This is a genomic window from Streptomyces sp. GQ60 (genome assembly GCF_059758875.1).
Genome location: NZ_JCAXEG010000010.1, coordinates 1 through 55,467, shown reverse-complemented (window position 1 = coordinate 55,467; position 55,467 = coordinate 1). Strand labels below are relative to the sequence as shown.

Sequence of the window (55,467 nt, the reverse complement as noted above, 5' to 3'; positions counted from 1 at the left end):
CCTGACGGATAGTCAGATCCAGCGCAGAGCGTAGAGCGCGGACGCTTGTCGGTCCAGGGGTGGGGGGCTAGCTTGGTTCCAGATTTCTGACGCACCATCAGATTCTCATCAGATTCAGCGAGGGGACACCATGGAACTGCCTCGGATCATCAGCGTCGACGACCACGTCATCGAACCGGCCCACCTCTTCGACGTCTGGCTGCCCGCCAAATACCGCGACCGCGGCCCCAAGGCCCTCACCGCGGGCATCGGCGAGCTCGCCTACACCGGCGGCAAGTACGTGATCACCATGGACCCCGACGGCCCGCCCACCGACTGGTGGATCTACGAGGACCTGAAGTTCCCGTACAAGCGCAACATCGCCGCCGTCGGCTTCGACCGGGACGAGATGACCCTGGAGGGCATCACCCGCGAGGAGATGCGGCGCGGCTGCTGGGACCCCAAGGCGCGGCTGCTCGACATGGACCTCAACCACGTCGAGGCCTCCCTGTGCTTCCCGACCTTCCCGCGCTTCTGCGGGCAGACCTTCGCCGAGGCGCACGACAAGGAGGTCGCCCTGGCCTGCGTGCGCGCCTACAACGACTGGATGGTCGAGGAGTGGTGCGGGGACAGCGGCGGCCGGCTCATCCCGCTCTGCATCATCCCGCTGTGGGACATCGACCTGGCCGTCGCCGAGATCCGCCGCAACGCCGCGCGCGGGGTGCGGGCCGTGACCTTCTCCGAGATCCCCACCCACCTCGGCCTGCCGTCCATCCACTCCGGCTACTGGGACCCCTTCTTCGCCGTCTGCCAGGAGACCGGCACCGTCGTCAACATGCACATCGGGTCCAGTTCCCAGATGCCCGCCGCCTCCCCCGACGCCCCGCCCGCCGTGCAGGCCGCGCTCAGCTTCAACAACGCCATGGCCTCGATGATGGACTTCCTGTTCAGCGGGGTGCTCGTCAAGTTCCCGACGCTGAAGCTGGCGTACAGCGAAGGCCAGATGGGCTGGATCCCGTACGCCCTGGAGCGCGCCGACGACGTGTGGCAGGAGCACCGCGCCTGGGGCGGGGTCAAGGACCTGATCCCCGAGCCGCCGTCCACGTACTACTACCGGCAGATGTTCTGCTGCTTCTTCCGCGACAAGCACGGCATCGCCTCGCTGGACGTCGTCGGCCGCGACAACGCCACCTTCGAAACCGACTACCCGCACGTGGACTCGACCTTCCCGCACACCAAGGAGGTCGCCCTCGACCACGTCAAGGGCCTCGACGAGGAAACCGTCTACAAGCTGATGCGCGGAAACGCCATCCGCATGCTCGGCCTCGACTTCGACAAGGACCGGCGGACGGGACGGTAGGCGCGGTGGACCTCACCTACACCGAGGAGGAGCAGGAGTTCCGGGGCCGGCTGCGGGCCTGGCTCGCGCAGGTGCTCCCCGGGCTGCCGCCCAAGCCCTCGCCCGACGACTGGCCGGGCCGCCGCGCCCACGACGCGGGCTGGCAGCGCAGGCTGTACGACGCCGGGTACGCCGGACTGCACTGGCCGGTGGACGCGGGCGGCCGCGGCGCCACCCCCACCCAGCACCTGATCTTCCTGGAGGAGACCGAGCGCGCGGGGGCCCCGTACGTCGGCGCGAACTTCGTCGGGCTGCTGCACGCCGGCCCGACCATCGCCGCCGAGGGCACCGCGGAGCAGCGGGCGCGCTGGCTGCCGCCCGTCCTGCGCGGCGACGAGATGTGGTGCCAGGGCTTCAGCGAGCCGGACGCGGGCTCCGACCTGGCCTCGCTGCGCACCCGCGCGGTCCGCGACGGCGACGAGTACGTGATCACCGGCTCGAAGATATGGACCTCGCACGCGGAGGTGTCCGACTGGTGCGAGCTCTTGGTGCGCACGGATCCCATCAGCGCGGAAGCCCCCAAGCACCGGGGGATCTCCTGGCTGGCCATGCCGATGGACGCGCCCGGGGTGACGATCCGGCCGCTGCGCACCCTGGCCGGGTCCACGGAGTTCGCGGAGATGTTCCTCGACGAGGTGCGGGTCCCGGTCGCCAACCGGGTCGGCGCGGAGAACGACGGCTGGCGGGTCACGATGGTGACCCTGTCCTTCGAGCGCGGCACCGCCTTCGTCGGCGAGGTCGTCGCCTGCCGGCGCACCCTGGGCGAGCTGGCCCGCACCGCGAAGGCCAACGGCCGCTGGGACGACCCGGTGCTGCGGCGCCGGCTGGGCCGGCTGTACGGGGAGTTCGGCGCCCTGTGGCGGCTCACCCAGTGGAACGTCAGCGAGTCCGAGCGCTCCGGCGGGGTCCCCGGCATCGGCGGCAGCGTCTTCAAACTGGCGTACTCCCACGCGCGCCAGGAGCTGTACGACACGGCCGCCGAGGTGCTGGGGGCCGAGGCCCTCTCGCTGGACCAGGAGTGGACCCTGGACCGGCTCTCCTCGCTGTCCTACACGATCGCGGCGGGCACCTCGCAGATCCAGCAGAACATCGTGGCCGAGCGGATCCTCGGCCTTCCGAAGGGCAGGTGAGCGTTCCGTGGACTTCCAGCCGACGCAGGACCAGCGGGACCTGCGGGCAGGCGTACGGGACCTCCTGGCGGGCCGGTACGGGCGCGAGGAGCTGCGGGCCTCGGTCGACCGGGCGGCCGCCACCGGCCGGTCCGTGGACCGTGAACTGTGGCGGGAGCTCGGCGCGGCCGGGTTCTTCTCGCTGCGGCTCCCGGAGGAGGAGGGCGGGGTCGGGCTCGGGCTGCCGGAGGCCGTCCTCGTCTTCGAGGAGGCCGGGCGGGCGCTGCTGCCGGGGCCGCTCGTCGCCACCCACCTGGCCGCCGGGCTGGTCGCGGGGGCCGCGGAGGGGGAGGCGGTGGTGACGGCCTTCGACCTGGAGGGCCCGCTGGTGGCCCATCTCGGCGAGGCGGACGCGGTGCTCGGCGCGGACGGCGAGCCGGTCGAGGTCCGTGCGGGCGACCCGGTGCGCTCGGCGGACCCGCTGACCCCGCTGGCGCGGGTGCTGCTGCCGGGGCAGCCGGTGGCGGCCGGCGCGTACCGGGACGCGGGGGCGCTGCTGACGGCGGCCCTGCAGCTCGGCAGCGCGCTGCGCACGGTGGAGCTGGCGGTGCGGTACGCCAAGGAGCGCGAACAGTTCGGGCAGCCGATCGGGGCGTTCCAGGCGGTCAAGCACCTGTGCGCGCAGATGCTGGTGCGGGCCGAGGTGGCCCGTACGGCGGTCTACGCGGCGGCCGTGACGGCCGACCCGGCGGAGGTGGCCGGGGCCAAGCTGCTGGCCGACGAGGCCGCCGTACGCAATGCCCGGGACTGTCTGCAGGTGCACGGCGGGATGGGCTTCACCTGGGAGGCGGACGTGCACCTGCACCTGAAGCGGGCGTGGGTGCGGGCGGAGCAGTGGCGGACGGCGGCGCAGGCGGAGGAGGCGCTGGCCGCGGAGCTGCTGGCGGCGGCGGAATAGCGGGGCGGGCTCGCGCCTGCTCGCTCGCTGTGACGGAGGGGTGCGGGAGGGACGGCGCGGGACGCATGTCCGATTACAGAGAGTTGATATCGGTTTGTGTCCTTCGCCCGACTCATTGCGGCCCTGAGCCGGGGGGCCGCTCCGGTACGCTCCCGGGAATGCGAGCGGTTGAGCGGCGCGAGCGCCGCACAGTATGCACCACGCCTACTCCTTCGCGCTGGAATATGCCCGAAGCGCTTGTTGCGGTGACTGTATGTCAACCATGCTGCTCCGCAAGGGGGTCACACTCGGTGACCCCGTCCTGTCGCGAGGCGAAGTGTCCGCCGGTTCGGATGGTGTGAGCGGTGCAGGTGCTTCAGGTTCAGCTGGAGGTAGGACCGGACCCCGCCGAGGTCGGCCGGGCCCGACGATGGGCCCGCTCCCGGCTCGCGGGCTGCGGCATAGGGGATGACGAGCCGCTCGCCGAGACGCTGATCCTGCTGATCTCCGAACTGGTCACCAACGCCGTCGTGCACACCGGCTGTCCGGCCGTGCTGCGCATGCTCTTCGGGGAGCCGGGGGTGCGGGTGGAGGTCGCGGACGCGAGCGACCGGGCGCCCTCCCCGCGGCAGGCCGCCGGGGACGATACGGGCGGCCGCGGGCTGGAGCTGGTGGACGGACTGGCGGACCGCTGGGGCTGGCAGCGCGAGGGTGCCGGGAAGCGGATCTGGTGCGAGATCGACCGCGCGGAGAAGAGCGCGGGGGACCTCGCCGGGGAGTGCGCGGCGGACGCTCCGGGCGGGCCGGAAATTCAGGGCTCGATCCGGGAACCGCGCGTGTACCTCTAACGAGGTGTTGACGGTTCGTCAACTGGTGATCACTCTTGTGTTGAACGATTCGTCGCGAGGGGACGCCAAGGGTCAGTCCTGCCTTGACGAGTGCGGGTCGTGGGGTGGCGGCCGCCGTGCCGCGCTCGGGGCGTGCATGCGCGCCGCCGCCACCCGCAGAACCTTCCCTTCCTGACGCGCCGGACGCCGTCCGTCGATGGCGTCCGTGCCCGGCCGTGAAGTTCGTGCCCCCGTCGTGCAATGCGACGGCACCCCCGGGTCGTCTTGGAGGGTGAGGGGGTGTGGCCGGGTGGAGCCATCCGAAGAAACGTTTGCGGAGTTCGTCGCGGCAGCGGGACTCCCGTTGCTCCGCACCGCGCGGCTGCTGACGGGCGACTGGCATCTGGGGCAGGACCTGGTGCAGGTCACGCTGGCCAAGGTGTACGACCGCTGGGCCAGCGCGGGGCGGTACGACGCGCCGATCGGCTACGCGCACAAGGTCATGGTCACCACGTACTGCACCTGGCGCCGCAGGCGTTGGCACCACGAGCTTCCCCACGCGGCGCTGCCCGATGCCGTCGGCGGACCGGGCGGACCCGGCGGATCCGGCGGACCGGGCGGACCCGGTGGCGACGCGGCCGAGGCGGTCGCCGCCTCGGACCTGCTCGAACGCGCCCTGCTCGGCCTGCCGCGGCGCCAGCGGGCCGTCCTGGTGCTGCGCTACTACCAAGACCTGACGGTCGAGCAGACGGCGCAGATCCTGGGCTGCCCGAACGGCACGGTGACCAGTCTGGCCGCGCGGGCGCTGACCCGCTTGCGGTCCCACCCCGACCTCTGTCCGGGCGGCGGAACGAGTACGAGTGCGAGTGCGAGTACGCGTACGCGTCCGAGCACCAGGGAGACGGAGGCGGAGGCGCGATGAACGGGTTCCCCGAAGAAGAGCTGCGCCGCGCCCTGCACGCGCTGGCGGACCGGCCGACGGTGCCCGTCGCGGTGCCCGCGCCGCACGGCGTCGTCCGGGAGGCCGTCGGTATCCGCCGGCGCCGCAGGGCGGCGGGCGCCGGGGTGGTGGCGGCCGTCGCGGTGCTGGCCGTCCTCGCCCCGCCGTGGTCGCAGGGCGGCGGGTCCCGGACGCCGGCTCCGCCCGCCGCCTCCGCGGGACCCCCGAGCGCGCCGGCCGACCCCGCCGGCCCGGCGCTCGGGGTCCCGTACCCGCACGAGCTGTACGTGCACTGCGGGATCCGGTACACGAAGTTCGCCGGCCGCTGGTGGCGCGCCGAGCCGGAAGTGTCCGAGGAGGCCCTGGACGCGGCCGTCAGGGAGAACCCGTACACCTCGGGCACGATGGTGCTCGTCTCGGCGGTCGAGGCGCGCTTCGTCCGCCGCGGCCCGGACCTCGCGGTCACCTTCCGCCCCTTGGGGGCCGAACCGGAGCCCTGCCGCTGAGCGTCTCCCCGTGCGTCCGGCCCGGGGCCGGGTGCTCGTGGTCCGCGTGGAACCATGAGGTGTCCATGACGTATCTGTGTTCGTGGTGCGTCGTTCCACCCCGAAGGCCGACTCCGAAGGCCCAACCTCACCGCAGGAGGAGCGCATGGCAAACCCGTACGAGGTGACGCCTCCGCCCGCCCCGAGGCGCCGTGGGGGCAAACTCCCCGGCTTCCTCGTGCTCGTTCTGGTCGCCGCAGGCATCTACGGAGCCTCCCGGTTGCTCGGCGAGGACGGCGGTACGAGCGACGCCAAGGCCTCGGCCTCCGCGTCGGCCTCGGCCAACCCGTCCAAGGACCCCGGGAACCCGGAGTCGTCCTCCGACACGTCGAGCACGTGGGCGGTGGGCGATTGCGGCGGCCCCGACCCGGACAACAAGCCGGACGGCTACCGGCCGCAGAAGTGCTCGGCGTCCGGTGCCACCTTCAAGGCGATAGACATCAAGGACGCCAGCATCCTGCCGGGCGCGATCCAGTGCCCGCCCGGCACCGACCTGATGATCCAGGTGAGCATTTCCTACGGCTCCGCGAAGTCGGGCGGCATCCCCACCAACACCGTCTGCGGCCGCAACCTGACCGGCGAGCACCCCGGTGACGCGGGTGCCGGCGGCGGCCAGCTGGTGCAGGGCGACTGCGTGACCGACCAGGCCCGGGAAGTGCCGTGCGCCTCGGGCACGCTCAAGGTGCTCGGCCTGGTCAAGACGAAGGCGGAGTGCCCGTCCGGGACCACCGAGCCCATGCAGCTGACCATGGCGGTGGGCCGCCCGTACGACGTGATCTGCGCCAAGGGCTGACCGTAGGACGTGAAGGGCGGTGGTCCCGGACGCGAACGCGGGTCCGGGACCGCCGCCCTTCGCGGACCCGGCCGTCACCCGCGGGCCACCGGTGGACGGGAACGCTCAGAGGACGGCGACCGGGGCCACCGGGGTGCCCACCGCGCCGACGAAGGGTTCCGGCATGGCCGAGAGCAGGAACGCGTAGCGGGAATCTTCCGCACAGGCTGTGGACAACTTTTCGAGGTTCCAGTTCTGCCCCTGGTGCATGCCCATCTCGACCAGGTCCAGCGCGTGCACCGGCAGCCACAGGTTCTCTATCTCCGGCGGGAAGATCTCGAAGGTCAGGGTGTCGTTCGCGACGGCCGCCACGTCCCGCGCGTGGAACCACTCGGGCGTACGGACGGACAGGCCGGGCGACGGGTAGCCGTAGCCGTGCTTGTCGCCCGCCAGGTAGACCTGCACCTGGCCGGTGCGGACCAGGACGATGTCGCCCGCGCGGACGGTGACCCCGCCGAACTCCTCCGCCTGCTCCAGGTCCTCCGGGGTGACCGCGTGGCCTCCGGGGAGCCGGTCCAGGCCCTTGGCGCGGGCCACGTCCAGCAGGACCCCGCGCGAGACGATGTGCCCGGCCTTGTCGATGCCGCTGAACTCGGCGCGGCCGTGCGCCGTGATGGTGCCGGCCGGGCGGCCGTTGTAGATCTTCCCCGAGTGCGAGACGTGCGTGAGCGCGTCCCAGTGCGTGCCGGCCTGGAGCCCGAAGGTCACCGCGTCGTCGCTGCACGCCACCGTGCCCGGGCCGAAGAGCTCCTGGTTGATCTGCACCATCGTGTGCAGCGGGTTGATCCGGCCGGGGATCATGCCGGACTGCACGCCGTCCTCCTTGAGGGGGAGGGCCAGGGGGACGCGGCGGCCGGTGCGTATCTCGGCGGCGGCCGCTCGGACCACCTCGTCGGTGATGAGGTTGAGGGTGCCGATCTCGTCCTCGGCGCCCCACCGGCCCCAGTTGTTGACGCGCTTGGCGATGTCGTGGAACTCGGCGGGCATGGCCATGGATCTCATCAGCTCCTCGTAGCGGAAACGAACTGGGGCTTGTGCTGGCGCATCCGACTGCCCATAGAATCTAACGGACCGTCAGAAAACGCGGGAAGGGGCCGGACGTGGGGAACTTCTTGGCAGGCAAAGTCGTCGCCGTCACAGGCGCCGGCCGGGGCATCGGGCGGGCCGTGGCACTCGCCGCGGCTGCCGAGGGCGCCAAGGTCGTCGTCAACGACTACGGCGTGGGAATGGAGGGCAACGAGCCCACCAGCGAGATCGCCGAAGCGGTGGTGAAGGAGATCCTCGCCGCGGGCGGCGAGGCCGTCGCCGTGGCCGACGACATCTCGACCATGGCGGGCGGCCAGCGCATAGTCGACACCGCGCTCGCCCAGTACGGACGCATCGACGGAGTCGTGTGCGTCGCCGGCATCCTGCGCGAGCGGATGCTGTTCAACATGTCCGAGGAGGAGTGGGACCCGGTGGTCGCCACCCACCTCAAGGGCACGTTCACCGTCTTCCGTGCCGCCTCCGCCGTCATGCGCCGCCAGGGCACCGGCACGCTGATCGGCTTCACCAGCGGAAACCACCAGGGCTCGGTGGCCCAGGCCAACTACAGCGCGGCCAAGGGCGGGATCATCTCGCTCGTCCGCTCCGCCGCGCTGGGGCTGGCCAAGTACGGGGTCACCTCCAACGCCGTCGCACCCGTCGCACGCACCCGGATGTCGGCCAACGTACCGATGGAGCTCAAGGAGATCGGCGAGCCCGAGGACGTGGCGGCGCTCGTCACCTACCTGCTCTCCGACAAGGCCGTGGCCGTCGGCGGCGAGAAGATCACCGGGCAGGTCTACACGATCGCCGGCCCGAAGATCGCCGTCTGGGCCCAGCCCCGCGAACTGCGCGCCGGCTACGCCGAGGGCTCCTGGACCCCCGAGAAGATCGCCGACTTCCTGCCCGGGACCGTCGGCACCGATCCGATGCCGATGCTCGCCCAGCTCGAAGCCATGGCCAAGGCGGCGGCCGCCAAGGACCGCCCCAACGCGTAGTCCCCGGCCGGCACGACCCGTATGAGACGGCCCAGCGGCCGGACAGGAACCGAGGGGGCACAGACCATGGACTTCGGCTTCGACGACGAGGACGAGGTGTTGCGCGTCCAGGCCCGGGCGTGGCTGGCGGAGCACCTCACGGGGCCGTACGAGACGGCCGTCGGCCTCGGCGGCCCCGGCAGCGAGCACGAAGGGGTCGAGGTCCGCCGCGCCTGGGAGCGCGAGTTGGGGCGCGCCGGCTGGATCGGCCAGGGCTGGGAGACGGGAGGCGCGGACACGGGCGCGTACGGCAACCGGCGCCTCTCCCTCACCGGGCAGGTGGTCTGGGCTGAGGAGTACGCGGCCGCGCGCGCCCCGGCCCGGGTCGGCCACATCGGCGAGAACCTCCTCGCGCCGACGCTGATCGCCTACGGCTCCCCGGAGCAGCGGGCCCGCTTCCTCCCCGGCATCGCCCGCGGCGAGGAGCTGTGGTGCCAGGGCTACTCCGAGCCGGGGGCCGGCTCCGACCTCGCGGGAATCCGTACGACGGCGGTACGGGACGCGGGCGGAGGCGGAACCGGGCGGTACCGGGTCACCGGGCAGAAGATCTGGACCTCGCTCGCCCGGGACGCCGACTGGTGCTTCGTCCTGGCGCGGACCGGGGCCGGTTCCGAGCGGCACCGGGGGTTGTCCTTCCTCCTCGTCCGCATGGACCAGCCGGGCAAGGTCGAGGTCCGGCCCATCCGGCAGATGTCGGGGACCTCCGAGTTCAACGAGGTGTTCTTCGACGGGGCGGTCGCCGCCGAGACCGTGGGCGGCGAGGGCAACGGCTGGTCCGTGGCCATGGGGCTGCTCGCGCTGGAGCGCGGGGTCTCCACGCTCGTCCAGCAGATCGGCTTCGCGGCCGAACTGGAGCAGGTGGTCCGGGCGTACGTGGCCGCGGGCTCCGGCGACCCGGTCCTGCGCGAACGCCTCGTACGGCAGTGGGCCGAGCTGCGCACGATGCGCTGGAACGCGCTGCGGACGCTGGGCGCGGCGCAGGCCCAGGGGCAGGCGCAGGCGCAGGGGCGTGCCGGCGCGGCCGCGGGCGGCGATCCCGGCGCGCCCAGCGTGGCCAAGCTGCTGTGGGGCGGCTGGCACCGGCGGCTCGGGGAGCTGGCGGTGGAGGTCCGGGGCGCCGTGGCCACGGCCGGGCCGGGGCTCTGGTCGCAGGGGACCCCGTACGAACTCGGACTCGACGAGGAGCAGCGGCTGTTCCTGTTCACCCGCGCCGACACCATCTACGGCGGCTCGGACGAGATCCAGCGCAACATCATCGCCGAGCGCGTGCTCGGCCTGCCTAAGGAGTCCAGGTGAGAGGCGTCGTATTCGACGGCAAGCAGGCCCAGGTGGTCGACGATCTGGAGATCCGGGACCCGGGGCCGGGGGAGGTGCTGGTCGCGATAGCGGCGGCCGGTCTGTGCCACAGCGATCTGTCGGTGATCGACGGGACGATCCCGTTCCCGCCGCCGGTGGTGCTCGGGCACGAGGGCGCGGGCGTGGTGGAGGCGGTCGGGTCCGGGGTCGTGCACGTGGTGCCCGGCGACCACGTCTCGCTGTCCACGCTCGCCAACTGCGGGGCGTGCGCGGACTGCGACCGCGGCCGTCCGACGATGTGCCGCAAGGCGATCGGGATGCCGGGGCAGCCGTTCTCGCGGGGCGGCAAGCCGCTCTTCCAGTTCGCGTCGAACTCGGCCTTCGCCGAGCGCACGATCGTCAAGGCCGTGCAGGCGGTGAAGATCCCCAAGGACATCCCGCTGACCTCGGCCGCGCTGATCGGCTGCGGGGTCCTGACGGGCGTGGGCGCCGTGCTGAACCGGGCGAAGGTGGACCGGGGGGAGACGGTGGTCGTCATCGGCACCGGCGGCATCGGGCTGAACGTGCTCCAGGGCGCGCGCATCGCGGGGGCCACCACCATCGTGGCGGTCGACGCGAACCCGGCGAAGGAGGCGGTGGCCCGGCAGTTCGGCGCCACGCACTTCATCGACGCCTCGTCGGTGCCGGACTCCTCGGCGGCGGTGAAGGAGATCCTGCCCACGGGCGCGGACCACGCCTTCGAGTGCGTGGGCAACGTCAAGCTGATCCGGCAGGCGATCGACCTGCTGGACCGGCACGGGCAGGCGGTTCTGCTGGGCGTGCCCGGCTTCACGGAGGAGGCGGCCTTCAAGGTCTCGTCCATGTACCTGGACAAGACGATCATGGGCTGCCGGTACGGGTCCTCGCGCCCGCAGCGGGACATCGCGCTCTACGCGGAGCTCTACCGCCAGGGCAAGCTGCTGCTGGACGAACTGGTCACGGAGGTCTACCCGGTCGAGGACTTCGCCAAGGCCGTGGACGACGCCCACCACGGACGGGTGGCCCGCGGGGTCCTCACGTTCTGAGCCGGCCGGTTCCGCCGGACCCGTGGCCGGTCCTGCTCTCCGGAGCGGGGCCGGCCGCGGCGCGGTTCAGTGCCGCCGCTTGACCAGCCGGGTCAGGGCCGGCAGCGGGGTCGGGCTCGCGAAGGCGGCGGACACCCGGTGGTAGCCGGGCCCGGTACGAGGCCGGCCGACCGCACGGGCCGTCATCGGCCGGCCCGTGATGCCGGTCCACCGGCTGCGGCCCGGCTCGGGGGTGCGCGCTCCGGTGTGCGGGCCGTCAGCCGGTGAAGCGGCCGAAGCGGCCCTTGTGGAAGAGGAGGGGCTCGCCCTCGCCGGCCGCGCCCATGGCCTCGACCTTGCCCACCACGATGAGGTGGTCCCCGCCGGTGTGCACGGCGTGGATCCGGCAGTCGATCCAGGCGGGCACCGCGTCGAGCTGCGGCGAGCCGGTGGCGGGGGCCGGGGTGTGGGCGACGCCGGCGAACTTGTCGGCGCCGCTGACGGCGAAGGCGCGGCACAGCTCGCCCTGTTCGGCGCCGAGGATGTTCACGCAGAACACCCCGGTGCGCGCGATGCGGGGCCAGGTGGTCGACGTACGGGCCACCATGAAGGTGACCAGCGGCGGGTCCAGGGAGAGCGAGGCGAAGGACTGGCAGGCGAAGCCGGCCGGGCCGTCCTCGTCCTCGCCGGGCGGGGAGGTGATGATCGTGACGCCGCTGGCGAAGTTCCCCAGTACGGCGCGGAATTCGGCGGGGCTGACGGGCGCGCGCTCGTCTTCGCCGACGGCCCGCAGATCGGGGCGGGGCAGTGCTTCGACGGGCTCGGTCCCGGGCTCCGCCGCGGCGGAGGTGGGGGAGCCGACTGATCTGAGGTATCGGACGACGGTGGCCGCCATCCCTGCGTGTCCCATCACATTCCGATTGAAGCTGACGGTTCGTCAGATTGGAAGGGGAGTGTAGGGTCCACATCGGTTGAACGTGTTCAATAGTGTGGGGAGGGGGGCTCGCCATGTCGAACCACGTGGTCGCGGTCCAGGAGCGGAGCAGGCGCTCCTGGACCCGCATCGCGCCCGGTGCGGAAGCCGTCGCCGGGGCGCAGTTCCTCGTCGGAGCGCTGTTCTGGTGGGTCTCCCCGGGGCAGAGCGACGCCTACGGCGTGGGCTACGGAACGTTCGCCCTCGGTCTGATCCTCGAGGTGGCCTTCGGGTGCGTCTTCCTTCCGCCGCTCGCGGTCGCGGCGGGCTGGGTGCACGGCGCGCTCTTCACCACCCCGGTCGTGGCGCTCTCCAACGCCGTGGGCGCGCGCACCCGGATCCCTGCGCCCCGGTGGGCCCCGCCGGTGCTGGTCCTGCTCGCCGGCCTGTACGCCGCACCGGTGGCCCTGCTGATCAGCACCCCGTACGCCGCCGCGTGGGGCTGGATCGCGGCCGCCGGGGTGCTCCCGGTGGGGGTCGCGGTGTACGCGCGGATGCGGCAGCGGACGAAGCTCCGGGTGCGGCTGTGGACGCTGGCGGCGACCGGGATCGCGGTACCCGCCGCCCTCGTCGCGGGCTTCCTCGTGCCCCCGTACCAGCCGCCGGTCCTGGAGCGCGCCGACTACGTCGGCGTGTGGACCGGCTCCGGCGTCAGCCTGGAACTCGACGAGCACGGTGCGGCGACGGCGACGGGCCTGCCGGTGGACGACGGATTCGGCGAGGCGGACCGCTGTTCGGGGCGCGGGACCTGGAGGCACGTCGAGGGGACGGCCGGCGGCGCCGCCCCGGGCGTGGACCTGTCCGTCGAGGCCTGCGAGGAGGCTTCGCGGTACTGGAAGACGGCGGGCACGGCGGAGGCGCCGCAGCTGTTCGTGCTGATCGGCGACCCGGACGGCGGAGACGTGCGCGTCCTGCGGAAGCGGGCGCGGTAGGCCGCCGTACGGGTGATTCCACCGCCGTGCGGGGCATCCCTGGCGCGCGGGTCCCGTACGGGCTCGGCATCGTGGCGGAGGACCGGACCCGACCCCGCAGCAGCGGCGCACGCACAGGAGGACCCTCATGCTCGGCACCGATTTCCGCAAGGGATCGCCCAACTGGCTCGACCTCGGCAGCCCCGACACCGACGGGGCCGTCTCCTTCTACACCGGCGTCTTCGGCTGGGAGTACGTCTCCCTCGGCCCGGAGGCGGGCGGCTACGGCTTCTTCCAGGTCGACGGCAAGACCGTCGCCGCCCTGGGGCCGCTCACCGAGGCGGGCGCCACCCCGGCCTGGATGCTGCACTTCAACACCCCCGACATCCAGGAGACGGCGGCGGCCGTCAGGGCGGGCGGCGGAGTGGTGCGCATGGAGCCCGGGGACGTCATGGGGGAGGGCCGGCTGGCCCAGTTCACCGACCCGCAGGGCGCTGAGTTCGCGTGCTGGCAGCCGGGGAAGACCGCCGGGCTGGGGCTGACCTCCGAGGTGAAGTCCCTGGTCTGGGCGGAGCTGCACGTGCCCGATCCGGTCGCCGCCATCGAGTTCTACGCCGGCCTCTTCGGCTGGCGCTCCGTCGAGATGGAGGCGCCCGGGATGACGTACCGGGTGCTGAGCGTCGCCGACGGGGACCAGGAGGACGGGTCCTTCGGCGGGGTCGCGCCGCAGGGCGGGGGCGCTGGCGCTGGCGAGGGTGGGGGCGCGGGCGCGGGCGCGGGAGAGGGTGCTGGGGCGAATGAAGTCCCGCGCTGGGTGCCGTACTTCAACGTCGCCGACGTGGACGCGACCGTAGCCGCGATCCGGGGTGGCGGGGGCTCGGTCCTGATGCCCGCCGCCGACGTCCCGGAGGTCGGCCGGATGGCGTGGGCCGCGGACCCGACGGGAGCGGTGTTCGCGCTGCTCGCGCCGGACCCGCAGATGTAGATGTAGGTGCGGTTACCGGCCGAGGTACTTCGGGGTGCGGCGCTCGACGAAGCTCGCGACCCCCTCGTTCGCGTCGGCCGTGGTCATGTTGAGCTCCTGGGCGTTGGCCTCGGCGGCGAGCGCGGTCGCCCGGTCACCGTCCAGGGAGGCGTTGACGAGCTGCTTCGTCAGGGCCAGGGCGCGGGTGGGGCCCTGCGCGAGGCGCTCCGCCCACTCCCGGGCGGTGTCCTCCAGGGCCTCGGCGGGCACCACCTTGTTGACCAGGCCGAGCCGTTCGGCCTCGGCCGCCGGGACGGCGTCCCCGAAGAACATCAGCTCCTTCGCCTTCTGCGGGCCGACGAGGCGGGGGAGGAGGTACGCGCCCCCGCCGTCGGGGACCAGGCCGCGGCGGACGAAGACCTCGATGAAACGGGCCGGCTCGGCGGCGATGACCAGGTCGCAGGCGAGCGCGAGGTGGGCGCCGATCCCGGCCGCGGTGCCGTTCACGGCGGCGATGACCGGCTTCTCGCAGTCGAGCACTGCGGTGATCAGGCGCTGCGCGCCGAGCCGGATCATGCGGGCCACGTCCCCGGCGACCCGTTCCGCCGGGGCGGGCGGGGCCCCGCGCAGGTCGGCGCCCGCGCAGAATCCCTTGCCGGTGGCGGTGATGACGACGGCCCGCACGGCGGGGTCGGCGGAGGCTTCGGCGAGCAGGCCGATGACGCGCTCGCGCTGGTCCCAGGTGACGGCGTTCATGGCCTCCGGCCGGTTGAGGGTGATCCAGGAGACGCCGCTCTCGAAGCGGTGGAGGACTTCGTCCTCGGGGGTGCCGGGCATGGTGGAACTCCTGTCGTGGTGGGGTCCGGACCCTGCGGGCGGGGTCGTCGTCTGGCTGCGGGTGGGGCCGGTGCCGGGGGCGGGGTGGGGTGTCGGCCTGGACTGCATGATTTAGGCGCCCTGTGCCTTGCGTTCGACAGGGCTCGGGCTTCTTTTGCGCCACAAATCACGCTTTACGTCCCGGCCGACACCCCACCCCGCCCCCGTCCCCGGCCCGGGGGCCAGGGTCCCGACCCGCGCCATTTCAGCCGTCCGGCGTTTGAGGACCGGGGTCCGGGGCGGAGCCCCAGGGGGGCCGGGCGCAGCCCGGGGGCCTGCTTTCAGCCCGTCCGGCGTTTGAGGGCCGGGTCAGGGCTGGCCCTGGGAACGGTAGGGGACTCGACCCGCGCTGCGGGGGCTTGGGGGCGCGGCCCTGGGCCGGCCCCGCGCCGGAGGCTAGTGGCAGATGGCGAGGGCGTCCAAGGCCACCGCCCCCTGGCCCCGGGGTAGGACCATCAGGGGGTTGATGTCCAGCTCGGACAGGTCGTCGCCCAGTTCCATCGCCATCCGCTGGACCCGCAGGATGACCTCCACCAGCGCGTCGACGTCCGCCGGGGGCGCACCCCGTACGCCCTCCAGCAGCGCGTGCCCGCGGAGTTCCCCGAGCATCGCCCGCGCCTGGTCCTCGCCGAACGGCGGGACCCGTACGGCGGCATCGTGCAGCACCTCCACCAGGACCCCGCCCAGTCCCACGGTCACCGTGGGACCGAAGAGCTCGTCCTGGGTGACGCCGACGACCATCTCCACGCCGCGCTCCACCATCTGGCAGACGAGGATCCCGTCCAGCGGGACGTTCTCGTAGCGGGCGATGTCCGTCAACTCGCGGTAGGCGTCCCGGATCTGGCTCGCGGAGGTCAGGCCGATCTTGACCAGGCCCAGCTCGGTCTTGTGCGCGAGCTGGGGGCCCGAGGCCTTCATGACGACGGGGTAGCCGACCAGCCCGGCCGCCCGTACGGCCGCTGCGGCGCTGGTCACCAGCTGCTCCCGGGGCACCCGGATCCCGTAGGCGCGCAGGAGCTGCTTCGCGGCGTGCTCGCTGAGCTGCTGGCCCGGGCGCATGAGGGCCTGGGCCTTGCGGAAGGAGGGCGAGGTGGTGCGGGGGGCGTCCTCGAAGGGGGAGCGGTAGGCGGCGGTGAAGCGGTGGTGGCCGAGGTACGCGCGGACGGCGGTGATGCAGTTGCCGAAGGTGCGGAAGGTCGCCACCCGGGAGGAGCCGAGGAGGGTGGAGCGGTAGGCCTCCTCCGTGCCGACCGGGGAGCCCCAGATCACGCAGACCAGCTTGTCGGTCTGCTCGGCCGCGTCCACCAGGTCCTGGGCGAGTTTGTCGCTCATCGGGGGGAAGGGGCCCGTGATCGGACAGATCAGGACGCCTACCGAGGGGTCCGCGAGGATGGCGTCGATGATTTTCCGGCCTCGCCAGTCGCCCACCGGGTGGCCCCCGTTGTCGACGGGGTTGGAGACTCCCAGGTAGGAGGGGATCCACTGGTGCAGCTCGTCCTGCTTGGCCTGGGAGAGGGTGGGGATGCTGAGTCCCGCCTCGGTGGCCAGGTCGGAGAAGTGGGCCCCGGTGCCGCCGGAGATCGAGTAGACGACCACTCCGTCGGCGAGGGGCTTTCGGGCGCGGGCCAGGAGGGCCGCGGTGTCCTGGAGCTCGTCGAGGCCGTCGACGCGGATGACGCCGAACTGCCGCATGGCGGCGTCCACGACGGTGTCCGCGCCGGTCAGCTTCCCGGTGTGCGAGGCGGCCATGCGGGCGCCGGTCTCGGTGCGGCCGACCTTGACGGCGACGACGGGCACGCCGTTGCGGGCGGCCCGGTCGGCGGCGAGGAGGAACTGCCGGCCGTCCTTGAGGCCCTCCACGTAGCAGGCGATGGCCCCGACCTCGGGCTGCTCGGCGAAGTAGGAGATGAAGTCGGAGGTTTCGAGGTCGGCCTCGTTGCCGGTGGGCGCCCAGTGGGAGAGGCGGATGCCCAGCTCCTGGAGGGTGTAGACGGGGCGGCCCTGGTGGCCGGACTGGGTGATGAGCGCGATGGCCGGGCCGTCGAGGTCGTCGCGGAACTTCTCGAAGGCGTTGAGGTTCGTGTTGGGTCCGAGGAGGCGCAGGCCCGAGCGCCGTACGGCGGCGCCCAGGCGGGCCTGCGCGGCGGCGCCCTCGTCGCCGGTCTCGGCGAAGCCGGAGGCGAAGGCGACGGCGAATTTCACCTTGGCTTCCGCCAGTTGCTCCACGATCGGGAGCGGGTCGGCCACGAGGAGGACGGCGAGGTCCACCTGCTCGGGCAGCTCGGCCACGGAGGCGTGGCAGGGCAGCCCGAAGACCGTGGCGCGGGTGGGGTGCACGGGGTGCAGCCGGGCACCGACGCGTTCCGCCCAGGCGATGAGCTGGCGGGTGATGCCGGTGTTCGGTCTGCCGTCGGCGTCCGAGGCGCCGATGACCGCCACGGACTCGGGCCGGAAGAACCGGTCCAGGTCGGGGGCGTCGGCGTGCAGGGGCCGACCGCTGACGTCCAGCGCGACCGTGTCCTCGGCGGACGGAGCCGCTGTGGAATGAACGGCCGTCCTGGGGGTCTCCCCGCAGGCCTCGACACGTGCGCGGAAGTCGGTGGTGAGGGTGCCGTGAGTAGATCCAAGCATCGTTCCGCCCGCTCCTGCTCGATGAACCTCGACGAATCTCAATAACTGACGCGTAGTCAGATTACTGAACTGACGTGCCGTCAGGAACAGGGATGCACAGGAAAGGTGGTGGAGGTGATGTGTGGAGCCGTCCGGGGAACGCCTCGGACGGCTCCCGGGCCGGCGTCCGGGGTCGTCCAGGGAACGGTCTCAGATCACCGGGAGCCGGTCCAGACCATTATTCGGCCGAGGTCAGAGGGCCGGAACGGCCCGGCGGGGGAGGCCGCCTCACCACTCCCTGGGGGCGATGAGCTCCTCGATGTCCGCGTCCGCGAATCCGTACGCCGAGGCCACGAACGCGAAGTCCTCGGCTATCTCCTCGCGCGCCACGGTCTCGATTTCGCTCCCCGCGGCCTCGAACTCCGCCTCCAGCAGGTTGAACTCCTCCGTCGCCGCGCCCGTCAGCACGTACAGCGCGGCCAGGTCCGAGGGCCGCTCCGCCTCGATGCGCGCGCACAGCCGGAGCAGGATCGCCCGGCCCGACGTGGCCGGGGTAGTAGGAGTCCCCGTAGAGCGGCTCCAGGAAGGAGCGGGCTGCCACGTGCTGGTTCGTGATCGACACGGTGATCCCCCAAGGTTCCGTCGAAGGGCCCGGCGGCGCCCGACGTACCGATGCTGCACCAGGCCACTGACAACGGGCCCGGCGCGGGGGCACGGGGTCGGGGCTCAGGGGCCGACCGTACGGGCGATCGCCTTGGCTATCTTCTCGGCGTCCAGGGCCAGTTCGCGGATGTTGCCGCTGATGGGGTTGGTGAAGCCGGTGAAGTAGAGGCCCGGGGCGGCGGGCGGGGTCTGGGCGCCGTGCGTACGGGGGCGGCCGCGGGCGTCCAGTACGTCGAGGCCGTCTAGCAGGCCCTCCAGGGCGCGGCGGTAGCCGGTGGCGGCGATCACGGCGTCCGGGGTGATCCGGGAGCCGTCCGCGAGGACCACCTCGGCTCCGTCGAAGGAGTCGACGGCGGCCACGGGTTCCACCCGTCCGCTGCGGACCGCGTCGATCAGGCCGACGTCCTGGAGCGGGATCGCGCCCTCCTTGACCCTGCTGTACAGGCCGGTGGTGGGCCGCGGGAGTCCGTACGCGGACAGGTCCGGGACCGACGCCTTGCCGACGATCGCGCCGAGCCGGTCGACGAGCCGGACGGGGAGGTGCCGGACCAGGATCCCGGTCCGCTGGGAGGGCCAGCCCGCGGTGGAGCGGCGCAGGATGTGCGGGGCCGTGCGCACCGCGAGGCGGACCCGGGCGGCACCGCCCTCGGCGAGGTCGACGGCTATCTCGGCGCCGGTGTTGCCGACGCCGACGACGAGGACGTCCAGGCCGGCGTAGGGCGCCGGGTTGCGGTACTCGGCGGCGTGGGCGAGGGGGCCCGGGTAGGTGTCCCGGCCCGGCCAGTCGGGGACGAGGGGGGTGTGGTTGAAGCCGGTCGCGACCACGACCGCCCGGGCCGCCATGACGCGGCCGCCGGTGGCGTGCAGGGTCCAGCCGGGGGCGTCGGGGCGGGAGTCGGCGGAGGGCTCGACGCGGGTCACCTCGATGCCGGTGGCGATCTCCAGCTCGTGGAACTCGGCGTACTTCTCCAGGTAGCGCACCACGTTCTCGCGCGCCACCCAGCGTCCGAAGCGGCGCGGCATGGCCAGGCCCGGGAGGGCGGAGAGCCGGCGCGTGGTGTGCAGGTGGAGTCGGTCGTAGTGCCGCCGCCAGGAGGCGCCGACCGACTCCGACTTCTCCACGACCACCGCACGGACCCCGCGGGCGCGCAGTGCGGCGGCGACGGCGAGGCCGCCTGGGCCGGCGCCGATCACGTAGACCGGGCGGGGCTGGGTGGACAAGTCGGGTGCTGCGGGGACTTCGGGCATGAGGTGTGAGCGTATCGCCGTACGGGGGCGGTGGGTCTCGGACGAGGACGGAATCGGTTGCGGATCGATCACGGGGAGTGGCGGGGGCCCGTGGGCGGGGCTTCGGACGCTCGGGCGGGGGCTTGTGGGATGGGCCGGGATCCGGTGAACTGACGATACGTCAGGTCAGTGGTGTGCCCGGAGGAGTGGTGTCGTGAGTACTGGAGCCGGTACGGCTGCGCGGTTCGACCTGCCGGAGATCGACGAGTTCACGCGGCCCTACTGGGACGCGGCCGCGGAGGGGCGGCTGTTGCTGCGGCGGTGCGGGGAGTGCGGGAAGGCGCACCACTACCCGCGGGAGTTCTGCCCGGCCTGCTGGGCGGGGGAGGACCGGGTGGCGTGGGAGACGGCGAGCGGCCGGGCCACCTTGTACACCTGGTCGGTGGTCCACCGGAACGACCTGCCGCCCTTCGGGGAGCGGGTGCCGTACGTGGCGGCGGTGGTCGACCTCGCGGAGGGGCCGCGGATGATGACCGAGGTCGTGGGCGCGGAGGGGCTGGAGCTGCGGGTGGGGATGGACCTGGCGGTGACCTTCCGCGAGGCGGCGGAGGGGGTCTGGGTGGCGGTCTTCACCCCGGCGGGCTGAAGCGCCCCGGGGCCCCGGCGTGAAGTACCCCGGGCTGAAGCGCCCCGTGCCGGAGTACCCCCGGCTGAGGGCCCCGGACCCTGGTCTGGTCACGGCCACAGGAGGTGGCGGGTCCAGGGGGTGGTGGGGGTGCGGGTGTAGTGGAGACGGGTGTGGAGGCGGGCCGCGTCTCCCTGGAAGAACTCGATCTCCGTGGGCGAGAGGACGTACCGGGTCCACGTCGGCGCCGGGGCGTCCGGCTCCGCACCGGCCCGCTCCCAGGACTCCGCCGCGGCGCGGGCCAGCTCCTCCCGGGAGCCCAGCACCTCGCTCTGCCGCCCGGTCAGCGCCGCCGCCAGCGCCCCGCGGGTGCGGACCGCCAGGTCGGCCCGGCTCTCCGCCGCGGCGCACGCGGTGACCCGCCCCCGGATGCGGATCTGACGGGCCACCGCGGGCCAGTAGAAGCCCAGGGCGGCGTCCGGCCGCCCGGCGAGCTGCCGGCCCTTCGCGCTGGTGGAGTGCGAGGCGAAGTGCAGGCCGCGCTCGTCGGCGTCGTGCAGCATGAGCGTCCGTACGTCGGGCCGCCCGTCCGCGTCCACCGTCGCCAGGCTCATCGTGTGCGGCTCGGGCTGGCCCGCCCCGGCGGCGTGGACGAACCACGCCCGGAACAGCTCCAGCGGGTCGGCCGGCGCGGCGGCCGGGTCGAAGGAGGGCAGCGGGCCGTCCCAGACGCGCAGGGAGTGGAGGGTGGTGTGGAAGTCGCTCAGCTCGTTCGAGTCGCTCGTCATGCCTCAATCGAACACCACGCGGGCGCGCCGGTCGGACATGCGCAACGGGGGCGCCCCGGCCCGGCCTGTTCGGCCGGGCGGGGCGCCCCCGTGGACGTCTGCATGCCTCAGCAGGACGTCAGGGCGTCACGACATCAGTCGAGGACGTCCGGGATCGGCGGGGTGGTGCTGCGGAGCGTCGCCGCGCCGGTGGCCGGGCCGACGGCCCAGTCGATGAGCTTGACGGCGTCCGTGTAGCGGAGTTCGTCGTTCAGCAGGACCCCGATGACCGTCTTGCCGTTGCGGGTCACCGAGAAGACGAGGCACTTGCCGGCGGCCGTACCGCTGCCCGTCTTGACGCCGGTCGCTCCCGGGGTCGTGTAGCCGGAACCGGCCTGGAGCAGCAGGTTGGTGGTCTTCCACGCGGCATCGAGGGAGGTTCCGCCGGTGCTGTACGAGGTGGTCTCCACGATCGCCTGGAAGTGCGTGTTGCGCATCGCGGAGCGGGTGAGCTTCGCGAGGTCGCGGGCGGTGGTGAGGTTGTTGCCGTGCTGGGAGATTCCGTCGAAGGAGTCGTAGTAGGTGTTCGCCATGCCGAGGGCCTTCGCCTTGGCGTTCATCTTCGCGAGGAAGTCCAGGATGCGGGCCTGCCTGGTCGAGCCCGCGCCGAAGGTGTCGGCGAGCGCGTAGGCCGCGTCGCAGCCCGAGGGCACCATCATCCCGTACAGCAGCTGGCGGACGGTGGGGGTGGCGCCGGCCTTCAGGCGGGCCGAGCTCGCGCCCTCGCGGACGACGTAGTTCAGGTGCTCCTGCTGGACCGTGACCTTCCTGTTGAGGTCGAGGCCCGGCGTGGTCAGGACGACCACGGCCGTCATGATCTTCGTGGTGCTGGCCCCCTGACGCTTGGTGTCAGGCGCCTTGGAGTTGAGCGTGGTGCCCGTGGCGCCGTCCATGAGGAACGACGCGGTGGCGGTCGTCGTGGGCGCGGCCGCGGCCTGGGCCGGTGCGCCGACCGCGAGAAGGGCCCCCGTGGCGACGGTGATGGCGATGGTGGCGCGAGAGCGCCGCAGCAGGTTCGATATCAAGTCAGTTCCCGTGATGGCTGGAGATTCCCCGAAGGGGCCGTGGGCGCCTAGGCGCGCCGCCGGCCCTTCCGGGAGCTTACGCAGCCGGACCGACAAGAGATCAGTCCCGTCCGAGAATGATCGTGCCCGAAGAGCAGAACCAGCCGCCCGTGCCCGAGGCGAGCGCCACCTGTGGGAGGGTTCCGCCGCGTTTGCGCACTTGGCCCTCGCCCGCCTCGCCGCGGAGTTGGCGTACCGCCTCCACCAACAGGAACAGGCCGCGCATGCCGGGATGGCAGGCGGAGAGTCCGCCGCCGTCCGTATTGACCGGAAACTCGCCGTCCCGCAGGAGGCGGCCCTTCTCCACGAAGGCGCCGCCCTCGCCCTTCGCGCAGAAGCCGAGGTCCTCCAGGGTGACCAGGGTCATGTAGGTGAAGGCGTCGTAGATCTCGGCCAGGTCCACGTCCGCCGGGGTGAGACCCGCGCGGGCGAAGGCCCGGCGGCCCGAGACCGCCGCCGGGGAGACGGTGAAGTCCTCCCACTCCGACATCGTGGTGTGCGAGACGGCGGTGCCGGAGCCGAGGATCCAGACGGGCTCCTTGGCCGTGTCCGGTACGTAGTCCTCGGCGGCCAGCAGGATCGCGCAGCCGCCGTCCGAGCGGATGCAGCAGTTCAGCTTCGTGAAGGGGTCCGCGATCATCCCGGAGGACAGGACGTCGTCGACCGTGATGGGGTCGCGGAACATCGCGTCCGGATTGGTGGCGGCGTTCGCCCGCGCCTGCACCGCCACCTCGGCGAGCTGCTCCAGCGTGGTGCCGTACTCGTGCATGTGGCGGCGCGCGGCCATCGCGTACTTGGACACCAGCGTGTGCCCGTACGGGACCTCGAACTGCAGCGGTCCCCGCGCTCCGAAGGAGAGGTTCGAGGTCCGGCGGCGGGCCTTGATGTCGGCGCGCGCGGTGGATCCGTAGACGAGGAGGACCGCGTTGGCGTGGCCGGCCGCGATGGCGTCGGCGGCGTGGGCGGCCATGACCTCCCAGGTGGAGCCGCCGACGGAGGTGGAGTCGACCCAGGTGGGGCGCAGGCCCAGGTACTCGGCGACCTCCACGGGCGCCAGGATGCCGAGGCCCGCCGAGGCGAAGCCGTCGATCACCGACCGGTCCAGGCCGGAGTCGGCCAGGGCCCGGCGGGCGGCCTGCGCGTGCAGGGCGTACGGGGTGGGGCCGTCCACCCGGCCGCAGTCGGAGAGGGCGGCGCCGACGACGGCGACCCGGCGGGGCCGGGCCCGGGGGCCGGCGACGGAGGCGGCGGCGGCGGTCGAGGCGGCGGTCGAGGCGGAGGCGGCAGCGGCGGCGGCGAGGGGTCCAGGCATGGAGCGACGGTACAACTGACGGAGCGTCAGATGCTAGAGGTGCCCCCGGGCGCCCTCGGACGTGCCCGCTTTCGGATGCCCCCGCCCCCTGTGCTTCTCGCGCCGCCCCGCCTAACATGACGGCCCGTCAGATACGGGGAGGAGCCCGACGATGGATGCCGCCTTCACCGCGGAGCAGGACGAGATGCGACGTACCCTGCGCGAGATCCTGGGCAAACGCTGCGGCCCGGACGAGGTCAAGGCCGCCGTCCGCACCGCCGCCGGACACGACGGCGAGCTGTGGCAGCAGCTCGCCCGCCAGCTCGGACTGCCGGGCATCGCCGTGGCCGAGGAGTACGGAGGCGTCGGCTGCGCCCCCGCCGACCTGGCCCTGGCCTGCGAGGAGACCGGGCGGGTGCTGCTGCCCTCGCCGCTGCTGGCCACCGCCGTGCTCGCCGTGCCGCTGGTCACCGCCCTGGGGACCGGCGCCCAGCGCTCCACCCTGCTCCCGCCGCTCGCGGCGGGCGGGCTCACCGCCGCGCTCGCCGTACCCGGCCCCGCCCTGGCCACCGCCCTCGCGCTGACCGGGGACAACGCCCCGGGCGAATGGGCCGGCGGCGGCCGGGCCGGCGGGGTGCAGGCCCGCGCCGTGGACGGCGGCTGGCGGCTCTACGGGGAGGTCGCCCAGGTGCTCGACGGGCACAGCGCCTCGCTGCTGCTGGTCGCCGCGCACGCGGGAGGGTTCGCCCGCAGCCGCACCCTGCTGTTCCTCGTACGGGAGGACGCGCCCGGCCTCGTACGGGCACGGCAGACCACCCTGGACGAGACCCGCCCGCAGGGGCGCATCCAACTCCGCGACGTCGAAGCCGAGTTGCTGGGTGATCAGGGCGCCGACGTGGCCGGAGCCCTCGCCGCCACCGGACGCGCCGCCGCCGCCGTCCTGGCCGCCGAGGCGGTCGGCGCGGCCGGGCAGGCGCTCGCCCGCACCGTGGAGTACGTGCGGCAGCGCGAGCAGTTCGGCCGGGCCATCGGCTCGTTCCAGGCGGTCAAACACCGCCTCGCCGACCTCTACGTACAGGTCCAGGCGGCCCGCTCCGCCGCCTACTACGCCGCCTGGGACCCGGAACAGGGCGGCCTCGCCCTGGCCCAGGCCCTGGAAGCGCTGCGGACCACCGCCGGCGAGGCCATCCAACTGCACGGCGGCATCGGCTTCACCTGGGAGCACGACGCGCACCTCTACTTCAAGCGGGCGGCCGCCGACGAACTCCTCTTCGGCCCCGTCCACCGGCTGCGCGCCCACGCCGCGGACGCCGCCGGACTGTTCGCCCCCCTCGCACCCGAGGCCGCACGCGTACCCGCCCCCGCCCCCGCCCCCGCCCCCGCCCCACGCAACGAGAAGGTGGCCGTCTGATGGCGCCCGGAGTCAAGCTGATGCAGAAGGTCTCCTCGACCGTGCTGTTCGCCAAGATCGCACCGCACTTCATCCCCGCCATGGACAAGGCGGTGCACAAGCTGACCCGCGGCAAGGTCATCCTCAGCGCCCAGATGCTCCCCGGCGTGATCCTCACCGCCAAGGGAGCCAAGACCGGCGAGCCGCGCACCACCCCGCTCGCGTGCATGCCGGAGCAGGACGGGGTGAGCTGGGTGCTGATCGGCTCGAACTTCGGCCGCCCCGGACACCCGGCATGGACCGGGAACCTGCTCAAGAACCCTGACGCTGACGTGAGTTGGAAGGGTCAGGACATCGCCGTACGCGCCCGCCTGCTGGCGGGTGAGGAACGCGCGGCGGCGTGGCAGGCGGTGCTGAAGTTCTGGCCGCCGTACGCGACGTACCAGGCGCGCATCGAGCGCGAGATCCGGTTGTTCCGCCTGGAGCGTCGCTGATCGCGGCGGAAGTCCCTCAGGGGCGGGGGAGATCGCGGGGGTGAGTGCGGGGGCGGCGGCGCGAGCGGCCGCCGAAGGCGCGGCGGACCCGGTGGGGTCCGCCGCTCACTTCGTGGGCTTCTTGCCCGTGATGCCCAGGTGGACCAGGAGCGCCAGGTTCGGCTTGAGCTCCGCCTGCTTGACGCCCCAGGTCTGGAAGCCCTTCTGGTGCGAGGCGACCGCCGCGAGCATGGCGACCAGCGAACCGGCCATCGCCGCCGGGCTCACGTCCTTGTCGACCTTGCCCTTGGCCTGCAGCTCCTTCATCGACTCCGTGAGGGAGTTGGTGACGGAGTTGAGGATCTTCATGCGGATCTTGTAGAACCGCTTGTCGCCCTCGGCCGCGCCGAGGTCGACGACCCGCAGGATCGCGTCGTTGCGACGCCAGAACTCCAGGAAGCCGTCCACGAGTTCCTCGGCCGCAGCCCAGCCCGCCTTGCCGACCCACGCGCGCCCCTCGACAAGCGAGGTCAGTTGCGCACCCTCGTTGGCCATGCGTTCCGCGATCTCCAGGACGGCGCCTTCGACGTCCGGGAAGTACTGGTAGAAGGTCGCGGGGGAGGTACCGGCCTTGCGGGCGACGTCGATCACTTTGACGTCGCGGTACGGCGAGGAGCTGAGCATCTCGCTGAGGCAGTCGAGCAGCTTCTGCCTCGTCGCCTGACCGCGCCGGCCGGCAACGCGGCCGTCGACGGTGCGTACTTGTCCTGTCATGCCGTCAGCTTACCGAGGGGTGATCGGCGCGCTATTCGGCCGCCTGCAAATGGGGTTACGGGACGCCTGGCCTGGGCGTAAGCCCGTCCCGCCCCGTCACCGCGACCGATTCCGGCCGGGCGGGCGCCCCGGGCGCGCCGTCCGGGTTCGGGCCCTATCCCCCGAATAGTCTTATCAACAGGCTGTGGACAAGTTTTCGGGCACATCATGATCCGGAGGACACGGCTGGGCGAGCGAGGCGGAACGTGCGCGGAGGGTGCACACCCTCGCACACCCCCGCACAACGGAAGGAACCGGGCTCATGGCCGCATTCGCGGAAGGCTCACCCTGCTGGGTCGACGCCTCCCTGCCGGACGTGGAAGCCGGCAAGCGCTTCTACGGTGAGCTCTTCGGGTGGAGCTTCGCCGACAGCGCGGGAGCCGAGTACGGCCACTACACCCAGGCCTACAGCCGCGGCCGCAACGTCGCCGCCCTCGCCCCCAAGCCCGACGGCCGGATGCCGACCGTCTGGGGGATCTACCTCTACACCACCGACGCGTACGCCTGCGCCCAGCGCATCCGCGCCGCAGGCGGCCAGATGGTGATGGACCCGATGCCGGTCGGCCCCTACGGGACCGCCGCGATGGCCGCCGACCCCGGCGGGGCCGTCTTCGGGCTGTGGCAGCCCGGCACCCACCACGGCTTCGACGCCCAGCAGGAGCCCTACACGTACTGCTGGTCCGAGGTGTACACCCGGGCCCGCGACGCCGTGGACGTCTTCTACGCCAAGGTCTTCGGCTACGTCCCCGAGGACCAGAACGACGCCGAGTCGGGCATCGAGTACCGCGTCTGGTCCCCGCCCGGCAAGGCGCCCGGTTCGGAGACCGCGGTCCTGGGGCGCAGCCTCATCACCGACGCCTTCCCGGAGATCATGCCCGCGCACTTCCTCGCGTACTTCGCCGTCCCCGACTGCGACCAGTCCGTGGCGATGGTGCAGCGCCTCGGCGGCCGGGTCACCGCCGACCCCTTCGACACCCCGTACGGGCGCATCGCGGTGGTCGCGGACAACCAGGGCGCGGTCTTCGGGCTGCTCTCGGAGCCGCGGACCAGGACGGGCGGCTAGGCCGTCTCTTTCGGATCTTGCCGTCAGGCCCGTCGCCACGCGCCCGTCCGCCGCGCGGCGGGCCTTCCCGCGGCCCGTCCGGCCTCACCCGCCGTGCCGGGGCCGGACCGGGCGCGGGCCTGACAGAATCGGGGGTGCGCGACCCGGGCGTCCCCCGGGGGTGAGACGCTGCACGGGGCAGGGCCCCGCGGCTGCTCGCGCGCATACGGTGACGTGACAGCGATGACGGCGACGGCGCCGCCGATGGCTGGAAGAGCGGGGCCCGTGAGGGAGCCCGTACGGGGATGGGTGTGGAGGCGAGTGGTGGAGCAGCTGACGCAGCACGACCCGAGACGGATCGGCCCCTTCGAGGTGCTGGGACGGCTCGGCGCCGGCGGCATGGGGCTGGTCTATCTCGCCCGGTCGGCGTCCGGACGCCGGGTGGCGATCAAGACGGTGCGCACCGAGCTCGCCGAGGACCAGCTGTTCCGCGTCCGCTTCACCCGTGAAGTGGAGGCGGCCCGCGCCGTCTCCGGTTTCTACACCGCGGCCGTCGTGGACGCCGACCCGCGCGCGGCCGTGCCGTGGCTGGCCACCGCGTACGTACCGGCGCCCTCCCTCGAGGAGATCGTCCACGAGTGCGGTCCGATGCCCGCCCAGGCCGTACGGTGGCTCGCCGCCGGCATCGCCGAGGCGCTGCAGTCCATCCACGGGGCGGGCCTGGTCCACCGCGACCTGAAGCCCTCCAACGTGCTCGTCGTCGAGGACGGCCCGCGCGTGATCGACTTCGGCATCGCCAGCGGTGTCTCCAACACCCGGCTGACCATGACGAACGTCGCCGTCGGCACCCCCGCCTACATGTCGCCGGAGCAGGCCAAGGACTCGCGCAGCGTCAAGGGCGCCAGCGACGTCTTCTCGCTCGGCTCCACGCTGGTCTTCGCCGCCACCGGGCACCCGCCGTACCACGGGGCGAACCCGGTGGAGACGGTCTTCATGCTGCTGCGCGAGGGCCCGAACCTGGAGGGGCTCCCCGACGAGCTCCGCCCGCTGATCGACTCCTGCATGCAGATGGACGCCTCGCAGCGGCCGACCCCGGCCGACCTGCAGGCGCAGCTGGCCCCGCACCTCTTCGAGGGCGGCGACGAGAGCGGTACCGCCTCCGCGTGGCTGCCCGAGCGGGCCGTCGCGATGATCGAGGCCCGGCGGGCCGGCCACCGCAACGCCGCCGCCGCGGCCGCGGCGGCCGCCGTGCCGAGGCCGGCGCTTCCCCGGGCCGGTGTCTCCGCACCCATCGAGAGCGCCGGTCCCGCAGCCGGTCCCGCAGCCGGTCCCGGGTCCGGTCGCGCGTCCGGTCCCGCGTCCGGTCCCGCCACGCACCGCCGCCAGCGCGGCGGATCCGACCCGTGGACCGACCCGCGGACCGGCCAGGCCGTCCCGCAGCGCCCCGAGCGCCCCCCGATGGCGCCCTCGGGCGAGCCCGTACGGCTGGGGGGCTCCCCGGTGCCCATCGGCCCCGGCCCGCAGGCCTCCGCCTCGGCGCCGGCCGCCCACGCCGCCGCCGCGGACTCCGCGACCGGCTGGATCCGGCCGCCCGCCGGCACCCCGGTGGCGGGCCCCGCGCCCTCCGTCGTCGTACCGAGCCCCGGCCCGGCCCCCGACAGCGGCCGGTGGCGGCCCTGGCGGTTCCGGATGTCGAACGAGGTCTGGGGCACCCCGACCGTCGCCGGCGAACTGCTCTACGTCACCTCCTTCGAGGTGCACGCCCTGGACGTGGCCAGCGGCCGCCGCCAGTTCAAGACCCGCGACGTCGCCTGGTCCATGGCCGTTTCCGACGGGCGCATCCACGCCTCCGACGGCCCCTCCCTCTATGCCCTCGACGCCACCGACGGCGCCGAGCGCTGGCGGCTGTCCGCCGATGCCTGGGTGTACGCCCTGCGCGCCGACCGGGGCACCGTCGTCACCGCCACGCGCGGCGGCGGCGTACAGGCGTGGGAGTCGTCCAGCGGGCACAAGCTGTGGGAGCTGACCGGGGCGCAGAGCGAGTTCGAGACCACCGAGGCGGCCCCGGTCCTGCACGACGGCACGGTCTACGTGTGGCAGGACGCCCGGCTGCGCGCCCTCGACGCCCGCTCCGGCCGCGAGTCCTGGTCCTACCCGGTCGGCGACGCCGCCTCCTGCGGGAACGTGCCCGTCCGGGTCGCGCCCGCCCCCGACGGCAACGTCTACGTGGCCGCCGGCACCCGGGTGATCTCCATCGACCGGGCCTCGGGCCGGGTCCGCTGGCACTTCGAGGCCCCCGCCGTGTTCCTCGCGCCCCCGGCCTTCGCCCCGGGCGCGGCCGTCACGGGCGGCGGCGTCTACCTCGCCGACTACCTGGGCACCGTCTACGCCCTGGACGCGGCCACCGGCAAGGACCGCTGGCGCATCGCCACCGAGCCCCGGCAGTCCGCCGACCCGGTCCTGGTCGCCGCGGGCAACGTCCACCTGGCCGCCGGCAGCGCCGTGTACACGCTGGACGCGGTCACCGGCACCCCGAAGTGGCGGTTCGCGGCGGGCGGCGAGATCACCGGTTCCCCGGCGGTCGCGGACGGCCGCGTCCACTTCGGATCGGCGGACCACTGCCTGTACACCCTCGACGCGGCGGGCGGCCAGCTCCGCTGGAAGCTGGCCACCGGCGGGGAGATCACCGGAGCCCCGGTGGCCGAGGCGGGCGTGGTCTACGCGTGCAGCAAGGACCGCTGCGTCTACGCCCTGGACGCCGCCAAGGGCACGGGGACCCGTACGTCCGGATGAGCCGGTGCGGGGCCGCCGTGAGCTGCGGCTGAGCCGTCCGGGGGTCGCGCCGCGACCCCCTCGGGGGCGCGCACCGCACCAGGAGTGACAGGATGGACCCCATGAGCAACGTATTCTTCGACATCAAGATCGACGGCGAGGACGCCGGTCGCATCGTCTTCAACCTCTTCGACGAGGTCGTCCCGAAGACCGCCCGGAACTTCCGCGAGCTGTGCACCGGCGAGAACGGCTTCGGCTACGCCGGCTCCGGCTTCCACCGCGTCATCCCGCAGTTCATGCTGCAGGGCGGTGACTTCACCAAGGGCAACGGCACGGGTGGCAAGAGCATCTACGGCGAGAAGTTCGCCGACGAGAACTTCACCCTGAAGCACGACCGTCCGTACCTGCTGTCGATGGCGAACGCCGGCCGCAACACCAACGGCTCGCAGTTCTTCATCACCACCGTCGTCACCTCCTGGCTCGACGGCAAGCACGTCGTCTTCGGCGAGGTCGTCGAGGGCACGGAGATCGTGGACCGCATCGAGAAGCTCGGCACCTCCTCGGGCTCCACGAAGGGCAAGGTCGAGATCGCGGCGTCCGGCGTCGTCGAGGCCTGATCCCCACCCCGCCGCGCAACGGCTGGCCGGCCCCGCCCCCTCAGGGGGGCGGGGCCGCCGTCATGTCCGGGCGCCGGGCCGCCACCACGTCCGGGGGCGGGCGACATCTCCGGGGGCGGCCGTCACGTCCGGGGGCGCGCCGTCACGTTCGGGGGCGGCCGTCACGTCCGTCCGGGGCCGGGGCCTCCCGGTGGGTGGCGGACCGACCCATGAGGTCGCGCACCTCCGCACTGCTGTCGGCCAGCTCGCGCAGGACCGCTTCCATCGTGGCGGCGGACCGCGAGAAGAGTCCGCGGCCGGCCGGTGTGAGCCGGGCGTCGAAGCCCCTGCGGTCGTTGGCGCAGGGCCTCCGCTCGGCGTAACCGGCAGTGATCATCTGGGCGAGCAGGCGTGAGACCTGAGGCTGGCTCCTGGATGCGCGGGAGCTGAGTTCGCCCGCGCGGATCCAGTCGTCCGCGCGCACCATCACGTCCATGATCTCGAAGGCGCTGGCGCACAGGCCGTGGTGCTCGGCCAGTACGCGCTCGGCTGCCTGATTGATCTGCGCGCAGGCGCGGGTCACCGACACCCATCGATCGGTCAGAGCTGTTTCTGTCACGCCCCTCATCGTAGGTTTGCGGTGGCTCCTTGTCGATGCAGGCGCATGAATGTACTGTGCGGATCGATCCATGCGCATGCATGGATCGATCGGTGCGGACGAATGGAGACACGGTGACCGAGCAGACACTGGCACCCCGGACAACCGGACAGCAGGCGGAACAAGCACCCGCCCGGGCCCTCGGCAAGGCCCCCTGGACCAGCCTGGTGGTGGTCGGCGTCGCCCAGTTGATGGTCATGCTGGACTCGACGGTCGTGAACGTGGCCCTGCCCTCGATCGGGGCCCGGCTGCCCGCCGACGAGACCGCCCTGCAGTGGACCGTCAGCGCGTACGTCCTGATGCTCGGCAGTCTGCTGCTCCTCGGCGGCCGCGTCTCCGACGTCCTCGGCCGGCGGCGCACCTTCGTCACCGGCCTCTCGGTCTTCGCCGCCGCCTCCGTGCTCTGCGGCACCGCCGGCAACCAGGAGCTGCTCGTCGCGGGACGCGCCCTCCAGGGCGCCGGGGCCGCCCTGCTCTCCGCGGCCGCCCTGTCCATCATCCTCGCGGTCTACCAGGACGAGGAGCAGCGCAAGATCGCCCTGACGGCCTGGAGCGGCCTCGGTGTGATCGGCGCGACCATCGGCGTGGTGCTCGGCGGTCTGATCGTCACGGCGATCAGCTGGCGCTGGGCCTTCCTGATCAACATCCCGGTCAGCATCGCCGCCCTCGTGGGCGCCCTGCGCGCCATGCCCGCCCTCCGTACGAACAGCGGCCGCACGCTGCGGCTGCCGTCGGCCGCCGTGTCCACGGCCGGACTCGCCGCCCTGTCCTTCGGCCTGATCCGGCTGCACGAGGGATTCGGCGACCCGACGGCCTGGATCAGCATCGCCGTCGCCGTGGTCCTGCTCGTGACGGTGACCTTCATGGAGATCGGCCGGGCCGACCCGCTCCTTCCGCTGCACCTGCTGCGCAAGCCCACCTACTGGCTGTCGAGCGTCGGCCTGCTCCTGGCGGCCGCCGTCATGATCAGCAGCTCTTTCCTGGCCAGCCTGTACTTCCAGCGGGTCCACGAGATGAGCGCCTTCGTGACCGGCCTCTCGCTGCTCCCCATGGGTCTGGCCGCCCTCCTCGTGGCGATGGCCGCGCCGGCGCTGGCGGGCGCGCTGGGCCTGGGCGGCATGTACGTGGCCGGGGCCGCGCTTCAGCTCGTCGGTACGGGTGTCCTGGCGACCGCCACCGACAGCGTCGCGCTGACCGTCGTCGCGCTGGCCGTCATCGGCGCCGGTCTGCCGGCCTGCTTCGTCCCGCTGTTCGGCATCGGCACGGCGCACGTCGAGCCGGCGGAGTCGGGCGTCGGATCCGGGCTGCTGAACACCTTCAACGAGATCGGCGCCGCCCTCGGCATCGCCGTCATCGGCACCATCCTCATGACCTCGGTGGACAGCGGCCTCCAGGGCGGGGATCCGGTCGCGACGGCGACCACCGCGGGCGTCGGCAACGGCTTCCTCGCCCTGGCGGTGTGCTCCGCCGTCGCCCTGGTGATCGCCTTCGTGCTGCGGTCGCTGACCCGCGCGCGCTGACCCGCGCACGCTCCCGTGTGGGGACCGGCCTACGTGTGGTCCTGTGGCGGGGTCGGCCAGGCCGACGGGGGCTGGGGATGGGCCGGGTCCTCGGCCGGGTCCGGTTCCGGCTCCGGGGCGGTCCGGTCGCGGCGGCGGGGGCGGCCGCTCATCACGGCCGCCGCGAGGATGAGCAGCGCGCCGGCGCCGAAGGCGTTGGCGAGGCCGTCGCCGAGCCCCGTGCCGTCGCCGCCGACCGAGAGGCTGCCCGCGGCCTGGCCCTGGCGGACCATCCAGAGCACGGCGAAGCCGAGGACGACGACCCCGGAGAAGGCCATGAGCAGCCGGGAGCGCAGCACGATCGCGACCAGCGCGAGCAGGGCGGCGAAGAGGAAGGGCAGCAGGAGCGAGCCCAGCAGGACGGCCTTGGCGTCGGTGATTCCGGCGGCGGTGAAGAGCTCCTGGATGCGGTAATCGCGCCCGTGACGGCCGTCGTACCAGGCACGGAAGGGGCTCCAGACGGCGGCCGTCGCTCCGATCAGGCCCAAGAGCGAGCCGAGTACGTTGCGGATCATGCCCGGCCCTCCGGGGGAGTGGGTCTGGATCTCGATCCCGACGCTACGCCCGCCCCCAAGTCCCCGCACGCGGGGCCCGACCATGACCCGCCGTGCGGCAGAGGAACACCGGGACTGTCTGAGGCCGTCCGGAGACCGATGGCTAAGATCGCTGAGCCGTTGTCTCAGGTGCCCGAACAGGGGCACCTCGCGGCATATGAGGGGGACTCTCAAAAATGAGAAAAGCGATATTCCGGGGCTTCGTGCTGAGCGTGGCGAGCGTCCTGCTGGCGCCGGTCGGTGCCGCCCAGGCCACCACGGACACCACGACGACACCGAAGACGTACAACGTCTGGCAGTGGAACGTGTCAGGGCACGAGATCAACAATGGCGTGGCCGTCGCGACGGACCCGGCCGCCATCACGATGGTGGAGCAGGCCGTTGACTCGATCATCAATCGGGGGGCGGACTTCGCCGCCTTCAACGAGCTGTGCGAGAACCAGTACTCCGAGATCATCAAGCAGTTGCGGGACAGGAACTGGCCCGTCGAGGGCAACGACAGCTTCGCCCGCTTCGCGGCCAGTCGCCCGGCCGGTACTTCGATCTGCGGCGGCCACGCCTTCGGCAACGCCATTTTCAGCAAGAAGAAGCTCGGTACTGCCGAGCGCACCCTCCTGCCCGAGCCGGTCGGTTCGCCCGCAGCCCGGACCCTGCTGTGCGCGCCTCTGACCGACGGATCGGACACGGTGTTCTGCACCACGCACATCACCACGGAGCTGACCCACAAGAGCCTTCAGCTGCAAACCGTCCTCGCCAAGCTGGACACCTACGGCGCGCCGATCGTCGCGGGCGACTTCAACACCCAGCCGCATCACGCGAAGCTGAACAGCTACTACTCGGCGAACGTCGACACGGCCTACAACACCGGCAACGCCGGTGCCTACCGTGAACTGGACGACGCGGACAGCACCCACTGCCTGGGGCACGGAGAGGCGACGACCGACGGGGTCGAGGGCGCCAACCCGTGCGGAACCAACAGCAAGGTCGACTTGATCTTCGTGCGTGAGACCACCCTCGCGACGCCGGGCTCGTACAGCGCGGACTCGCTGGCGATCTCCACGGCGTGCACCGGTTTGGCCGCCTGCTCGGACCACCGCGTCCTGACCGGCACGGTCACCGTGAAGTAGCCCGTAGGGGAACACCGGGACCGGCCGCCCGACCGCCTGACTGCCGACCGGACCCCCCTGATAGCGTGCCGCGTTGTTCAACGGGGAGAGGGAGCGGTCATGGTGGTCACAGGGCGTCGGATCAGGGTCACGGCGGTACTGGTGGGCGTGGTGCTCGCGCTGTCGGGGTTCTCCTCGACGGAGGCCAGCGGCAAGGGCAAGAGCAAGAGCAGCGGCGGCGGGTGCTCCAGCTCCAAGAGCAAGTCGAAGTCGAAGTCGAAGAGCTACGGAGGCTCCGGCAGCGGGTCCGGCAGCGGCTCGACGGCTTCGGCCACCCCCACCGCGACCCGGCCCTCCGCCCACGCCGAGGTCGTCACCTGCGCCGGCCCGGGCCGGCCGAAGGCCACGCTCAAGGTCACGTCCGACGCGGTCAACGGGTACACCTTCCGTGTCCCGCTGGTCTTCGAAGGCGCGTCCGGCCGGGTCGACTCCGGCTCCGTGGACCTCGCGCTCAAGGCGGGCGAGAGCCGCACGGTCGAGCTGCCGATGACGAGCGCGGCCAAGGCGGGCGAGGTCACGCGCTGCACGGTGGGCACGATCCAGACCCTCTCGACCGCGTCGCCCACCCCCGCGTCGACGTCCACCGCCGGGACCACGGGGTCCACCACCGGCGGCACCACCGGCGGCAAGACCACGAGCACGCCGAAGCCCAGGTCCACGAAGAAGACCCGGTAGTGCCGGCGGGGGCCGTCGCAAGCGGCCCCCGCCCGGCGCCTCAGCGGATCCGGGGCTCCGGTCCCGCCCCGCGCCGCCCGGCGAACAGCTCCGCCTGTCGTTCGGGCGGCAGGTTCCCCAGCGCGATCAGCCCCGGAGCCTGCGCCAGCGCCTGCTGGAGCGCGGCCTGCTTCGCCGCCCACAGGGACCGTACGGTGCCCTGCACGGCCTCCGTCGGGAAGCCGGCCAGCGTCCCGGCCGCCCGCAGGGCCGCCGGGAGCAGCACGTCGGGCTCCGCCAGCTCCGAGACCAGGCCGATCTCGTAGGCCCGCCGCGCGGAGAGCCGTTCCGCCGTGCCCATCAGGGACATCCGGGCGGCCTCGCCGAAGGGCATGCGCTGCGCCATGTAGATCGCCTCGTAGGCGCTGACCATCCCGTAGCTGGTGTGCGGGTCGAAGTAGGTCGCGGACGCGGAGGAGATGATGAACTCCGACTCGCCCAGCAGGTAGAACGCCCCGCCGCAGGCCATTCCGTTGACGGCGGCGACCACCGGCTTCCACAGGTCGTTCGCCTTCGGGCCGATGGCGACGAGCGGGTCGTCCACCGAGTACGGCGAGGAGGGCTGGGGCACCTCGACGCCCCGGTCGATGCCGGTGCAGAAGGCCGCCCGGCCGGCGCCCGTCAGCACGATCGCCCGTACGTCGTCCTCGTAGCGGAACTCCCGCCAGACCCTCGCCAGTTCGGCGGCCGTCGCCAGGTCGATCGCGTTGTGTTTGCGCTCCCGGTCCAGGGTGACGACCGCGACACCGGTGGCGCCCTCGACGTGCCGCTCCACCCGCACTCCCGGACCGGTCACGTCTTCTCCAGCACCCAGCGCGGCACCGCGATCCCGCCCGTCTCGGTGAACACCACCTGGACCCGCGCGCCGATGCGCAGCCGCGCCGGGTCCATCGAGTCCAGCGGGGCGTCGGCGGAGGTGACGAGGTTCCCGACGAGGCGGATCCGCGGGGCGTCGGCCAGCTCCACGAGGATCACGTTGTACGGGGCCTGCGCGGCGTACGCGGGCAGCAGCGGCGGGTGCGGCTGTACGTACGACCAGATCCGGCCCCGGCCGCTCATCAGGCGCCATTCGGAGTCGAAGGACCGGCAGTGCGGGCAGCAGGGGCGGGGCGGGAAGCGCGGTTTCCCGCACTCGGGCTCCGCGCAGGCCTGGACGCGGAGTTCGCCCCGGGCCGCGTACTCCCAGAAGGGGGCGCCGTCTCCGTCGGGGACGGGGAGGAGGAGCTCGTCGGCGGGCGTCGCGGGCGTCACGGGCTTCGCCGGGGTCGCGGGCGCGGTGGTGGGCTGCATCGTCATGGATTCCTCAGCTCCTCAGGCTCGCAGCAGGATCGCGGACGTCGGGACACCCTCGCCCGCCGTCACCAGGCAGGTCGCGGCGTCGGGCACCTGGGCGGTGGAGACGCCTCGGAGCTGCTTGACGCCCTCGTTGATCAGGTTGAAGCCGTGTACGTAGGCCTCGCTGAGGCCGCCGCCGCCGGTGTTGATGGGGAGCCGGCCGCCGATCTCCAGGGCGCCGCCCTCGGTGAAGGAGGCGCCTTCGCCGCGTCCGCAGAAGCCGTAGCCCTCCAGGGAGAGCGGGATGAGGGGGGTGAAGGCGTCGTAGATCTGGGCGACGTCCACGTCCTGGGGCCCGAAGTCGGCCTGCTTCCAAAGGTGTCGGGCGGCGGTCCAGGCGGGGCCGGACAGCGGGTCGTCGTTCCAGTAGTTGACCATGCCGTGGTGCTGGGAGGGCAGGCCCTGGGCGACGGAGTGCACGTAGACGGGCTTCTGCCGGCAGTCGCGGGCGCGCTCGGCGCTCACGATGACGCAGGCCAGCGCGCCGTCGGTCTCCAGGCAGTTGTCGAAGAGGCAGAGCGGGTCGCTGATCATGCGGGCGGTCATGTACATCTCGCGGGTCAGCGGGCGCTCGTACATCATGGCGGCCGGGTTCTCGTTGGCGCGGTTGCGGCAGGCCATCGCGACGTTGAAGAGGTGGTCGCGGGTGGCGCCGTACTCGTGCATGTAGCGGCGGGCCAGCATGCCGATCTCGTCGGCGGGGCGCAGCAGCCCGAAGGGGCGCGTCCACTGGCCGGGGGTGGGGAGCTGGACGGCCGTGTTCTTCCACGGGCGCGGCCCCGAGCCGCGCTTGCGGGAACGCCAGGCCACGCCGACGGTCGCCTGGCCGGTGGCGACGGCGGCGGCCAGGTGGCCGACGGTGGCGCAGGAGCCGCCTCCGCCGTAGCCGATCTTGGAGAAGAAGGTGACGTCGCCGGCGCCGATGGCTTTGGCGACCTCCACCTCGTCGGTCTCCTCCATCGTGTAGGAGGAGAAGGCATCGACCTCGGACGGGTCTATCCCCGCGTCGTCGAGCGCCGCGAGAATGGCCCGGCAGGCCAATTCTTTTTCGGACTGCGGCAGTTGTTTGGCAAAGGCGGTCTGCCCGATGCCGACTATCGCCGTAGCGTCCTTGAGCGTTGCCGCCATCGCCACCTCCGGGGTGCACCAGTACTGACAGCCGCGAAGGCTACAGCTAATCTGACGGATAGTCAGCTACTGGTGTTGCAGGGAGGGGCGGACGATGGCCGAGGACGCACACGGGCGCGCCGACACGACGGGGCGGTCCCCTGGGCCGGGGGCAGGGCGGGGCCGGGAACCGGGCCCCCGGACCGGTGCCGGTGCCGGTGCCGGCTCCGTGGCCGCCACCACCGGTCCGGGCGCCGAGCCCCGCCCCGGGCCCGCGCCCGGCGCCGCCGCCGCAACCGAGCGCGAGCCGCGAGCGGTGCCTGCCCCGATGGCCGGGGCCGGCTCCACGTCGGGGCCGGGCTCCGCTACGGGCTTCGGCTCGGGCTCGAGGTCCGCCTCTGGCTCCGCCGTGGCCTCCGCGGCCGGGTCCGGCACCGGGGTCGTGGCCGCCGCCGGGCGGGAGTCGGGAGCGATGTCTGCTCCGATGGGCGGGGCCGGCTCCGCTACCGGGGCCGTGGCCGGCGGTGCCGCCGGGCAGGAGCCGGGAGCGGTGTCTGCCCGGATGGGCGGAGTTGGTTCTGCGTCAGGGGCGGGCTCCGCTACTGGGACCGTGGCCGGCGCTGTCGCCGGGCGGGAGATGGGAGCGGTGTCTGCCCCGATGGGCGGGGTCGGCTCTGCCTCGGGGTCTGTCTCCGGCTCTGGCTCCGTCGCCGCAGCGGAGGGCCTGCCGGGTTCGGGGCGCCCGACGGACTCGGTGCGCCCTTCCGGCCCGACGGTCTGGGCCGCCCCGGCGGGTGCGGTGGCCCCGGCCGACCCGGCGGGCCCGGCCGACCCGGCGGCTCCGGCCGCCCCGGCGGCTCCGGCCGACCCGGCGGCTCCGGCGGCTCCGGCGGCACCGGTGGCCCCGGCGGCTCCGGCCGACCCGGCGGGTGCGCTCGGCGCGGCGGCTCCGGCGGCTCCGGCCGGCCTTGGGGAAGGCCTGCGGGGGGACCTCGCGTGGAGCAGCATCGGCGGTCTCGTCCGTGACGCCGCCGCGCGCTACGCCGACCGCGAGGCCGTCGTCGACGGCCGGGTCCGGATCGATTACGCGCAGCTCGGCGAGCGTGTCGAGCGGGCCGCCGCCGCCTGCATGGCCGCCGGGGTGGAACCGGGGGACCGGGTCGCCGTGTGGGCGCCCAACACCCTCGAATGGATCGTCTCCGCCCTCGGCGCCGTGTCCGCCGGAGCGGTCCTCGTCCCCCTCAACACCCGCTTCAAGGGCTCCGAGGCCGCCTACGTCCTCCAGCGCAGCCGCGCCCGGCTCCTCTTCGTCACCGGCACCTTCCTCGGTACCTCCTACGTCGCCTCCCTGCGCCGGGCCGCCGCCGAGGGCGAGGGCTCCGGCCCGCTGCCCGGCCTGCCCCACCTGGAACAGGTCGTCGTCCTGTCCGAGGACGCCCCGGACTCCTTCCGCACCTGGAAGGAGTTCCTGGCCGGCGGCGACTCCGTATCCGCCGAGGCGGTCCGCGCCCGCACGGAGGCCATCCCCGCCCACGCCCCGTCGGACATCATCTTCACCTCCGGCACCACCGGCAGCCCCAAGGGCGCCGTCATCACCCACGCCCAGTCCCTGCGCTGCTACGAGGTCTGGAGCGAGCTCGCCGGACTGCGCGAGGGCGACCGCTACCTGATCGTGAACCCCTTCTTCCACACCTTCGGCTACAAAGCCGGGGTCATCGCCTGCCTGATGCGCGGGGCCACGATGGTCCCCCAGCCCGTCTTCAACGTCGACACCGTCCTCGCCAACATCGCCGCCGAGCGGATCTCCGTACTCCCCGGACCGCCCACCCTCCACCAGTCCCTCCTCGACCACCCCCAGCGCGACCACCACGACCTCTCCGCCCTGCGCCTGGTCGTCACGGGCGCGGCCGTGGTCCCGCTCCAGCTCGTCGAACGGCTCCGCGGCGAGCTGCACATCGGCACCGTCCTCACCGCGTACGGGCTCTCCGAGGCCAGCGGCATCGTCACCATGTGCCGCCGCGGCGACCCGGCGGAGATCATCGCCTCGACCTCGGGCCGCGCCATCCCGGGGACGGAGGTCAGGGTCGTGGACCAGGACGGCGGGCGGCAGCCCACCGGCCGGGCCGGGGAGGTGTGGGTGCGCGGCCACAACGTCATGCGCGGCTACTTCGAGGACCCGGCCGAAACCGCCGAGGCCATCACCCCCGAGGGCTGGCTCCGCACCGGCGACGTAGGCGTCCTGGACGCCGACGGGAACCTGCGCATCACCGACCGGATCAAGGACATGTTCATCGTCGGCGGCTTCAACGCCTACCCCGCCGAGATCGAGCAACTCCTGGGCCTGCACCCCGACATCGCCGACGTCGCCGTGGTCGGCGTCCCCGACCCGCGCCTGGGCGAGGTCGGCAAGGCGTACGCGGTCCGCCGCCCCGGGGCGGTCCTCACCGCCGACGACCTGATCGCGTGGTCACGGCGGGAGATGGCCAACTACAAGGTCCCGCGCGAGGTGGAGTTCGTCTCCGAACTCCCGCGCAACGCGAGCGGAAAGGTACTCAAACGCGAACTCCGCATCCGCTGACGGCGGGAAGGCGGGCCTGCGGGACGGCCGCCCCGGCCTCACCGCCGAGACCCGTGCGCAAGCCGGCCCGGCGCCTCGCCGGGGGCGGCGGCAGCCGGGCTCTCGGCGAGGCCGAACCGGGCGTGCAGTGCGCGCAGCGGGGCCGGGGCCCACCAGTTGGCCCGGCCGGCCAGCCGCATCGAGACCGGTACCAGCACCGCCCTGATCAGCGTGGCGTCGATGAGGATCACCGCGACCATGCCGATGCCCAGCATCTTGAGGAAGACGATCCCGGAGGAGGCGTACGTGGCGAACGAGGCCGCCAGGACGACCGCCGCCGAGGTGATCAGCGGGCCGCCGCGCTCCAGGCCGAGGGCCACCGCGGCGACGTTGTCGCCGGTGCGGTCGTACTCCTCCTTGATCCGCGACAGCATGAACACCTCGTAGTCCATGGAGAGTCCGAAGGCGGTGCAGAACATCAGGATGGGGATGCTGGGCTCGATGGAGCCGCTCGGCGTGAAGCCCAGCGCCCCGGACAGGTGTCCCTCCTGGAAGATCCAGACGAGGACCCCGGCCATGACCCCCATGCTGAGGATGTTGAGGACGATGGCCTTGGCCGGCAGGAGCAGGCTGCCGGTCATCAGGAACAGGACGAGGAAGGTGGCCGCCAGGATCAGCCCGAACACCAGGGGCAGCCGGTCGGTCAAATCGGTCCGGAAATCACGGAGTTCGGCGGGATAGCCGCCGATCTGCGCCCCGGGGGCCGTCGTACGGATGCCGGAGAGGAGCCGGTCGACGTCCTGGTCCAGGCCGCGGTGCGTGGCGACCACGGAGTACCAGGTGCTCTGCTCGCCCGCGAACCTGGCGGCGGAGCCGTTCGGTCCGGCGATCTTCCGGCCCCCGGAGTACGACCCGGTGAGCGCGTCGACCTGGTGGACGGCGGGGATCCGCGACAGACCCAGCGCCGTGGCCTCGATCGCGGCCCTGCTCTCGGCCCCGTTCACGGCCTCGTTCGCGGCGCCGCCCGGCAGGCCGGGCTGCAGGACCTGGATCGCGTCCATCTCCTCCGCGGCGAAGCCGTCGCGGATCTCCTGCTGCACCACCCGGCTGGACACGTGCGCGGGCAGTACCCGCTCGTCCGGCAGGCCGAAAGTCAGCCCCAGCGTCGGCGAGGCCAGGCCCAGCAGCAGCACCAGCGCGGGAATCCCGTACAGCAGCGGCCGGCGCATCATGCGCAGGGCCGTGCCGTGCCACCACCCCCGGCCCCCGCCGCCCCCGCCGCCACCGCGGCCTTCCGCGGGCCGGCGGGCGACCCGCCGGCCCAGCCGGGCCAGCGCGGCGGGCAGGACCACCAGGGCCGCGAACACCGAGGTGAGGACCGTGGCGATACCGGCGTACGCGAACGAGCGCAGGAAGGGGAACGGGAAGAGCAGCAGGGCGGCCAGCGACAGGACGACGGTGAGACCGCTGAACGCGACCGTGCGTCCCGCACCGGCGACCGCGTGCTCGACGGCCTCGGCGGCCGAGCGCCCGGACAGCAGCTCCTCACGGAACCGGTTGATGACGAAGAGGCTGTAGTCGACCCCGAGCCCGATGCCCATCACCAGGGCCAGATTGGCGGCGAACGTCGAGACGTCGGCCACGTACGTGATCCCGCGCAGCAGCGCCAGCGAGGTGACCACCGAGAACAGACCCATGCCGAGGGTGAGGAAGGCGGCCGAGAAGCGGCGGTAGACGGCGAACAGCAGGAGCAGTACCAGCGGGAAGACGATCAACTCGGCGCGCAGGAAGTCCTTGCGCGCCTGCTCGGCGGCCTGCCGGAACACCTCGTCCCCGCCGCCGACCCGGACCGACACGAGGGCGCCGTCCCGGGTGAAGGCCGGCGAGATCTCCGCCAGCCGGGTCCGGGCCTCGGTCACCGTGCCCGACATCCGGGCGGTCACCAGGGCCTGCCCGCCGTCGGTGGAGCGCATGGCGGGCGAGCTGCCGCGCGACCAGTACGAGGCGACCTCGGCCACCCCGTCCTGCCGGGCCAGTTCCTGCTCCAGGGCGCGGCCCTCGGCCGCGACCGCGGGCTCGTCCACGGTGCCGCGCCCGGCCGTGACCATCAGCAGCACGCCGGGCGTGCCCGTCCCGAACTCCTCCTCCAGGACGGCCCTGGTTCTCAGCGACTCGGAGCCGGGACTCTCGAAGCGGCTCAGGACCAGCCGGTCCATGGTGCCGGCGGCCAGCACCAGACCCAGTACGGCGAGCGCGACCCCGGCCCACACCAGGAGCCGGGACCGGGCGGCGGCCAGCCGCCCCCACCGGCGCAGGGCGGGAGGGCGCTCCGCAGGGCGCACCTCGGGGCGGACCGGACCGTTCATCGTTGACTCCAAGGTGCGACAGGAGGCGGGAGGGGAGAGAGGGGAGGAGAGGTGTCGCACCACGATGGCGGGAGGGCTTTCACGAGCCGCTGGACCGATCGCTGACCGTCCTGCGGACCGCCGTTCGTCAGAACCGGCTGGTAATGCCTAGCGTCTGTACGAAGGGCGCAAGGCGAAGGGCGAAGGCGAAGGGCGAAGAGGCTCACATGGGGGAGGGAAGATGTCGGGTGTGCTGCTGCGCGAGCGCGGCTTTCCGGGTGGCGGGGGCCAGGACAGCGAGGGCCAGGGCGGCGGGGGCCAGGGCCCGTCGGGGCTGAGCTTCCGCCTGCTGGGCCCGCTCCGGGTCCGGCGCGCGGAGCAGGTGCTGGAGCTCGGCCCGCCCAAGCAACAGGCGCTGCTGGCCGTACTGTTGCTCAGGCCGGGCCTGGAGACCGGCGTGGACCAGCTGATCGAGGCGCTCTGGGGCGGCGAGTACCCGGCGTACGCCAAGAACCTGATCCAGAAGTCCGTCTCCGGACTCCGCGCCCTGGGCGTCGGCCTGGACTGGTCGGGCGGCGGTTACCGGTTGGACGTGGCCGGCTGCGAGGTGGACCTCTACACGTACGAGAAGCTGGCGGCGGCCGGTATCGCCGCGGTGCGCGCGGGCGAGATCCACGAGGCGGCCCGGCTGCTCGAAGAGGCGCGCACGATGTCCACGGGCCCGCTCGCCGAGGGCCTCGACGGGCCCATGCTGGAGCGCGAACGGCTTTACCGGCACGAGCGGTTCCTCGCGGACATGGAGGTGCGGGCCGAGCTGGAACTGGAGCTGGGCGGGCACCGCGACGCCGTGCCCTACCTCCATTACGCGGTGCACAAGTACCCCATGAGGGAACGCTTCCTGTGGCTGCTCATGCTCGCGCTCTACCGCTCGGACCGCGGCAACGAGGCACTGACCGTCTACGCCGACCAGCGCGCCCGGGTCGTCGCGGAACTGGGAGTGGAGCCGGGCCGGGCGCTGCGCTCGCTCCAGGCGGGACTGCTGTCCCAGGACCCGGAGCTGATGGTGATGTCCGTACTGCGACCGGACGGCCGGCGGCGGTCCAGCGGCGGCACCGCGGACGCTCAGCGGTAGTACGGCTCCACCGCGGCCCGTACCTCGGCGTGCAGCGCGGGCCCGTCCACCGGTACGGCCGGCCGCTGGCCGGCCTGACGTCCAGGAGCTGTTCGCCGGACAGTGCGAACACCACCCGCCCCAGCCCCGCCTGCCGGATGACCGGCTCGCACATCCCGCACGGCTCGCAGCTGGTGTACATCGTGGTCCGGGCCGCGGTGGCCGAGTCCAGCTCCCGGGCGGCCCACCGTGCGAGCTTCAACTCCGGGTGCGCGGTGACGTCCCGGTCGGTGAGGGTCGTGTTGCGCTCCTCCGCCAGCACCGTTCCGTCGGGCCCGGCCAGCAGCGATCCGAACGGCGGGTTGCCGCTCTCGCCGGCCTCGGCCGCGAGGGCGATGGCCCGCCGCAGGAGGGCGTGGTCCCCGGTCGTGACACTCATGACGACTCCGTTCCGCTGTCTCGTCCGTCTTCGCGGGTCTCGGCGAGCCCGAGGCCCGCGGCCACCGTGGCGAGAGCCTGTCGGCCCCTCTGCGGATGGCGCGTCTCGTCGGGGTCGCCGCCGTAGTGGTCGAGTACGACGGACTCGGCTCCCAGGAGCCGCAGTTGCTCCAGATCGTCCATGATCTGGTCGATGGTCCCCTCCCCGGCCGCCCGCTGCGGCCCCGTGACCGGAGCCGAGGTGACCTTGAGGGCGATGCGGGGCGCCAGCGCGGGCACGGGCAGGCCCTGCTCGTCCGCGTAGGCGGCCAGCCTGCCGGTGGCCTCGCGCAGCCAGGGCAGCGTGGGGCGCAGCGGATGCCACGCGTCCCCGAGCCGCACGGCCCGGCGCAGCCCCGCGTCGCTGTTGCCGCCGACCCAGACGGGGATCCGTAGGGTCCCGTAGTCGGCGGTGTCCTTCCAGGCGGCCCGCACCGCCCGAAGGTGCTCGTCGGTCAGCCGTCCCCGCTGCTCGAACGGGATCCCGAGGGCGGCGAACTCCTGGCGCGCCCAGCCCACCCCCACCCCGAGGACGAACCGCCCGCCGCTGAGCTGGTCCAGATTGGCCGCCATGCGGGCGGTGAGCAGCGGGTGCCGGTACGGGGCGATGAGTACGGTCGTGCCGAGCCGGATCCTGCTCGTCAGGCCGGCGAGCCAGGACAAGGTGGTGAAGGGCTCGTAGAAGGGCGCGGGATAGCGTTCGGCGACATCGGGCGTGACGGCGATGTGGTCCGAGAGCATCAGCAGGTCGAAGCCCAGGCCTTCGACGGTCAGGGCCGCGTCACGCAGGGCTCCGGGGTCGGTACCCGGGCCGAAATTGAGGATGTTGACTCCGATCTTCACACCGTCGAGCCTAGCCAGCGGGCCCGTACCGCCTGAAGGGATTCCTCCCTGTTCAGAGCCGGTTCGGCCGTGGATCCCCCGGTAATCTCGCCGGATGACCGAGAATCTCGACGCGACGGACTGGGCGATCCTGAACGAGCTCCAGCAGGACGGCCGTATCGCCTTCACGGAGCTGGCGCGCCGGGTCAACCTGAGCCCGTCGGCGACCACGGAGCGGGTACGCCGCCTGGAGGCGGCCGAGGTGATCACCGGCTACCGCGCGGAGGTCGATCTGGAGCGCACCGGATACATGGCACTGGCCGTGGTCCGCCTGAAGTACCCGGGAACCCGCCACGAGCCGCTGCACCGGCTCCTCGCGGAGCGGCCGGAGATCCTGGAGTGCCTGCGCACCACCGGGGACGACTGCTACGTCCTGAAGGTGGCGGCGACCTCGATGGCCCAGCTGGAGCACACGGTCGACGCCCTGGCCCAGTTCGGCAGCACCACCACCAACCTCGTCCTCAGCCGCCCCCTCCCCTTCCGCGGCCCGAGGGCCGGTGCGCGGGCCGCCTCCGGCCCCGGGCTGGTCCGATCGGTCGGATCTGCTGGTGGGTCGCGCAGGGACACTCCGGGTGTCGGCGGAGCCGGGGCTATGAATGGGTCATCTGACCATCCGTGAGCCTCAACCTCAGGAGCCACACGATGCGCCCCATCAGAGCGACCCTTCTCGGCACGGCCACCGCGCTGGCTGCCCTTCTCGCCTGCGCCCCGGTCGCGTCCGCCATCGCGACGGACGACGATTCCGCCCGTGACAAGGGCAAGGACAAGGTCATCACACTCACGGGCAAGCTCGCGGAGCAGTCGCGCTTCCCCGTCAATCCCGGCGGCGCCGCCGCCCAGGGCGACCGGACGGTCTTCCGCTCGCTCCTCTTCGACAAGGACGGCAACCAGGTCGGCGAGACCGGCGGAACCTGCACGACCACCCGGGTCGACAACGGCGGAGCGGAGACGTGCGTCGTGACCTACACCCTCCCGGGCGGACAGCTCACCGTGCAGGGGATGGTGTTCGGCCACCTCGTCCCGGGCCCGCCCCCTTCGTTCGACAACGCGATCACCGGCGGCACCGGCAAGTACGACCGGGCTCGGGGCTCGATCCACGCCGACACGATCGCTCCGGGCGAGAGGCGCTTCACGATCGACCTCCAGCGCTGACGGTCCCAGCCGCTGCCGCTGCCGCTGCCCGATGAGGGCCTAGGAGCTGCAGCCGTTGCAGGTCCCGGGCCCGTCGGGGCTGCGGTACGCCAGCTCGCACTTCGTGCAGTTCACGAAGGGGTCCGGTGCTACGAAGGCGGGCGCGCGGGCCAGCGGCACCAGCGGCGGTGGCAACTGGGCCGTGAGCCGGTGGGCGATCAGCCCGGCCGGATTGCGCAGCCCTTCCGGCAGCCGTGCGGACAACGCGTTGACCAGCGCCTCCACCCCGGCCCCGCGCTCCAGCCAGGCCTCGACGCCACCCGCGAGGTACCGGACGTCCCGCTCCCCGAGCAGCAGCCGCGGATCGACCCGCCGCAACTCCGCGAGCACCTCACAGGCGAGCCGGTGCCGCCCGGGGTCGCCCCGCTCCCGGGGCGCAGGCAGCCGACTGCCGGAGGCGGAGTCCCCGGCCGTGGACTCCGCCTCGGGCGTGCTCGCGGTGGCGTGCTCTGCCGAGGCCTCCGCCTCGGGCTCTACGGGCGCCTCCGCCTCAGGCTCTACCTCCGCCTCCGGCTCTACTTCCGCCTCCGGCTCTACCTCCGGCGGCGGTGGCGGAGGGGGCCCTGCGGAGGGACCCGCCGGAGGGACGCCGCGACCGTGGCCACGGCGTGCGGCGACGACAACGGCGGCCCGGGGGTGGTTGTAGGACACCGTACGGGTGACGATCCGCCCGCCCGGCAGGCTCTCCAGAGACCGGTCCAAGTATCCGAACGCCACCAGTTCCCGCGCCCGTTGGCGATAGAGGCTCCCCGAGCGGAAGCCGCTTGACCAGGTCCTTGATGCCGATGGGTGTACCGGTGTAGATCCCCAGGATCCGCGCGACCGCCGACATGTCGGGATGCTGGATGAGGTCGTTGCTCACCACCGTGAACCGCCCGGTGAGCCGGACGTTGGCGTGCCGAACTCCGCGACCCGGCAAGACCACGCTCCCACCCGAGTTCGACCCGACGGGCGTGCCGTCACCGGCCCGGCCCGGCCCGGCGGGGGCGAGGCGAGGGCGGTCGCGAAGTCGGTGACCTAGCCGCACCGCGTCGGGCAGCTGCTCATCAGCGGAGTCAGCCCGGCCGCCGCGCCAGGACCAGCCGCCAGCTCGGCGTTCCGTCCGGCCGGCGGCCGAAGTGGTGCAGGGGGAGCGTCTCCACCGTGAAGCCCGCCGCGCGGAGGTCGGTGCGGACGGGGCCGAAGGGGAAGGTGCGGTAGTACATGACGAACGGGGGGCGCCAGACCGCGTTGCGCACGCGCATCACCGCGTCGAAGCCCGACAGGGCCCACCAGGCCGGGCGGCTCGGGCCGATCGGGGCCCCGATCGGGAAGGCGAAGACCCCGCCGGGGCGCAGGGCACCGTAGACCCCGGTGAAGACCGCGGGGCGCTCGGACGGGAGGAAGTGGCCGAAGGCGCCGAAGCTGACCGCCAGGTCGTACGAGTCTGCGAGCGCGGCGGGCAGGGCCCGCGCGTCGGCCCGCAGGAGGTCCACCCGCTCCTCGGGGTGGGCGAGCCGGGCCTCGGCGAGCATGCCCGCGCTCAGGTCCACCCCGGTCACCCGCCCCCGGCACAGCCGCCGCAGCATGCCGAGGCCCGCGCCCGTACCGCAGCAGACGTCGAGTCCGGCGCCGAAGGGGCCCTCGTGGCGGGCGAGCGTCTCCTCGACCGCGTCGAGCATCCGGTCGGGGGTGCGGAAGGGGGTCCGGTCGAACTTGGGGGCCAGCAGGTCGTAGCCCCGCTCGATGGAGGACAGGCCCTGTACGGCCAGTTCGCGGAGGGTCGGGCCCTGGGAGGTGAACACACGGTCAGCCTAGTCAGCGGGGGCGCGGGAGGGCCGCATTTCGGGCCCTTCGGCCCCGGGCGGCCAGAGCCCCGGCCGCTCCGCTGCGCGGTCGACCCGCACGCGCACGTACGGCGGCCGCGGTGGTCCCCCTCCTGGCCACCGCGGCCGCCGTCCCCCCGTGCACCCCGTTGGTCCCCCGTGACCCCCGGTCCCCCGTGGTACGTCCGTGCCGTACGACCCGGCCCCCTGGCCCCCCCCGGGCCCCCCGTCCGGGTCGTACGCGTTCTGGTGGGCCTACGGCCGCGGCGGCCCGGACACGTGGTTGTCGAGCGACACGATGTCCTCGCCGGAGACGTGGTTGTCGAGCGGCTTGGCCGGCGTGCCCGAGGTGAGGTCGTCGGCCGGCTTGGGCGCAGTGGCCGGGACGGCCGGGTCGTCGAGCGACGCGAGGTCGGCGGCGGTCGGCAGAGTGTTGTCGTTCGTCGTCATCGGATCTCCTGATGGATGGGTCGGGCCCGTTCGGCGATTCCCCCGCGGACCGCCGAACGGGTGGTCCTCCAGCCGACCCGGTCTGCCCCCCGACACGCCGAGTCGATGAACCCCATCGTGGCCGGAGGCGATAAACGAACGATGAACGTGCCGTTCAGTTCGTGAGGAGCCCTGCGCGGCCCTGCGGAGCCCTGCGCGGCCCGAAGGCCCCGCAGGCGGCCTCAGGCGGCGATCTCCGCAGCCAGCAGCGCCCGTACCTCGCCCAGCTCCGGCGACCCGAGCTGCGCGAACACCACCTCGGCGTCCCGCCAGCACACCCGCGCCCGGTCCCGCTGCCCCAACTGGCGCAGTGCGCGGCCCAGTACGGTCAGCACCGTGGCGCGGCGCCACTCGCCGCCGATGCCCCGCAGCGCGATGGCCTGTTCCGCGTGGGAGGCGGCCAGCGTCGGGCGGCGCGCGGCCAGGTGGACCTTGGCGAGGCGGAAGTGCGTCACGCCCTCCCACAGCGGCTGCCGGTTCTCGTGGAACAGCGTGAGCGCCTTGCTGAGCTGGGAGTGCGCCTCGGAGAGCCGGTCGGCCTTGGTGAGGGCGATGCCCAGCGCGTAGCGGCCGTTGGCCAGGCGCAGGGTGAGTCCCATCCGGTCGTAGATGGCGATGCCCTGCTGGGCGAGTTCTATGGCGCTGGCGAGGCGGCCCTGCTCCACGTGGATGCGCGAGAGGTTGCACAGGGCGCTCGCTTCGCCCACGTGGTTGGAGTCGGCCCGGAAGTTGTCGATGGCCTCCAGCAGGTACCGTTCGCCGTCCTCGTAGCGCCCCTCGTAAATGGCGCTGATTCCGCGGTCGTTGGGCGCCCAGCAGCGGGACAGCGGGTCCCCGGCGGTGCGGGCCAGCACGGTGGCCTGGCGGGCTTCGTCATCGGCCTCGGAGAACCGGCCCGCGACCAGGTGGGTGTTGGTCAGCGTGGTGCGGGCCCGGCCCTCGGAGTACGGGTCCCGCGCGGCGTGCGCGGCGTCCCGCAGCGCGGTCGCGGCCGACTCGTACTGCTTGGAGTTGGCGCCCGATTCCGCGAGGTCCTTGGCCGCCAGCAGCAGGTCCACGGCCCGGCGCAGCAGGTCCTCCCGGCCCGGGCGCCGCGCGGCGGCCTGCCGTACGCAGGCGAGCAGCGGGTCGGCCTCGGCGTACAGCCAGTCCTGGGCGGAATGCGGCTCGGTGAAGACGAGTCCGGGGTAGCGGGTGGCCGACAGGTGGGCCACGAGCCGGTCGCCGGGCCGCTCCAGGCCGTACACGCCGGTGGCGGTGGCCAGGTAGAAGTCCAGCACCCGGTCGAGGGCGGCGTCGCGCGCGCTCGGCGGCTGCTCGTCGCGCTCGGCGCAGGCACGCGCGTAGAGGCGTACGAGGTCGTGGAAGCGGTAGCGGCCGGGCGCGGCCGATTCGAGGAGGGAACAGTCCACTAAGGCTTCGAGCAGGTCCTCCGTGTCGTGCTCCGGCCGGTCGATTACGGCGGCTGCCGCCGCGAGGGAGATGTCCGGCCCGTCGGGCAGCCCCAGCAGGCGGAACGCGCGCTGCTGGGCGGGCTCCAACTGGCCGTAGCCCAGCTCGAAGGTGGCCTTGACGGCGAGGTCGCCGGCCTGGAGCTCGTCCAGGCGGCGGCGCTCGTCGGCGAGCTTGGCGGCGAGCACGGAGACGGTCCAGGTGCGGCGGGCGGCGAGCCGGGAGGCGGCGATGCGGATGGCGAGCGGCAGGAACCCGCAGGCGCCGACCACGTCGAGTGCGGCCTGGCGCTCGGCGCCGACCCGCTCGGCCCCGACGATCCGGGTGAACAGTTGGAGGGCCTCGTCGGGGCTCATCACGTCGAGGTCGACGAGGTGCGCGCCGGCCAGGCCGGCCATGCGGACGCGGCTGGTGACGAGGGCGGCGCAGCCCGCGGTGCCCGGCAGCAGCGGGCGGACCTGGGCGGCGTCGCGGGCGTTGTCGAGGAGGACCAGGACGCGGCGCCCGTCGAGGGTGGAGCGGTAGAGGGCGGCCCGTTCGGCGGGGGAGTCGGGGATGGAGGAGTCGGGGGTCCCGAGGGCGCGCAGGAAGGAGCCGAGGACGGCCTCGGGCTCGGCGGGGCGGGCTTCGGTGCCCTGGAGGTCGACGTAGAGCTGGCCGTCGGGGAAGTGCGGGCGGGCGGCGTGCGCGACGTGCACGGCGAGGGTGGTCTTGCCGACGCCGCCGATGCCGGCGAGGGCGGAGACCGCCATCACCTGGCCCTCGGCGCCCGTGAGGATCTCGCCGAGGTCCCGGACGAAACTGGAGCGGCCGGTGAAGTCGGAGACCGTGGCGGGCAGTTGGGCGGGCCTCACGTGTACGGGCGCGGCGGCCGGTGCCGGGTCCTCGGCGCGGGCGAGCTCGGAGTCGGCCCGCAGGATGCGCTGCTGGAGCTCGGCGAGTTCGGGGCGCGGGTCGACGCCGAGTTCGTCGGCGAGGAGCCGGCGGGTGTCGGCGTACACGGCGAGGGCCTCGGCCTGGCGGCCGCTGCGGTAGAGGGCGAGCATCAGCAGCTCGCGCAGCCGCTCCCGCAGGGGGTGGGCGGCGGTGAGGGCGGTGAGCTCGGAGACGGCCTCGGCGTGGTGGCCCAGCTCCAGGTCCAAGTCGAGTCGGGTTTCCAGCAGTTGGAGGCGCCACTCGGCGAGCCGGGTGCGCTCGGTGTCGGCGTGCGGCCCGGGTACGCCGGCCAGCGGTTCGCCGTCCCATACGTCCAGGGCGCGGGCCAGCAGCGTACGGGCGAGCGCGCGCTCGCCCTGGCCGGCGGGGGTGCGGGGGGTTCCGGGGGCCCCGGGGACGCCCTTGGCGGTGCCGGAGCGGGGGGCGGAGCCGGACCCGGAGTCCTTCGCCTTGCCGGCGCGCGCGGCCTCGGCGTCGGCGGCGAGGGCCCGGGCGATGCCGAGGTCCAGGGCCTCGGGGTGGGGCAGGCGGATCGCGTAGCCGCCGGACTCGCTGACGAGGAGCCCGGGTTCGAGGATCTTGCGGAGGCGGGAGGCGTACGTACGGATGGTGGCGAGGGCCTGCTGCGGCGGGTCCTCGCCCCAGATGGCGTCGATGAGTTCGGGTGCCGTGGCGGTACGGCCCTCGCGGAGCAGGAGCACGGCGAGCAGCGCCCGCTGCTGCGGGGTCCCGGTACTCAGCGCCTCGCCGCCGCGCCAGGCCCGGATGGGCCCGAGCACGGAGAACCGGTTGCCTCCGGTGGCGGAGGGCGGCTGGGTCCCGTTGACGGCTTCGTCGGCTCTGGCTTCCGCGGCGGGCGCTGCTTCGACTCCGACTCCGGGCCCGGCGGCTGTGGCAATGGCGGTGTCACCGGACTCGGGGTGGTTCCGCTGGTGCGGGATGGCCGGTGTGCCGTCCATCTGGTCTCCCCCCTGCCTTCCCTAGGTGTAAGGGCCAGTCTGCCCTGTGTTGCGCGTACACGTCAGTCCGTAACGGACCCAGTCCTTACGGATCCGGGGCCCGGTCCTCACGGATCCGTGGCCTGGTCCGCGCGGATCGGGCACCTGGTTCGTCGGATCGGGCACCCGGTCCGTGCGGATCCGGTGTCCGGTCCGCGCGGATCGGGCATCCTGCACCGCCCAACTAGCTGACGGTTCGTCAGATTGGCGCTACCGTGAGGGCATGGAGACCTTCCCGAAGATCATCTCGGTGGACGACCACACGGTTGAGCCCCCCAACGTCTGGCGGGACCGGCTCCCGTCCAAGTACCACGACGTCGGCCCCCGGGTCGTCCGCGCCCCGCTGAAGGAAATGACCTTCCTCGGAGGCAAGTTCGCCCCCGTCATGGGAGCGAAGGGCGACGACGGCCCGATAGGCGACTGGTGGGTGTACGAGGACCTGCACCGACCCCTCACCCGCCTCGACACGGCCGTCGGCTACGACCGCGACGAGATCAAGCTCGAAGTCATCACGTACGAGCAGATGCGCCCGGGCTCCTTCTCGGTTCCCGAGCGGCTCGCCGACATGGACGTCAACCACGTCCAGTCCGCCCTCTGCTTCCCGACCTTCCCGCGCTTCTGCGGCCAGACCTTCACCGAGGCCAAGGACCGCGAACTCGGCCTGCTCGGCGTGCGCGCGTACAACGACTGGATGGTGGAGGAGTGGTGCGGCCCCGACGCCGCCGGCCGCCTCATCCCGCTCACCCTCATCCCGCTCTGGGACGCCCGCCTCGCCGCCGCCGAGGTCCGGCGCAACGCGGCGCGCGGGGTCCGGGCCGTCGCCTTCTCGGAGATCCCGCCCCACCTCGGGCTCCCCTCCATCCACACGGACGAGTGGGACCCCTTCCTGGAGGCGTGCAACGAGACCGGCACGGTCATCGCCATGCACATCGGCTCCTCCTCGCGCATGCCGTCCACCTCGGCGGACGCCCCGCCGGCCGTCGGCTCCACCATCACCTTCGCCAACTGCTGCTTCTCGATGGTGGACTGGCTGATGAGCGGGAAGTTCGAGCGCTTCCCAAACCTCAAGATCATGTACGCGGAGGGCCAGATCGGCTGGATCCCGTACATCCTGGAGCGCGCGAACGTGGTCTGGGAGGAGAACCGCGGCTGGGGCGGCGTCGCCGACAAGGTGCTGCGCCCCCCGTCGGAGCTCTTCGCGGAGCACGTCTTCGGCTGCTTCTTCGACGACGCCTTCGGACTGAAGAACCTGGACTCCATCGGCGTGGCCAACGTCCTCTACGAGACGGACTACCCCCACTCCGACTCCACGTGGCCCAAATCCCGGGAGGTCGGCGAGTCCCAGATGGGCCACCTGGCCCCGGACGTGGTGGACCGCATCGTCCGCGGCAACGCGATCGACCTCCTGAGCCTCACCCCGGAGGGCCTCTGGCCCGGGGCGTAGCGGGCCGCGCCCGCCCGTGGATGGCCCCGCCCGGAACCACTCCGGGCGGGGCTGTCCTGTCCGTCGGTGAGTGTCGATGGGTGTCGATGGGTGTCGATGGGCGGACCGGCCCTGTGGGCGGCCGGAAGGCGGGGCTGACTGCAGAAACGATATCTCTTGACGTCGATCTTGATATCGTTTAAGTGGACAGGGGCTGATCGGCCCCCTCGCTGAGGAGGTTCACGATGGCCAGAACCGTGATCGACGTCGATGACGCCCTGCTGGCGGAGGCCGCCGAGCTCTTCGGTACGAAGACGAAGGTGGCGACGGTGAACGCGGCCCTTCAGGACGTGGTCAACCGACGCAAGCGGGAAGACTTCCTGAACTGGATCGCCGAGGGTGGGCTGCCCGACCTGACGGGCCCGGTCGAGCCGGCCGCGGAGGCCTTCGCGGAGGCTGAGCACGTTCAGGACAGGGCGGCATGAGCGAGCGCTTCCTGATCGACAAGTCTGCTCTCGCGCGCTATCCCAAGCCGGCCGTGCACAAGGTCGTTTTTCCGCTCCACGTGGCGGGAGTCCTTGCCGTGTGCGGAGCCGTGGAAATGGAAGTGATGTACAGCGCCCGCTCGAAGGCCGATGCGGAGCGGATCCGCAAAGGCATGGGCGCCTTCGACTGGCTCCCCACTCCCGACGAGACGTGGGATCGGGCCTTGGCCGTGCAGAGACAGCTCATCGAAGCGGGCAACTGGAAGGCGCTCTCGCTCCCGGACCTGATCATCGCGGCGACGGCCGAACGGCATGGAGCCACGGTCCTGCACTACGACGGCGACTACGACATGATCGCCAAGGTCACCGGACAGCCGGTGCGATGGGTCGTCCCGCCCGGCACAGCCGACTGACGGACCGGGCTGGGGCAGGCTGAGGGTGGCGGGGCCTGGTCTCGCGTCCGCCCTTGCGGCAGTCGCCGCGGGCAGGGCAAGCTCCGCCGGAGCAAATCGGGGAGGTTGCCTGCGATGGACAAGCGGACCGTGGTGACCGCTGTGCTGTGCGCGGTGGCGGCGCTGGGCGCGTCCGCGGCCATGACGAAGGTGGTGCCGGCCGATGACGGCAAGGCCCCCGTCCATGCGAACGGGGCTCCTTCGGTGACGCCGTCACCTGCTCGTCCGTCGCCGTCGCCGTCGCCGTCGGTATCGGTATCGGTATCGGATTCATCATCAGCGGAGCAGGCTCAGCGGCCCGATGGTCAGACCCCCGTACCGGCGGTGTCGCCTCCCGCGCCGGGCGGGCCCGCGGCCTTCGCCGGGGCGCTGTTCGAGGGCGAGGTGACCGGTGCCCATTTCTGTACGGCGACCGTCGTGCACAGCCCCGGGCGGAACCTGATCGTCACCGCCGGCCACTGCCTGCTCGCCGGCCGGGCCGCCGGGGGCGGAGCCTCCTTCGTACCCGCATACGCGGACGGGCGAGCCCCGTACGGTACGTGGAAGATCGCGGAGGTCTTCGAGGATCCGCGCTGGTCGGCCGGGGCGAACGACGACTACGACCTCGCCTTCGCCCGCCTCGCTCCCGACGCCTCGGGCCGCCACATCGAGGACGTCACCGGCGCCGCCGTCCTGGACACCACGGGCCGCACGGACGAGCAGGTCACGGTGACCGGCTACCCGGCGGACCGCAAGGTCCCGCGCACCTGCCTGTCCCGCGCGGTCCGGCTGAGCGCAACGGAACAGCGCTTCGACTGCGCGGACTTCCCGGGCGGCACGAGCGGCAGCTCGTGGATCGCCGGCGACGGGAAGATCATCGGCGTCCTGACCGGCGGGGAAACGGACGACGTCTCGACGAGCACGATCCTGACCGGCTACGCGGCCGAGCTGTACGCACGGGCGACCGGCCGCCGGTGAGCCGCCGCTCAGCCCGCCGGGCGGCTGATCAGGCGAGGAGTCCCAGGTGGACGGGGTCGGCGGGGGCCTCGTCGAGCAGCTCGGCGAGGCGCGGGGGCCACAGCGGTTCGCCGAGGGTGGCGAGGTTCAGCGGGGACAGCCACCGCCAGTGGGCCTCGGGGTACTCCGGTACCGGATCGCGGTGCGGGCCGGTGGTCACGTAGATGTGCTCGTGCTGGCGTACGGGGATGCCCTGATGGGTGAAGTCGTGCTCCCAGGTGCAGAGCAGCCGCTCCGGCTCCAGGTCCGTCCAGCCCGTCTCCTCCCGCAACTCCCGCCGCACGCACTCCTCGGGCGTCTCCCCGGGATCGATGCCACCGCCGGGCGGCAGCCAGTGGACGCCGACTTCCACGTTGTTCTCGCGGAACAGGAACACCGATCCAGCCGGGTTGAGGACGACGATTCTCGCTGCCTGACGTGGAGTTCGAGGTGAAGTTCGCATCAGACCAGCGTACGACGGGGGGTGCGGGGGGCGGGAGGGTTCGGATGGCAGCGAGGGGCCGGGTCGGAGTCGGCCAGGGCGATCAGAGGAAGCGGGACGGCGGAGGCCCGTCCCAGGCGGGGGAGCGCTTCTGGGTGAAGGCCCGCGCGCCTTCCGCGGCGGCGGTGGTCGCGAACACGGGCGTGCTGAGCGGGTCCTGGACGGAGTAGGCGGCGTGGCCGGGCGGGGGTGAGGGGGTGAGGGAAGTCG

General features: G+C 72.9%; 49 protein-coding genes and 3 pseudogenes. 29 read left to right on the top strand and 23 right to left on the bottom strand.

What is annotated here, in order from left to right; genetic code table 11:
• Positions 1 to 130: 130 nt before the first annotated feature.
• From AC6CKD_RS24075 to AC6CKD_RS24045, 7 genes are all read left to right on the top strand, one after another.
• Positions 131 to 1,339 (top strand): amidohydrolase family protein, encoded by a 1,209-nt coding sequence (locus AC6CKD_RS24075; RefSeq protein WP_422464255.1) that lies wholly within the window; start codon positions 131 to 133, stop codon positions 1,337 to 1,339.
• 5 nt (positions 1,340 to 1,344) lie between these two features.
• Positions 1,345 to 2,508, top strand: a complete 1,164-nt coding sequence (locus AC6CKD_RS24070) for an acyl-CoA dehydrogenase (RefSeq protein WP_498329800.1) — start codon at positions 1,345 to 1,347, stop codon at positions 2,506 to 2,508.
• A gap of 7 nt (positions 2,509 to 2,515) precedes the next feature.
• Complete coding sequence (locus AC6CKD_RS24065; protein ID WP_498329799.1) at positions 2,516 to 3,445, top strand: acyl-CoA dehydrogenase family protein; 930 nt, start codon at positions 2,516 to 2,518, stop codon at positions 3,443 to 3,445.
• A 344-nt stretch (positions 3,446 to 3,789) separates the two neighbouring features.
• Positions 3,790 to 4,272, top strand: a complete 483-nt coding sequence (locus AC6CKD_RS24060; RefSeq protein ID WP_498329797.1) for an ATP-binding protein — start codon at positions 3,790 to 3,792, stop codon at positions 4,270 to 4,272.
• A gap of 235 nt (positions 4,273 to 4,507) precedes the next feature.
• A complete protein-coding gene (locus AC6CKD_RS24055) occupies positions 4,508 to 5,173 on the top strand; it encodes a SigE family RNA polymerase sigma factor (protein WP_498330106.1) in 666 nt (221 codons plus the stop codon).
• Positions 5,170 to 5,697, top strand: a complete 528-nt coding sequence (locus AC6CKD_RS24050; RefSeq protein WP_498329795.1) for a hypothetical protein — start codon at positions 5,170 to 5,172, stop codon at positions 5,695 to 5,697. The genes AC6CKD_RS24055 and AC6CKD_RS24050 overlap by 4 nt, the downstream gene beginning before the upstream one ends.
• Before the next feature lie 145 nt (positions 5,698 to 5,842).
• On the top strand, positions 5,843 to 6,529 hold the full coding sequence (locus AC6CKD_RS24045) for a hypothetical protein (protein ID WP_498329793.1): 687 nt from the start codon (positions 5,843 to 5,845) through the stop codon (positions 6,527 to 6,529).
• Between the two features lie 105 nt (positions 6,530 to 6,634).
• On the opposite strand, the gene AC6CKD_RS24040 is transcribed toward AC6CKD_RS24045, so the two are convergent.
• Entirely contained in the window at positions 6,635 to 7,561 is a 927-nt protein-coding gene (locus AC6CKD_RS24040) for a cyclase family protein (RefSeq protein WP_498330105.1), read from the bottom strand.
• A 107-nt stretch (positions 7,562 to 7,668) separates the two neighbouring features.
• On the opposite strand from AC6CKD_RS24040, the gene AC6CKD_RS24035 reads away from it, so the two are divergent.
• The 3 genes from AC6CKD_RS24035 (at position 7,669) to AC6CKD_RS24025 (ending at position 10,988) form a co-directional block, all read left to right on the top strand.
• Positions 7,669 to 8,589: an SDR family NAD(P)-dependent oxidoreductase gene (locus AC6CKD_RS24035; protein WP_385374845.1), complete on the top strand. Its 921-nt coding sequence runs from the start codon at positions 7,669 to 7,671 to the stop codon at positions 8,587 to 8,589.
• A gap of 66 nt (positions 8,590 to 8,655) precedes the next feature.
• Complete coding sequence (locus AC6CKD_RS24030; RefSeq protein WP_498329792.1) at positions 8,656 to 9,924, top strand: acyl-CoA dehydrogenase family protein; 1,269 nt, start codon at positions 8,656 to 8,658, stop codon at positions 9,922 to 9,924.
• On the top strand, positions 9,921 to 10,988 hold the full coding sequence (locus AC6CKD_RS24025) for a Zn-dependent alcohol dehydrogenase (RefSeq protein ID WP_498329790.1): 1,068 nt from the start codon (positions 9,921 to 9,923) through the stop codon (positions 10,986 to 10,988). The genes AC6CKD_RS24030 and AC6CKD_RS24025 overlap by 4 nt, the downstream gene beginning before the upstream one ends.
• Positions 10,989 to 11,244: 256 nt before the next feature.
• Here AC6CKD_RS24025 and AC6CKD_RS24020 read toward each other — a convergent pair whose 3' ends face one another.
• Positions 11,245 to 11,862 carry a flavin reductase family protein gene (locus tag AC6CKD_RS24020; RefSeq protein WP_498330104.1) on the bottom strand — a complete coding sequence of 206 codons (618 nt, stop codon included), beginning with the start codon at positions 11,860 to 11,862 and terminating at the stop codon, positions 11,245 to 11,247.
• Positions 11,863 to 11,975: 113 nt separating this feature from the next.
• On the opposite strand from AC6CKD_RS24020, the gene AC6CKD_RS24015 reads away from it, so the two are divergent.
• Both AC6CKD_RS24015 and AC6CKD_RS24010 read left to right on the top strand, forming a co-directional pair.
• On the top strand, positions 11,976 to 12,872 hold the full coding sequence (locus AC6CKD_RS24015) for a hypothetical protein (protein WP_498329789.1): 897 nt from the start codon (positions 11,976 to 11,978) through the stop codon (positions 12,870 to 12,872).
• 127 nt (positions 12,873 to 12,999) lie between these two features.
• Complete coding sequence (locus tag AC6CKD_RS24010; RefSeq protein WP_498329788.1) at positions 13,000 to 13,836, top strand: VOC family protein; 837 nt, start codon at positions 13,000 to 13,002, stop codon at positions 13,834 to 13,836.
• A gap of 12 nt (positions 13,837 to 13,848) precedes the next feature.
• Here AC6CKD_RS24010 and AC6CKD_RS24005 read toward each other — a convergent pair whose 3' ends face one another.
• The 4 genes and pseudogenes from AC6CKD_RS24005 to AC6CKD_RS23990 form a co-directional block, all read right to left on the bottom strand.
• Positions 13,849 to 14,652, bottom strand: a complete 804-nt coding sequence (locus AC6CKD_RS24005) for an enoyl-CoA hydratase/isomerase family protein (protein WP_498329786.1) — start codon at positions 14,650 to 14,652, stop codon at positions 13,849 to 13,851.
• A 435-nt stretch (positions 14,653 to 15,087) separates the two neighbouring features.
• Positions 15,088 to 17,322, bottom strand: a complete 2,235-nt coding sequence (locus tag AC6CKD_RS24000) for an acetate--CoA ligase family protein (protein ID WP_498329785.1) — start codon at positions 17,320 to 17,322, stop codon at positions 15,088 to 15,090.
• 267 nt (positions 17,323 to 17,589) lie between these two features.
• Positions 17,590 to 17,923, bottom strand: a pseudogene (locus AC6CKD_RS23995) (DUF5713 family protein).
• 104 nt (positions 17,924 to 18,027) lie between these two features.
• Positions 18,028 to 19,212 (bottom strand): flavin-containing monooxygenase, encoded by a 1,185-nt coding sequence (locus AC6CKD_RS23990; RefSeq protein WP_498329783.1) that lies wholly within the window; start codon positions 19,210 to 19,212, stop codon positions 18,028 to 18,030.
• A 193-nt stretch (positions 19,213 to 19,405) separates the two neighbouring features.
• Between AC6CKD_RS23990 and AC6CKD_RS23985 the strand changes: the two genes are divergently transcribed.
• The gene (locus AC6CKD_RS23985) at positions 19,406 to 19,837 is read left to right on the top strand and encodes a Zn-ribbon domain-containing OB-fold protein (protein WP_498329781.1); all 432 of its coding nucleotides are present in this window, start codon (positions 19,406 to 19,408) and stop codon (positions 19,835 to 19,837) included.
• An 89-nt stretch (positions 19,838 to 19,926) separates the two neighbouring features.
• Here AC6CKD_RS23985 and AC6CKD_RS23980 read toward each other — a convergent pair whose 3' ends face one another.
• The 3 genes from AC6CKD_RS23980 to AC6CKD_RS23970 form a co-directional block, all read right to left on the bottom strand.
• The gene (locus AC6CKD_RS23980) at positions 19,927 to 20,604 is read right to left on the bottom strand and encodes a pyridoxine/pyridoxamine 5'-phosphate oxidase (protein ID WP_498329780.1); all 678 of its coding nucleotides are present in this window, start codon (positions 20,602 to 20,604) and stop codon (positions 19,927 to 19,929) included.
• A 134-nt stretch (positions 20,605 to 20,738) separates the two neighbouring features.
• On the bottom strand, positions 20,739 to 21,668 hold the full coding sequence (locus tag AC6CKD_RS23975) for a D-alanyl-D-alanine carboxypeptidase family protein (RefSeq protein ID WP_498329779.1): 930 nt from the start codon (positions 21,666 to 21,668) through the stop codon (positions 20,739 to 20,741).
• 100 nt (positions 21,669 to 21,768) lie between these two features.
• Entirely contained in the window at positions 21,769 to 23,019 is a 1,251-nt protein-coding gene (locus tag AC6CKD_RS23970; protein ID WP_498329778.1) for an acetyl-CoA acetyltransferase, read from the bottom strand.
• Positions 23,020 to 23,170: 151 nt separating this feature from the next.
• Between AC6CKD_RS23970 and AC6CKD_RS23965 the strand changes: the two genes are divergently transcribed.
• Both AC6CKD_RS23965 and AC6CKD_RS23960 read left to right on the top strand, forming a co-directional pair.
• Positions 23,171 to 24,409 (top strand): acyl-CoA dehydrogenase family protein, encoded by a 1,239-nt coding sequence (locus tag AC6CKD_RS23965; RefSeq protein WP_498329777.1) that lies wholly within the window; start codon positions 23,171 to 23,173, stop codon positions 24,407 to 24,409.
• Complete coding sequence (locus tag AC6CKD_RS23960; RefSeq protein WP_498329775.1) at positions 24,409 to 24,882, top strand: nitroreductase family deazaflavin-dependent oxidoreductase; 474 nt, start codon at positions 24,409 to 24,411, stop codon at positions 24,880 to 24,882. Before AC6CKD_RS23965 ends, AC6CKD_RS23960 begins: the two co-directional genes overlap by 1 nt.
• Before the next feature lie 105 nt (positions 24,883 to 24,987).
• On the opposite strand, the gene AC6CKD_RS23955 is transcribed toward AC6CKD_RS23960, so the two are convergent.
• Positions 24,988 to 25,635, bottom strand: a complete 648-nt coding sequence (locus tag AC6CKD_RS23955) for a TetR family transcriptional regulator (RefSeq protein WP_250742709.1) — start codon at positions 25,633 to 25,635, stop codon at positions 24,988 to 24,990.
• A gap of 301 nt (positions 25,636 to 25,936) precedes the next feature.
• On the opposite strand from AC6CKD_RS23955, the gene AC6CKD_RS23950 reads away from it, so the two are divergent.
• The 3 genes from AC6CKD_RS23950 (at position 25,937) to AC6CKD_RS23940 (ending at position 30,105) form a co-directional block, all read left to right on the top strand.
• Positions 25,937 to 26,737 (top strand): VOC family protein, encoded by an 801-nt coding sequence (locus AC6CKD_RS23950; protein WP_498329773.1) that lies wholly within the window; start codon positions 25,937 to 25,939, stop codon positions 26,735 to 26,737.
• A gap of 303 nt (positions 26,738 to 27,040) precedes the next feature.
• Complete coding sequence (gene afsK, locus AC6CKD_RS23945; protein WP_498329772.1) at positions 27,041 to 29,509, top strand: protein serine/threonine kinase AfsK; 2,469 nt, start codon at positions 27,041 to 27,043, stop codon at positions 29,507 to 29,509.
• Between the two features lie 101 nt (positions 29,510 to 29,610).
• A complete protein-coding gene (locus AC6CKD_RS23940) occupies positions 29,611 to 30,105 on the top strand; it encodes a peptidylprolyl isomerase (protein WP_498329770.1) in 495 nt (164 codons plus the stop codon).
• 142 nt (positions 30,106 to 30,247) lie between these two features.
• On the opposite strand, the gene AC6CKD_RS23935 is transcribed toward AC6CKD_RS23940, so the two are convergent.
• A complete protein-coding gene (locus tag AC6CKD_RS23935; RefSeq protein WP_498329768.1) occupies positions 30,248 to 30,703 on the bottom strand; it encodes a MarR family winged helix-turn-helix transcriptional regulator in 456 nt (151 codons plus the stop codon).
• 113 nt (positions 30,704 to 30,816) lie between these two features.
• Between AC6CKD_RS23935 and AC6CKD_RS23930 the strand changes: the two genes are divergently transcribed.
• Positions 30,817 to 32,262: an MFS transporter gene (locus AC6CKD_RS23930; protein ID WP_498329766.1), complete on the top strand. Its 1,446-nt coding sequence runs from the start codon at positions 30,817 to 30,819 to the stop codon at positions 32,260 to 32,262.
• Positions 32,263 to 32,291: 29 nt separating this feature from the next.
• On the opposite strand, the gene AC6CKD_RS23925 is transcribed toward AC6CKD_RS23930, so the two are convergent.
• The gene (locus AC6CKD_RS23925; RefSeq protein WP_498329764.1) at positions 32,292 to 32,816 is read right to left on the bottom strand and encodes a hypothetical protein; all 525 of its coding nucleotides are present in this window, start codon (positions 32,814 to 32,816) and stop codon (positions 32,292 to 32,294) included.
• Between the two features lie 215 nt (positions 32,817 to 33,031).
• On the opposite strand from AC6CKD_RS23925, the gene AC6CKD_RS23920 reads away from it, so the two are divergent.
• The gene (locus tag AC6CKD_RS23920; RefSeq protein ID WP_498329762.1) at positions 33,032 to 33,982 is read left to right on the top strand and encodes an endonuclease/exonuclease/phosphatase family protein; all 951 of its coding nucleotides are present in this window, start codon (positions 33,032 to 33,034) and stop codon (positions 33,980 to 33,982) included.
• A gap of 99 nt (positions 33,983 to 34,081) precedes the next feature.
• Positions 34,082 to 34,696 carry a hypothetical protein gene (locus AC6CKD_RS23915; protein WP_498329760.1) on the top strand — a complete coding sequence of 205 codons (615 nt, stop codon included), beginning with the start codon at positions 34,082 to 34,084 and terminating at the stop codon, positions 34,694 to 34,696.
• A 40-nt stretch (positions 34,697 to 34,736) separates the two neighbouring features.
• Here the strand turns inward: AC6CKD_RS23915 and AC6CKD_RS23910 are convergent, their stop codons facing one another.
• The 3 genes from AC6CKD_RS23910 to AC6CKD_RS23900 are packed head-to-tail and all read right to left on the bottom strand — an operon-like array spanning position 34,737 to position 37,198.
• Entirely contained in the window at positions 34,737 to 35,531 is a 795-nt protein-coding gene (locus AC6CKD_RS23910) for an enoyl-CoA hydratase/isomerase family protein (RefSeq protein WP_498329758.1), read from the bottom strand.
• Positions 35,528 to 36,025, bottom strand: coding sequence for a Zn-ribbon domain-containing OB-fold protein (locus tag AC6CKD_RS23905; protein ID WP_498330103.1), 498 nt, complete (start codon positions 36,023 to 36,025; stop codon positions 35,528 to 35,530). The genes AC6CKD_RS23910 and AC6CKD_RS23905 overlap by 4 nt, the downstream gene beginning before the upstream one ends.
• Positions 36,026 to 36,046: 21 nt before the next feature.
• The gene (locus AC6CKD_RS23900) at positions 36,047 to 37,198 is read right to left on the bottom strand and encodes a lipid-transfer protein (protein ID WP_498329756.1); all 1,152 of its coding nucleotides are present in this window, start codon (positions 37,196 to 37,198) and stop codon (positions 36,047 to 36,049) included.
• 958 nt (positions 37,199 to 38,156) lie between these two features.
• On the opposite strand from AC6CKD_RS23900, the gene AC6CKD_RS23895 reads away from it, so the two are divergent.
• A complete protein-coding gene (locus AC6CKD_RS23895; protein ID WP_498330101.1) occupies positions 38,157 to 39,755 on the top strand; it encodes a FadD3 family acyl-CoA ligase in 1,599 nt (532 codons plus the stop codon).
• A 38-nt stretch (positions 39,756 to 39,793) separates the two neighbouring features.
• On the opposite strand, the gene AC6CKD_RS23890 is transcribed toward AC6CKD_RS23895, so the two are convergent.
• Positions 39,794 to 42,100 (bottom strand): MMPL family transporter, encoded by a 2,307-nt coding sequence (locus AC6CKD_RS23890; RefSeq protein WP_498329754.1) that lies wholly within the window; start codon positions 42,098 to 42,100, stop codon positions 39,794 to 39,796.
• A gap of 220 nt (positions 42,101 to 42,320) precedes the next feature.
• Here AC6CKD_RS23890 and AC6CKD_RS23885 point away from each other — a divergent pair, with 220 nt between their 5' ends.
• Positions 42,321 to 43,211, top strand: coding sequence for an AfsR/SARP family transcriptional regulator (locus tag AC6CKD_RS23885; RefSeq protein WP_498329753.1), 891 nt, complete (start codon positions 42,321 to 42,323; stop codon positions 43,209 to 43,211).
• Here AC6CKD_RS23885 and AC6CKD_RS23880 read toward each other — a convergent pair.
• Positions 43,202 to 43,629: pseudogene (locus AC6CKD_RS23880) on the bottom strand (nucleoside deaminase). The gene AC6CKD_RS23885 and the pseudogene AC6CKD_RS23880 sit on opposite strands and share 10 nt — an antisense overlap.
• A complete protein-coding gene (locus tag AC6CKD_RS23875) occupies positions 43,626 to 44,510 on the bottom strand; it encodes an LLM class flavin-dependent oxidoreductase (protein WP_498329751.1) in 885 nt (294 codons plus the stop codon). Before AC6CKD_RS23875 ends, AC6CKD_RS23880 begins: the two are co-directional and overlap by 4 nt.
• 94 nt (positions 44,511 to 44,604) lie before the next feature.
• Between AC6CKD_RS23875 and AC6CKD_RS23870 the strand changes: the two are divergent.
• Both AC6CKD_RS23870 and AC6CKD_RS23865 read left to right on the top strand, forming a co-directional pair.
• A pseudogene (locus AC6CKD_RS23870) lies at positions 44,605 to 45,039 on the top strand (Lrp/AsnC family transcriptional regulator); the annotation flags it as partial.
• A gap of 152 nt (positions 45,040 to 45,191) precedes the next feature.
• Complete coding sequence (locus AC6CKD_RS23865; RefSeq protein ID WP_498329749.1) at positions 45,192 to 45,701, top strand: allene oxide cyclase barrel-like domain-containing protein; 510 nt, start codon at positions 45,192 to 45,194, stop codon at positions 45,699 to 45,701.
• A 39-nt stretch (positions 45,702 to 45,740) separates the two neighbouring features.
• Here AC6CKD_RS23865 and AC6CKD_RS23860 read toward each other — a convergent pair whose 3' ends face one another.
• From AC6CKD_RS23860 to afsR, 4 genes are all read right to left on the bottom strand, one after another.
• Positions 45,741 to 46,442 (bottom strand): helix-turn-helix domain-containing protein, encoded by a 702-nt coding sequence (locus AC6CKD_RS23860; protein ID WP_498329748.1) that lies wholly within the window; start codon positions 46,440 to 46,442, stop codon positions 45,741 to 45,743.
• A gap of 353 nt (positions 46,443 to 46,795) precedes the next feature.
• A complete protein-coding gene (locus AC6CKD_RS23855) occupies positions 46,796 to 47,524 on the bottom strand; it encodes a class I SAM-dependent methyltransferase (protein ID WP_498329747.1) in 729 nt (242 codons plus the stop codon).
• Between the two features lie 276 nt (positions 47,525 to 47,800).
• The gene (locus AC6CKD_RS23850) at positions 47,801 to 47,995 is read right to left on the bottom strand and encodes a hypothetical protein (protein ID WP_478689740.1); all 195 of its coding nucleotides are present in this window, start codon (positions 47,993 to 47,995) and stop codon (positions 47,801 to 47,803) included.
• Positions 47,996 to 48,216: 221 nt separating this feature from the next.
• Entirely contained in the window at positions 48,217 to 51,381 is a 3,165-nt protein-coding gene (gene afsR / locus AC6CKD_RS23845; protein ID WP_498329745.1) for an SARP-family global regulator AfsR, read from the bottom strand.
• A 262-nt stretch (positions 51,382 to 51,643) separates the two neighbouring features.
• On the opposite strand from afsR, the gene AC6CKD_RS23840 reads away from it, so the two are divergent.
• The 4 genes from AC6CKD_RS23840 to AC6CKD_RS23825 all read left to right on the top strand — a co-directional run bounded on the left by AC6CKD_RS23840 (position 51,644) and on the right by AC6CKD_RS23825 (position 54,737).
• Entirely contained in the window at positions 51,644 to 52,864 is a 1,221-nt protein-coding gene (locus AC6CKD_RS23840; RefSeq protein ID WP_498329743.1) for an amidohydrolase family protein, read from the top strand.
• Between the two features lie 224 nt (positions 52,865 to 53,088).
• Entirely contained in the window at positions 53,089 to 53,328 is a 240-nt protein-coding gene (locus AC6CKD_RS23835; RefSeq protein WP_498329742.1) for a type II toxin-antitoxin system VapB family antitoxin, read from the top strand.
• Positions 53,325 to 53,741: a PIN domain nuclease gene (locus AC6CKD_RS23830; protein ID WP_498329740.1), complete on the top strand. Its 417-nt coding sequence runs from the start codon at positions 53,325 to 53,327 to the stop codon at positions 53,739 to 53,741. The genes AC6CKD_RS23835 and AC6CKD_RS23830 overlap by 4 nt, the downstream gene beginning before the upstream one ends.
• Before the next feature lie 363 nt (positions 53,742 to 54,104).
• Positions 54,105 to 54,737 carry a trypsin-like serine peptidase gene (locus tag AC6CKD_RS23825; RefSeq protein WP_498329739.1) on the top strand — a complete coding sequence of 211 codons (633 nt, stop codon included), beginning with the start codon at positions 54,105 to 54,107 and terminating at the stop codon, positions 54,735 to 54,737.
• A gap of 28 nt (positions 54,738 to 54,765) precedes the next feature.
• Here the strand turns inward: AC6CKD_RS23825 and AC6CKD_RS23820 are convergent, their stop codons facing one another.
• A complete protein-coding gene (locus AC6CKD_RS23820; protein WP_498329737.1) occupies positions 54,766 to 55,218 on the bottom strand; it encodes an NUDIX hydrolase in 453 nt (150 codons plus the stop codon).
• Between the last annotated feature and the right edge of the window lie 249 nt (positions 55,219 to 55,467).

Excerpts from the sequence above, each read along its gene's own strand:
- AC6CKD_RS24075 (WP_422464255.1), top strand. The coding sequence starts at position 131 with ATGGAACTGCCTCGGATCATCAGCGTCGACGACCACGTCATCGAACCG.
- AC6CKD_RS24050 (WP_498329795.1), top strand. The coding sequence starts at position 5,170 with ATGAACGGGTTCCCCGAAGAAGAGCTGCGCCGCGCCCTGCACGCGCTG.
- AC6CKD_RS24045 (WP_498329793.1), top strand. The coding sequence starts at position 5,843 with ATGGCAAACCCGTACGAGGTGACGCCTCCGCCCGCCCCGAGGCGCCGT.
- AC6CKD_RS24040 (WP_498330105.1), bottom strand. The coding sequence starts at position 7,561 with ATGGCCATGCCCGCCGAGTTCCACGACATCGCCAAGCGCGTCAACAAC.
- AC6CKD_RS24030 (WP_498329792.1), top strand. The coding sequence starts at position 8,656 with ATGGACTTCGGCTTCGACGACGAGGACGAGGTGTTGCGCGTCCAGGCC.
- AC6CKD_RS24020 (WP_498330104.1), bottom strand. The coding sequence starts at position 11,862 with ATGGCGGCCACCGTCGTCCGATACCTCAGATCAGTCGGCTCCCCCACC.
- AC6CKD_RS24015 (WP_498329789.1), top strand. The coding sequence starts at position 11,976 with ATGTCGAACCACGTGGTCGCGGTCCAGGAGCGGAGCAGGCGCTCCTGG.
- AC6CKD_RS24010 (WP_498329788.1), top strand. The coding sequence starts at position 13,000 with ATGCTCGGCACCGATTTCCGCAAGGGATCGCCCAACTGGCTCGACCTC.
- AC6CKD_RS24005 (WP_498329786.1), bottom strand. The coding sequence starts at position 14,652 with ATGCCCGGCACCCCCGAGGACGAAGTCCTCCACCGCTTCGAGAGCGGC.
- AC6CKD_RS24000 (WP_498329785.1), bottom strand. The coding sequence starts at position 17,322 with ATGCTTGGATCTACTCACGGCACCCTCACCACCGACTTCCGCGCACGT.
- AC6CKD_RS23990 (WP_498329783.1), bottom strand. The coding sequence starts at position 19,212 with ATGCCCGAAGTCCCCGCAGCACCCGACTTGTCCACCCAGCCCCGCCCG.
- AC6CKD_RS23980 (WP_498329780.1), bottom strand. The coding sequence starts at position 20,604 with ATGACGAGCGACTCGAACGAGCTGAGCGACTTCCACACCACCCTCCAC.
- AC6CKD_RS23970 (WP_498329778.1), bottom strand. The coding sequence starts at position 23,019 with ATGCCTGGACCCCTCGCCGCCGCCGCTGCCGCCTCCGCCTCGACCGCC.
- AC6CKD_RS23965 (WP_498329777.1), top strand. The coding sequence starts at position 23,171 with ATGGATGCCGCCTTCACCGCGGAGCAGGACGAGATGCGACGTACCCTG.
- AC6CKD_RS23960 (WP_498329775.1), top strand. The coding sequence starts at position 24,409 with ATGGCGCCCGGAGTCAAGCTGATGCAGAAGGTCTCCTCGACCGTGCTG.
- AC6CKD_RS23955 (WP_250742709.1), bottom strand. The coding sequence starts at position 25,635 with ATGACAGGACAAGTACGCACCGTCGACGGCCGCGTTGCCGGCCGGCGC.
- AC6CKD_RS23950 (WP_498329773.1), top strand. The coding sequence starts at position 25,937 with ATGGCCGCATTCGCGGAAGGCTCACCCTGCTGGGTCGACGCCTCCCTG.
- AC6CKD_RS23940 (WP_498329770.1), top strand. The coding sequence starts at position 29,611 with ATGAGCAACGTATTCTTCGACATCAAGATCGACGGCGAGGACGCCGGT.
- AC6CKD_RS23925 (WP_498329764.1), bottom strand. The coding sequence starts at position 32,816 with ATGATCCGCAACGTACTCGGCTCGCTCTTGGGCCTGATCGGAGCGACG.
- AC6CKD_RS23920 (WP_498329762.1), top strand. The coding sequence starts at position 33,032 with ATGAGAAAAGCGATATTCCGGGGCTTCGTGCTGAGCGTGGCGAGCGTC.
- AC6CKD_RS23915 (WP_498329760.1), top strand. The coding sequence starts at position 34,082 with ATGGTGGTCACAGGGCGTCGGATCAGGGTCACGGCGGTACTGGTGGGC.
- AC6CKD_RS23905 (WP_498330103.1), bottom strand. The coding sequence starts at position 36,025 with ATGCAGCCCACCACCGCGCCCGCGACCCCGGCGAAGCCCGTGACGCCC.
- AC6CKD_RS23900 (WP_498329756.1), bottom strand. The coding sequence starts at position 37,198 with ATGGCGGCAACGCTCAAGGACGCTACGGCGATAGTCGGCATCGGGCAG.
- AC6CKD_RS23890 (WP_498329754.1), bottom strand. The coding sequence starts at position 42,100 with ATGAACGGTCCGGTCCGCCCCGAGGTGCGCCCTGCGGAGCGCCCTCCC.
- AC6CKD_RS23885 (WP_498329753.1), top strand. The coding sequence starts at position 42,321 with ATGTCGGGTGTGCTGCTGCGCGAGCGCGGCTTTCCGGGTGGCGGGGGC.
- AC6CKD_RS23865 (WP_498329749.1), top strand. The coding sequence starts at position 45,192 with ATGCGCCCCATCAGAGCGACCCTTCTCGGCACGGCCACCGCGCTGGCT.
- AC6CKD_RS23850 (WP_478689740.1), bottom strand. The coding sequence starts at position 47,995 with ATGACGACGAACGACAACACTCTGCCGACCGCCGCCGACCTCGCGTCG.
- afsR (WP_498329745.1), bottom strand. The coding sequence starts at position 51,381 with ATGGACGGCACACCGGCCATCCCGCACCAGCGGAACCACCCCGAGTCC.
- AC6CKD_RS23840 (WP_498329743.1), top strand. The coding sequence starts at position 51,644 with ATGGAGACCTTCCCGAAGATCATCTCGGTGGACGACCACACGGTTGAG.
- AC6CKD_RS23835 (WP_498329742.1), top strand. The coding sequence starts at position 53,089 with ATGGCCAGAACCGTGATCGACGTCGATGACGCCCTGCTGGCGGAGGCC.
- AC6CKD_RS23830 (WP_498329740.1), top strand. The coding sequence starts at position 53,325 with ATGAGCGAGCGCTTCCTGATCGACAAGTCTGCTCTCGCGCGCTATCCC.
- AC6CKD_RS23820 (WP_498329737.1), bottom strand. The coding sequence starts at position 55,218 with ATGCGAACTTCACCTCGAACTCCACGTCAGGCAGCGAGAATCGTCGTC.